The sequence below is a fragment of the Rossellomorea aquimaris genome (genome assembly GCF_008180865.1).
Lineage (GTDB): Bacteria > Bacillota > Bacilli > Bacillales > Bacillaceae_B > Rossellomorea > Rossellomorea yichunensis.
The window spans coordinates 749,730-807,400 of sequence record NZ_VTEX01000001.1; the positions used below are offsets into that span (position 1 = coordinate 749,730).

General features: G+C 39.3%; 56 protein-coding genes, 1 tRNA gene, 1 riboswitch and 1 other annotated feature (2 of these 59 cut by a window edge). Of the genes, 50 read left to right on the forward strand and 7 right to left on the reverse strand.

The window, feature by feature from the left end:
- On the forward strand, nt 1-670 hold the 3' portion of the coding sequence (gene glnA, locus FZC88_RS03705; RefSeq protein WP_148969244.1) for a type I glutamate--ammonia ligase. 665 nt of this gene lie to the left of the window's left edge; the window shows 670 of its 1,335 coding nt (coding positions 666-1,335); the start codon falls outside the window, past its left edge; it ends in the stop codon at nt 668-670.
- A 118-nt stretch (nt 671-788) separates the two neighbouring features.
- On the opposite strand, the gene lexA is transcribed toward glnA, so the two are convergent.
- Nucleotides 789-1,409 (reverse strand): transcriptional repressor LexA, encoded by a 621-nt coding sequence (gene lexA / locus FZC88_RS03710; protein WP_148993690.1) that lies wholly within the window; start codon nt 1,407-1,409, stop codon nt 789-791.
- Between the two features lie 157 nt (nt 1,410-1,566).
- On the opposite strand from lexA, the gene yneA reads away from it, so the two are divergent.
- From yneA to FZC88_RS03755, 9 genes are all read left to right on the forward strand, one after another.
- Complete coding sequence (yneA, locus tag FZC88_RS03715; RefSeq protein WP_187443492.1) at nt 1,567-1,893, forward strand: cell division suppressor protein YneA; 327 nt, start codon at nt 1,567-1,569, stop codon at nt 1,891-1,893.
- A gap of 11 nt (nt 1,894-1,904) precedes the next feature.
- Nucleotides 1,905-2,555 carry a YneB family resolvase-like protein gene (locus tag FZC88_RS03720; protein ID WP_148969241.1) on the forward strand — a complete coding sequence of 217 codons (651 nt, stop codon included), beginning with the start codon at nt 1,905-1,907 and terminating at the stop codon, nt 2,553-2,555.
- Between the two features lie 105 nt (nt 2,556-2,660).
- A complete protein-coding gene (locus FZC88_RS03725; RefSeq protein WP_148969240.1) occupies nt 2,661-2,894 on the forward strand; it encodes a DUF896 domain-containing protein in 234 nt (77 codons plus the stop codon).
- A gap of 195 nt (nt 2,895-3,089) precedes the next feature.
- Nucleotides 3,090-5,093 (forward strand): transketolase, encoded by a 2,004-nt coding sequence (gene tkt / locus FZC88_RS03730; RefSeq protein WP_148969239.1) that lies wholly within the window; start codon nt 3,090-3,092, stop codon nt 5,091-5,093.
- 270 nt (nt 5,094-5,363) lie between these two features.
- Nucleotides 5,364-5,801 (forward strand): sporulation inhibitor of replication protein SirA, encoded by a 438-nt coding sequence (gene sirA, locus FZC88_RS03735; RefSeq protein WP_148969238.1) that lies wholly within the window; start codon nt 5,364-5,366, stop codon nt 5,799-5,801.
- 84 nt (nt 5,802-5,885) lie between these two features.
- On the forward strand, nt 5,886-6,107 hold the full coding sequence (locus FZC88_RS03740; protein WP_044337285.1) for a YneF family protein: 222 nt from the start codon (nt 5,886-5,888) through the stop codon (nt 6,105-6,107).
- 846 nt (nt 6,108-6,953) lie between these two features.
- A complete protein-coding gene (locus FZC88_RS03745) occupies nt 6,954-8,075 on the forward strand; it encodes a CamS family sex pheromone protein (RefSeq protein WP_148993692.1) in 1,122 nt (373 codons plus the stop codon).
- 143 nt (nt 8,076-8,218) lie between these two features.
- Nucleotides 8,219-9,967 carry an ABC transporter transmembrane domain-containing protein gene (locus FZC88_RS03750; protein ID WP_148993693.1) on the forward strand — a complete coding sequence of 583 codons (1,749 nt, stop codon included), beginning with the start codon at nt 8,219-8,221 and terminating at the stop codon, nt 9,965-9,967.
- A gap of 3 nt (nt 9,968-9,970) precedes the next feature.
- Entirely contained in the window at nt 9,971-11,776 is a 1,806-nt protein-coding gene (locus tag FZC88_RS03755) for an ABC transporter ATP-binding protein (protein ID WP_148969235.1), read from the forward strand.
- A gap of 90 nt (nt 11,777-11,866) precedes the next feature.
- Here FZC88_RS03755 and FZC88_RS03760 read toward each other — a convergent pair whose 3' ends face one another.
- Nucleotides 11,867-12,043: an aspartyl-phosphate phosphatase Spo0E family protein gene (locus FZC88_RS03760; RefSeq protein WP_148969234.1), complete on the reverse strand. Its 177-nt coding sequence runs from the start codon at nt 12,041-12,043 to the stop codon at nt 11,867-11,869.
- A gap of 266 nt (nt 12,044-12,309) precedes the next feature.
- Here FZC88_RS03760 and FZC88_RS03765 point away from each other — a divergent pair, with 266 nt between their 5' ends.
- The 4 genes from FZC88_RS03765 to FZC88_RS03780 all read left to right on the forward strand — a co-directional run bounded on the left by FZC88_RS03765 (nt 12,310) and on the right by FZC88_RS03780 (nt 14,738).
- A complete protein-coding gene (locus FZC88_RS03765; protein ID WP_148993694.1) occupies nt 12,310-13,017 on the forward strand; it encodes a cytochrome c biogenesis CcdA family protein in 708 nt (235 codons plus the stop codon).
- Between the two features lie 108 nt (nt 13,018-13,125).
- A complete protein-coding gene (locus FZC88_RS03770) occupies nt 13,126-13,485 on the forward strand; it encodes a response regulator (RefSeq protein WP_148993695.1) in 360 nt (119 codons plus the stop codon).
- Nucleotides 13,486-13,607: 122 nt separating this feature from the next.
- Nucleotides 13,608-14,087, forward strand: a complete 480-nt coding sequence (locus FZC88_RS03775) for a CcdC family protein (protein WP_148993696.1) — start codon at nt 13,608-13,610, stop codon at nt 14,085-14,087.
- Between the two features lie 171 nt (nt 14,088-14,258).
- Nucleotides 14,259-14,738 carry a site-2 protease family protein gene (locus tag FZC88_RS03780; protein WP_148993697.1) on the forward strand — a complete coding sequence of 160 codons (480 nt, stop codon included), beginning with the start codon at nt 14,259-14,261 and terminating at the stop codon, nt 14,736-14,738.
- Nucleotides 14,739-14,883: 145 nt separating this feature from the next.
- On the opposite strand, the gene FZC88_RS03785 is transcribed toward FZC88_RS03780, so the two are convergent.
- Entirely contained in the window at nt 14,884-15,309 is a 426-nt protein-coding gene (locus FZC88_RS03785) for a DUF2621 domain-containing protein (RefSeq protein WP_148993698.1), read from the reverse strand.
- A gap of 200 nt (nt 15,310-15,509) precedes the next feature.
- On the opposite strand from FZC88_RS03785, the gene FZC88_RS03790 reads away from it, so the two are divergent.
- Entirely contained in the window at nt 15,510-16,835 is a 1,326-nt protein-coding gene (locus FZC88_RS03790; RefSeq protein WP_148993699.1) for an ATP-binding protein, read from the forward strand.
- 51 nt (nt 16,836-16,886) lie between these two features.
- Here the strand turns inward: FZC88_RS03790 and FZC88_RS03795 are convergent.
- A tRNA-Sec gene (locus FZC88_RS03795) sits at nt 16,887-16,983 on the reverse strand.
- 304 nt (nt 16,984-17,287) lie between these two features.
- On the opposite strand from FZC88_RS03795, the gene FZC88_RS03800 reads away from it, so the two are divergent.
- The 10 genes from FZC88_RS03800 (at nt 17,288) to FZC88_RS03840 (ending at nt 28,334) form a co-directional block, all read left to right on the forward strand.
- On the forward strand, nt 17,288-17,815 hold the full coding sequence (locus FZC88_RS03800) for a hypothetical protein (RefSeq protein WP_148993700.1): 528 nt from the start codon (nt 17,288-17,290) through the stop codon (nt 17,813-17,815).
- 107 nt (nt 17,816-17,922) lie between these two features.
- Entirely contained in the window at nt 17,923-18,060 is a 138-nt protein-coding gene (locus FZC88_RS03805) for a YvrJ family protein (RefSeq protein WP_148969227.1), read from the forward strand.
- 175 nt (nt 18,061-18,235) lie between these two features.
- Nucleotides 18,236-19,381, forward strand: a complete 1,146-nt coding sequence (locus FZC88_RS03810) for an exonuclease SbcCD subunit D (RefSeq protein WP_148993701.1) — start codon at nt 18,236-18,238, stop codon at nt 19,379-19,381.
- Nucleotides 19,378-22,512, forward strand: coding sequence for an AAA family ATPase (locus FZC88_RS03815; protein WP_148993702.1), 3,135 nt, complete (start codon nt 19,378-19,380; stop codon nt 22,510-22,512). The genes FZC88_RS03810 and FZC88_RS03815 overlap by 4 nt, the downstream gene beginning before the upstream one ends.
- Before the next feature lie 207 nt (nt 22,513-22,719).
- A complete protein-coding gene (locus FZC88_RS03820) occupies nt 22,720-23,799 on the forward strand; it encodes an endospore germination permease (RefSeq protein ID WP_148993703.1) in 1,080 nt (359 codons plus the stop codon).
- Nucleotides 23,800-23,811: 12 nt separating this feature from the next.
- Nucleotides 23,812-25,287: a spore germination protein gene (locus FZC88_RS03825; protein WP_262371650.1), complete on the forward strand. Its 1,476-nt coding sequence runs from the start codon at nt 23,812-23,814 to the stop codon at nt 25,285-25,287.
- Entirely contained in the window at nt 25,268-26,428 is a 1,161-nt protein-coding gene (locus FZC88_RS03830) for a Ger(x)C family spore germination protein (RefSeq protein ID WP_262371652.1), read from the forward strand. The genes FZC88_RS03825 and FZC88_RS03830 overlap by 20 nt, the downstream gene beginning before the upstream one ends.
- A 112-nt stretch (nt 26,429-26,540) precedes the next feature.
- Entirely contained in the window at nt 26,541-26,837 is a 297-nt protein-coding gene (locus FZC88_RS23825; RefSeq protein WP_187443376.1) for a hypothetical protein, read from the forward strand.
- A complete protein-coding gene (gene coaW, locus FZC88_RS03835) occupies nt 26,834-27,655 on the forward strand; it encodes a type II pantothenate kinase (protein WP_187443375.1) in 822 nt (273 codons plus the stop codon). The genes FZC88_RS23825 and coaW overlap by 4 nt, the downstream gene beginning before the upstream one ends.
- Before the next feature lie 82 nt (nt 27,656-27,737).
- Nucleotides 27,738-28,334 (forward strand): SCO family protein, encoded by a 597-nt coding sequence (locus FZC88_RS03840; protein WP_148993705.1) that lies wholly within the window; start codon nt 27,738-27,740, stop codon nt 28,332-28,334.
- Nucleotides 28,335-28,477: 143 nt separating this feature from the next.
- Here the strand turns inward: FZC88_RS03840 and FZC88_RS03845 are convergent, their stop codons facing one another.
- Nucleotides 28,478-28,681: a hypothetical protein gene (locus tag FZC88_RS03845; RefSeq protein WP_148969220.1), complete on the reverse strand. Its 204-nt coding sequence runs from the start codon at nt 28,679-28,681 to the stop codon at nt 28,478-28,480.
- Between the two features lie 59 nt (nt 28,682-28,740).
- On the opposite strand from FZC88_RS03845, the gene selB reads away from it, so the two are divergent.
- The 17 genes from selB (at nt 28,741) to FZC88_RS03930 (ending at nt 49,038) form a co-directional block, all read left to right on the forward strand.
- The gene (gene selB, locus FZC88_RS03850; RefSeq protein WP_148993706.1) at nt 28,741-30,627 is read left to right on the forward strand and encodes a selenocysteine-specific translation elongation factor; all 1,887 of its coding nucleotides are present in this window, start codon (nt 28,741-28,743) and stop codon (nt 30,625-30,627) included.
- 7 nt (nt 30,628-30,634) lie between these two features.
- Nucleotides 30,635-31,108: an NUDIX domain-containing protein gene (locus tag FZC88_RS03855; RefSeq protein WP_148993707.1), complete on the forward strand. Its 474-nt coding sequence runs from the start codon at nt 30,635-30,637 to the stop codon at nt 31,106-31,108.
- 78 nt (nt 31,109-31,186) lie between these two features.
- A complete protein-coding gene (locus FZC88_RS03860) occupies nt 31,187-31,744 on the forward strand; it encodes a VanZ family protein (protein ID WP_148969217.1) in 558 nt (185 codons plus the stop codon).
- 149 nt (nt 31,745-31,893) lie between these two features.
- The gene (gene cls / locus FZC88_RS03865; protein ID WP_148993708.1) at nt 31,894-33,108 is read left to right on the forward strand and encodes a cardiolipin synthase; all 1,215 of its coding nucleotides are present in this window, start codon (nt 31,894-31,896) and stop codon (nt 33,106-33,108) included.
- Between the two features lie 88 nt (nt 33,109-33,196).
- A complete protein-coding gene (locus FZC88_RS03870) occupies nt 33,197-33,376 on the forward strand; it encodes a hypothetical protein (RefSeq protein WP_044337264.1) in 180 nt (59 codons plus the stop codon).
- A gap of 266 nt (nt 33,377-33,642) precedes the next feature.
- Nucleotides 33,643-34,299 carry an HAD hydrolase-like protein gene (locus FZC88_RS03875; RefSeq protein WP_148969215.1) on the forward strand — a complete coding sequence of 219 codons (657 nt, stop codon included), beginning with the start codon at nt 33,643-33,645 and terminating at the stop codon, nt 34,297-34,299.
- A 13-nt stretch (nt 34,300-34,312) separates the two neighbouring features.
- Entirely contained in the window at nt 34,313-34,939 is a 627-nt protein-coding gene (locus FZC88_RS03880) for an NUDIX hydrolase (RefSeq protein WP_148993709.1), read from the forward strand.
- 96 nt (nt 34,940-35,035) lie between these two features.
- Entirely contained in the window at nt 35,036-35,662 is a 627-nt protein-coding gene (locus tag FZC88_RS03885; RefSeq protein ID WP_148969213.1) for a metal-dependent hydrolase, read from the forward strand.
- 65 nt (nt 35,663-35,727) lie between these two features.
- Nucleotides 35,728-35,969, forward strand: a binding site (T-box leader).
- Between the two features lie 60 nt (nt 35,970-36,029).
- Complete coding sequence (locus FZC88_RS03890) at nt 36,030-37,028, forward strand: tryptophan--tRNA ligase (RefSeq protein ID WP_148993710.1); 999 nt, start codon at nt 36,030-36,032, stop codon at nt 37,026-37,028.
- Between the two features lie 123 nt (nt 37,029-37,151).
- A riboswitch (SAM riboswitch) is annotated at nt 37,152-37,261 on the forward strand.
- Between the two features lie 91 nt (nt 37,262-37,352).
- Nucleotides 37,353-38,477, forward strand: coding sequence for a methionine biosynthesis PLP-dependent protein (locus FZC88_RS03895; RefSeq protein WP_148993711.1), 1,125 nt, complete (start codon nt 37,353-37,355; stop codon nt 38,475-38,477).
- Nucleotides 38,470-39,654 (forward strand): cystathionine beta-lyase, encoded by a 1,185-nt coding sequence (metC, locus tag FZC88_RS03900; RefSeq protein ID WP_148993712.1) that lies wholly within the window; start codon nt 38,470-38,472, stop codon nt 39,652-39,654. The genes FZC88_RS03895 and metC overlap by 8 nt, the downstream gene beginning before the upstream one ends.
- A 16-nt stretch (nt 39,655-39,670) precedes the next feature.
- Nucleotides 39,671-41,521, forward strand: a complete 1,851-nt coding sequence (locus tag FZC88_RS03905) for a bifunctional homocysteine S-methyltransferase/methylenetetrahydrofolate reductase (RefSeq protein ID WP_148993713.1) — start codon at nt 39,671-39,673, stop codon at nt 41,519-41,521.
- Nucleotides 41,502-44,948, forward strand: a complete 3,447-nt coding sequence (metH, locus tag FZC88_RS03910) for a methionine synthase (RefSeq protein ID WP_148993714.1) — start codon at nt 41,502-41,504, stop codon at nt 44,946-44,948. The genes FZC88_RS03905 and metH overlap by 20 nt, the downstream gene beginning before the upstream one ends.
- A 701-nt stretch (nt 44,949-45,649) precedes the next feature.
- Nucleotides 45,650-46,090 (forward strand): hypothetical protein, encoded by a 441-nt coding sequence (locus FZC88_RS03915; protein WP_148993715.1) that lies wholly within the window; start codon nt 45,650-45,652, stop codon nt 46,088-46,090.
- A 327-nt stretch (nt 46,091-46,417) separates the two neighbouring features.
- Nucleotides 46,418-47,263 (forward strand): STAS domain-containing protein, encoded by an 846-nt coding sequence (locus FZC88_RS03920; protein WP_148993716.1) that lies wholly within the window; start codon nt 46,418-46,420, stop codon nt 47,261-47,263.
- Nucleotides 47,264-47,437: 174 nt separating this feature from the next.
- Entirely contained in the window at nt 47,438-48,418 is a 981-nt protein-coding gene (locus FZC88_RS03925; protein ID WP_148993717.1) for a ring-cleaving dioxygenase, read from the forward strand.
- A gap of 14 nt (nt 48,419-48,432) precedes the next feature.
- Nucleotides 48,433-49,038 carry an alpha/beta hydrolase gene (locus tag FZC88_RS03930; protein WP_148993718.1) on the forward strand — a complete coding sequence of 202 codons (606 nt, stop codon included), beginning with the start codon at nt 48,433-48,435 and terminating at the stop codon, nt 49,036-49,038.
- A gap of 42 nt (nt 49,039-49,080) precedes the next feature.
- Here FZC88_RS03930 and FZC88_RS03935 read toward each other — a convergent pair whose 3' ends face one another.
- A complete protein-coding gene (locus FZC88_RS03935) occupies nt 49,081-49,995 on the reverse strand; it encodes a hypothetical protein (protein ID WP_148993719.1) in 915 nt (304 codons plus the stop codon).
- Nucleotides 49,996-50,226: 231 nt separating this feature from the next.
- Between FZC88_RS03935 and FZC88_RS03940 the strand changes: the two genes are divergently transcribed.
- The 3 genes from FZC88_RS03940 to FZC88_RS03950 all read left to right on the forward strand — a co-directional run bounded on the left by FZC88_RS03940 (nt 50,227) and on the right by FZC88_RS03950 (nt 52,878).
- Nucleotides 50,227-51,300, forward strand: coding sequence for a bifunctional transcriptional activator/DNA repair enzyme AdaA (locus FZC88_RS03940; protein ID WP_148993720.1), 1,074 nt, complete (start codon nt 50,227-50,229; stop codon nt 51,298-51,300).
- 51 nt (nt 51,301-51,351) lie between these two features.
- On the forward strand, nt 51,352-52,059 hold the full coding sequence (locus FZC88_RS03945) for a DNA alkylation repair protein (protein ID WP_148993721.1): 708 nt from the start codon (nt 51,352-51,354) through the stop codon (nt 52,057-52,059).
- Between the two features lie 213 nt (nt 52,060-52,272).
- Nucleotides 52,273-52,878, forward strand: a complete 606-nt coding sequence (locus tag FZC88_RS03950; RefSeq protein WP_148969200.1) for a YitT family protein — start codon at nt 52,273-52,275, stop codon at nt 52,876-52,878.
- Nucleotides 52,879-52,916: 38 nt separating this feature from the next.
- On the opposite strand, the gene FZC88_RS03955 is transcribed toward FZC88_RS03950, so the two are convergent.
- Complete coding sequence (locus tag FZC88_RS03955; protein WP_148993722.1) at nt 52,917-53,693, reverse strand: MBL fold metallo-hydrolase; 777 nt, start codon at nt 53,691-53,693, stop codon at nt 52,917-52,919.
- Between the two features lie 174 nt (nt 53,694-53,867).
- On the opposite strand from FZC88_RS03955, the gene FZC88_RS23830 reads away from it, so the two are divergent.
- The 5 genes from FZC88_RS23830 to FZC88_RS03975 form a co-directional block, all read left to right on the forward strand.
- Nucleotides 53,868-54,044 (forward strand): hypothetical protein, encoded by a 177-nt coding sequence (locus FZC88_RS23830; RefSeq protein ID WP_187443373.1) that lies wholly within the window; start codon nt 53,868-53,870, stop codon nt 54,042-54,044.
- A 162-nt stretch (nt 54,045-54,206) separates the two neighbouring features.
- Nucleotides 54,207-54,503 (forward strand): TIGR04104 family putative zinc finger protein, encoded by a 297-nt coding sequence (locus FZC88_RS03960; protein WP_187443372.1) that lies wholly within the window; start codon nt 54,207-54,209, stop codon nt 54,501-54,503.
- A gap of 107 nt (nt 54,504-54,610) precedes the next feature.
- Nucleotides 54,611-55,612: a DUF3231 family protein gene (locus FZC88_RS03965; protein ID WP_148993723.1), complete on the forward strand. Its 1,002-nt coding sequence runs from the start codon at nt 54,611-54,613 to the stop codon at nt 55,610-55,612.
- 270 nt (nt 55,613-55,882) lie between these two features.
- Entirely contained in the window at nt 55,883-56,746 is an 864-nt protein-coding gene (locus tag FZC88_RS03970; protein WP_148993724.1) for a hypothetical protein, read from the forward strand.
- 353 nt (nt 56,747-57,099) lie between these two features.
- Nucleotides 57,100-57,671, forward strand: partial view of an alpha/beta fold hydrolase gene (locus FZC88_RS03975; RefSeq protein ID WP_148969195.1) — the 5' portion only. 226 nt of this gene lie beyond the right edge of the window; only the first 572 of its 798 coding nucleotides appear in the window; its start codon is at nt 57,100-57,102; the stop codon falls past the right edge of the window.

Consider the following 57,671-nt stretch of genomic DNA (forward strand, 5'->3'; position numbering starts at 1 on the left):
ACGCAAGCATGGATTACACGCAACATTCATGCCTAAGCCTCTATTTGGTGTAAATGGATCGGGAATGCACTGTAACATGTCCCTATTCAAAAATGGGGAAAACTCTTTCTTCGATGAAAAGGGAGATCTGCAATTAAGCGATACAGCTCGTCAATTCCTTGCAGGTATCATTAAACATGCAACTGACTTTACAGCGATCACTAACCCGACTGTAAACTCATACAAGCGTTTAGTACCTGGATATGAAGCACCTTGTTATGTTGCATGGTCTGCTCGTAACCGCAGCCCATTAATCCGTATCCCTGCTTCTCGTGGATTAAGCACACGTGTTGAGGTCCGTAGTGTTGACCCGGCCGCAAACCCATACTTGGCGATGGCTGTATTACTGGCTGCTGGATTGGATGGAATTAAGAATAACCTTCCAGCTCCTAAGCCAATCGACCGCAACATTTATGTTATGGATAAAAAAGAGCGTGAAGAAGCGGGAATCGTAGATCTTCCAGCAACTTTACACGCTGCATTAGAAAACCTTAAAACAAATGAAGTAATCGTTAAATCCCTTGGAGAACACATCTTCGAACACTTCGTTGAAGCGAAAGAAATCGAATGGGATATGTTCCGTACACAAGTACACCCATGGGAGCGCGAGCAATACATTCAAATGTATTAATCCTAAAAAAGTGTATTTTATTCAAAAGGAGTGGAGGCAGCATAAATGCTGCCTCCACTCCTTTTTTTTGGCCATCAAAAATATAAGCCGCTAAGTATACATAGCGGCTTATTACATATTAATGTACTTGACGATAAACTCCGACAACTTTTCCTAAAATGGATACATTTCGTAAAATGATCGGAGCCATGGTTGAATTCTCTGGTTGTAATCGGACATAGTCCTTTTCTTTAAAGAAGCGTTTTACAGTCGCTTCATCTTCCTCAGTCATCGCTACGACGATATCTCCATTGTTCGCTGTTTGTTGCTGACGCACGATAACAAAATCCCCATCCAAGATCCCGGCCTCTATCATACTGTCACCCATGATTTCCAGCATGAAGACCTGTTCATCCGAAGGTGCCATACGCTCAGGGAGTGGGAAGAATTCCTCGACATTCTCAACAGCCGTGATGGGTTGACCGGCTGTAACCTTACCGATTAAAGGAACGTTAACAACCCGCTGACGCGGTATCATATCCTCTTCAAGATTTAAGATTTCGATGGCTCTTGGTTTAGTGGGATCTCTACGAATAAGACCTTTACTCTCTAACCTGGCCAGATGTCCGTGTACGGTGGAACTAGAAGCAAGACCAACGGCTTCCCCGATTTCCCGTACGGAAGGTGGGTACCCTTTTTCTCTTACTGCAATTTTAATATATTCTAGTATGTCCTGCTGTCTTTTAGACAATTTTGTCATGTTCACGCACCTCTATTATAGATCTTATGTTCCCATTATAGCATGTCTTTCCAGCTGATACAAACATAAGTTCGAATTTCTGTTGACACCAAACGAATGTTCGTATTACAATGAATATAACAAAAACAGAACAAACATTCGTATGGAGGTATTTTTTATGTTAACACACATTTGGAATCGTTTCTCTTACATTATTATATTATTTATTTTAGCGCTTTTATCTGCAGCCTTTTTGCTAGTGGTCATGGCAAACCAGCCGTCATATCAAAGCATCACCGTTCAGGATGGAGACACACTATGGACTATTGCCAAACAGTACAATGAAGAATATTCTATGACGGTGGAAGAATTTATCGCTTGGGTCGGAGAGGAAAATAATCTCACATCATTCTCAATCAAACCCGGTGAATCACTTGTGTTACCTATAGAAAATCCAACATTATCCACCCATTCAGACTATGAATTGGTAATGAACGAAGAATAGAGGGATAGAAGATGAAGGCAGTAATTTACTGCAGAGTCAGTACAAAGAAAGACACGCAGGAAACATCCTTGGAACGTCAAGAAGAGGAATTAGTGAAATTAGCACAAGAACACCAATACGAAGTGGTTGCTATCATAAAAGATCAAGCAAGCGGTTTTGAGTTGGATCGCCCTGGTGTTCTTGAACTTCTTGATTTGATTAAAGAGGAGTCGATTGAGGCTGTTCTCATACAGGACGAAACAAGAATTGGTAGAGGGAATGCCAAAATTGCTCTTATTCATTGTTTATTAAAAGAGGAAGTCAAGATCATTAGTCAAACACATAGTGGGGAGCTTCACTTATCTGAATCAGATTCTATGGTGATTAATATCGTAAGTATGGTTGAGGAGTATCAAAGGAAACTCCATAATTTAAAAATCAGACGAGGTATGAAAAGGGCAGTGGAAAATGGTTTTCAACCTCATAAAAATCTAAAAAATAAAGGGAATGCAGATGGAAGAGAGCGGATTGAAGTACCCGTTGAGGAAATTGTCAGGTTAAGAAAGAACGAACTGACATTTGCTGAAATTGCAGCCACTTTAAGAGGGTTTGGGTATAATGTCTCCAAAGCTACCGTACATAGGCGTTTCAAAGAATATATGTCTTCATTGGAAAATGCGTAACTCTTGTTTTATCTCCTTTAATCTAGTAACATGACGATAGAATTAAGCTTTACTATTGGTTGTGTATTAGATTTTGCTTACTATGCAATAAAGGAGTTTTTATAGATGCTTTCAAAAACAAAAATGAATCGAATCAATGAACTTGCCAAGAAGTCCAAGAGTAGCGGACTAACCGAACAAGAAGCAAAAGAGCAGTCCAAGTTGAGAAAAGAATACCTGGAAACGTTTCGTCAATCGATGAAAGGGACCATTGAAAATACAAGAATATTTGATCCGGAAGGTAATGAAGTGACGCCTAAGAAGATTCAGGATATACAGACTAAGAAGAAAATGAACTAAATGAATGAACTGCCAGGTCCATATTATATGGACCTGGCAGTTTTTTTCATCTTCACCCCTTATGAAATCATAAGGTTTTTTATTTTCAACGATCATAAAGTCATGTTATCATTCAAGATAGTTGTATAAACTATCAAAGAAGATTAATATTAATAAGGTACATTAAGGTACATTAAAAGGAAGGATGTCTGACATATGTTTGATAACACAGATCAGTTAGCAATTAATACAATCCGTACATTATCTATCGATGCAATTGAAAAAGCAGGTTCTGGACACCCCGGAATGCCTATGGGAGCAGCTCCGATGGCGTATGCTCTTTGGACAAGATTCATGAACCATAATCCGAAAAATCCTGAGTGGTTTAACCGGGACCGCTTCGTTTTATCTGCCGGTCATGGATCCATGCTATTATATAGCCTGCTTCATTTATCAGGTTATGACGTTTCAATGGAAGATCTTAAAGAATTCCGTCAATGGGGAAGTAAAACTCCGGGTCACCCGGAATACAAACATACTCCAGGAGTAGAAGCTACGACTGGACCATTAGGACAAGGAATCGGTATGGCAGTCGGTATGGCACTAGCTGAAAGGCATTTAGCGACTACATACAATAAGGATCAATACGATATGGTAGATCATTTTACATATTCTATTTGTGGAGATGGAGACTTAATGGAGGGTGTGGCCTCTGAAGCAGCTTCATTGGCAGGTCACTTGAAATTAGGTCGTCTAGTAGTTCTCTATGATTCAAATGATATTTCACTTGATGGAGAGTTAGACAAATCTTTCTCTGAAAGTGTGAAAGGCCGATTTGAATCATATGGTTGGCAATATATTCGTGTTGAAGACGGAAATGATCTTGATGAAATTTCCAAAGCAATCGAAGAGGCTCAAGGTGATACTACCCGTCCAACTATGATCGAAGTTAAGACGGTCATCGGATACGGAGCTCCTAATAAATCAGGGAAATCTGCAGTTCACGGTGCTCCGCTTGGTGAAGACGAAATGAAGCTAACGAAAGAAGCTTATCAATGGACGTTTGAGCAGGATTTTCATGTACCTGATGAAGTTTACAGCAGATTCGAGGAAAAAATCCAACAAGCAGGTTCTGAAAAAGAAGAAGCTTGGGCTGACCTATTCATAAAATATAAAGAAGAGCATCCAGAGCTTGCTGTCCAATTAGAAGCAGCAATCAAAGGCGATCTTCCAGAAGGATGGGATAAAGATATCCCGGTATATGAAGAAGGAAAAGCACTGGCTAGCAGAGCTTCTTCCGGTGAAGTCTTAAATGCGATTGCAAAGAATCTCCCTTCATTCATTGGTGGATCAGCTGACTTAGCCGGATCTAACAAGACGATGATTAAAGATGAAGCAGACTTTACACATGAATCGCCTGAAGGTCGTAATATCTGGTTCGGTGTTCGTGAGTTCGGTATGGGTGCAGCCATGAATGGTATGGCTCTTCACGGCGGTCTGCACGTATTCGGAGGAACATTCTTCGTATTCAGTGACTATTTAAGACCTGCAATCCGCTTAGCTGCTCTAATGGGCTTACCTGTGACATATGTATTCACACATGATAGTATCGCAGTCGGAGAAGATGGACCTACCCATGAACCTGTAGAACAGCTTGCTTCACTTCGTGCGATGCCTAACCTTTCTGTCATCCGCCCTGGTGACGGAAATGAAGTTGCTGCAGCATGGAAATTATCATTAGAGTCTAAGGATCAGCCTACGATGTTAGTTCTATCTCGTCAGGACCTCCCAACTCTTAAAGGTACTGCAGATAAAGCGTATAACGGCGTAGACAAAGGCGCATATGTCGTATCTGCATCTGGCAAGGAACAGCCTGATGCCTTACTGATTGCAACTGGTTCTGAAGTACATTTGGCAGTAGACGCTCAAAATGCACTTGAAAAAGATGGAATCAGCGTATCTGTCATTAGTATGCCATCTTGGGATCGCTTCGAGAAACAATCAAAAGAATACAAAGAATCTATTCTGCCGAAGAGTGTGAAAAAACGTCTTGCTATCGAAATGGGATCTCCAATGGGTTGGGACCGCTATGTAGGAGACGAAGGCGATATTTTAGCTATTGATGGATATGGTGCATCTGCTCCTGGAGCAAAAGTCATGGAAGAGTACGGCTTTACAACAGACAATGTAGTTTCAAGAATCAAAGCGTTGATACAGTAATGAATTAAAGACATGAAAGGTCGACTCCTTAATACTCTTTAAGGAGTCGACCTTTTTTTAGCTGAATGTAATTGTCGATAAAATGAGTATGTTTGGAAGAGAATGGGTAAATGATGAAAAGTCCCTAAATATTACAACTTGAGCCAATCACCGATATTTTTGAGTTAACTTGCTCTTCGACAAAACTAGTGTAGATTTTCAACAATTTCCGACAATGACTCCTATCTAGTTGATTTATACTATATGAAAGAAAGGTAGGAGGGTGTAAAGGTGCGAAACTATCAAATCTATTGGATTGAGGAAATGTTTGTTCAGCACTATTATGGTCGGGAAAGAATATTCTATCAGCTGTTTTCCGAGTGGGAAGCAAGTACAGGGGAGCTTCACGATATCATCTCGAAACAAGTAAATTACATTACTAGGCCTATTCCATACCTTCCTACACAAAGACTCCTGCAGCACGAGATCATTAAAATTGAAGGAGCGGCTTGGGTTGATTCTGTTGCAACGATTGAAAGGGTCGATTCAGGTGCTACACTTGTTCTCAATGAGAAATGGATGACGCTGAATGCTTGGGGTCACGATGAATCTGAATATGTCTTTTTTGAAATCCTGCGCAGAAATATGGGTCAGCTCCTCGCAATTGATATCCAAAATGAACGTTTTGGGTGGTTAAAACCGATTAAACAAAGAAAATTTATATATTAATAAGAAATTATGACAGAAATATTGTATAATGTTTCATGGTTTAGTACACTTTTATAAGGACAACATGAAGGAGGAAGTAAGAGTATGTCAACGACTGGGTTACTTATTCTAGTTGGAGTTCTAGCATTACTTGCTGGAGTTGCACTAGGATTTTTCATTGCTCGTAAATATATGATGAGCTATCTTAAGAAAAATCCACCAATCAACGAGCAAATGTTACGCATGATGATGATGCAAATGGGTCAAAAACCTTCCCAAAAGAAAATCAATCAAATGATGAATGCAATGAATAAGAACATGAAGTAATAGTTAGAAGCACTCAGGTAATGAGTGCTTTTTCTATTTGTGACTATACTACTTACGATAAAGGGCTTATAACCCGTTCTTTCGTAATGGCTCTTTTCGTATATTTTGTTGCAATTGTAGATGAGAAAGTAATAGTTGATTTCCGCTCCAGGAAGCTCGCTTTCCGCGGGGCTGGCGGTGAGCCTCCTCGGCTGCGCCTCCGGGGTCTCACCTGTCTAGCTACGGGGCTTAGGGGCTCGAGGTCATAAGCCAAGTCTGCCAAAAAGGCAAAGAGCGCCTTTCCGGCAGACTCGTCTTATGCTTGTCGCCCCTGGGCAAAGCCCCTCCGCTTTTCGTACTGTCCAGCTATTCCCGCAGGAGTCGAGCCTCCTTCCGCTCCAATCAACTTTCTGAACATGTATCCTCAACGGTAAACAATAAAAACAAAAATTTTAGCAAACCATCTCATTCAAGGTAAGTAGATATTGTTCTTTTTAAGAAAAAGAATTATTTTTTCTAGTTACATTGTTTTCTTGCACACCTTGAAGCTCTGTCATGAAAACTCTGTTAAAGATGGTGAGGGGAACTGCGCAGACTCCGGCGGATTTTGGGCGTGCCGAGACCCCGGAAGCGAAGCTGAGGAGGCTCGGCCGAACGTCCGCGGAAAGCGAAGCAGTTCCCCTCACCATCCAGCATAAACTGGTTGACAGAGCCCTTGCAGATTCTATACTAGAAAACAACAACCTTTGCGAAAAGAGCCTTAGCATTTAGGCTAAAATGATTATTTTAGTCAATTCATAAAAACTTAATGATTATCATTCAGATTGAAATTGAATTTATGATAGAATAAAGTCCGGAGGGAGTCATATGAAAAAATGGATGATTGCTTCACTGTCTCTCATGATTCTTGTTGCCGGCTGCAGCAATAAGCCTCAAGAAGTGATGGATGAAGAAACACTTGAAATTCAAAATAGTGCAGCTGGAGAAGCGCGCGAATATCTAAATTATAAAGTGAACAAAGAGAAGAAATCAATCAATCGTGGTCTCATTACGATGATGATTAATAATCGCAGTGATATGGATGAAATCGAGACTGGCCTCATGTCTTTATCCACCGAGCATTTTTCTCCAGAGGATTATGTATACCAGGAAGGTCAATATCTTAAGGATCTAAATTCATGGCTTGGAAGAAAGTCTAAATCAAATAAATTAGGGCTTAATCCTGCTCTGGAGATTAAGGATGATATGGGCTGGGAACAACAAATGGAGCTTGAAAAAAAGAATCCCATGTATCTCGCTTATATCCATGAACAGAACTACGTTGACTCAGAAGGGAAGATAAAAGGGATTTCCCTCGGTCTTGCTATGAATACCGTAGATTATATTCGAGTCGAAGATGAAAATAAGCTCATGCATTTTGATGAGGCAAAGATCGATGATCAACAGTTAGAAGAATACGGAAAAAAGATAGCCAACACCGTTGTCAGTAGGCTGAAAGCAAATAAGGAACTAAAAGATGTTCCTGTTCTGATATCCCTATACAAACTTCAACCATTGAATAGCGTAGTGTCAGGCAACTATATTACCTCAAGCTATGTTGACGAAAATGATAAGACTGCAAAAAAATGGAACGATGTAACGGATAAATATTATTACTTTCCTAGTGATGAAGGGGAAGAGAAAGATCGAGATCTACATAATCGGATACGTGATTTAGAAGATTATGTTTCGAAATATTTTTCACACCAGGATATTGAGTTTGTCGGAAAAGCCTTATACCAAAAAGACACCTTGAATAAACTCGTGATTGATGTACATACAGGGATGGTGAAAGAAACAGAACTAATAGGCTTTTCTCAGGCGATTGGCCCTGAAATTGTTGATTACTTCCCTCACACACCCGTTTACCTATATGTGAAAACACCAAAGGGTCTGAAAGCAACCATTGTAAAAGAAGTGGACCAGGAACCATTTGTTCAAATCCATTAGCATAAGATGAACAAAAAGAGCATCTCTTAAAACATTAAGAGGTGTTCTTTTTTGTGTATAAGTCTTATCAAAAAAAAGATTTCTCATTTTTTTGAAATTTGGTAAAATAAAGAGTCGATTTTTATAGATACGGGGGAGACAAAATGAGAGTCTTTTTAGATTTAAAGTGGTTTTTTCTGCAAGAGAAAAAGTCATATATCACAGGTACCATCCTGCTTTTATTTGTAGCATTTCTTCAATTGATCCCACCAAAGATTGTAGGGATCATTGTGGACAGTATTAAAGGGAACACATTGACCCGTCAAGACATGCTGAAGTGGATTCTTATCCTCATCGCCACGGCTCTATCAATGTACGGCCTTCGGTTCGTATGGAGGATCATGATTTTTGGTTCGGCGACCAAACTTTCCCGCTTGCTCCGGAATCGTTTGTATCATCATTTTACCAAAATGTCGCCCTCCTTTTATCAAGAGAGAAGAGTCGGTGATTTGATGGCGCATGCCACAAATGATCTTCAAGCGATTCAACAAACCGCAGGAGTTGGAGTATTGACATTTGTAGACTCCATATCTACAGGAGGATTCGTGATACTGGCCATGGCTTTTACAATCAGCTGGAAGCTTACCCTTATTGCTTTGATCCCAATGCCGTTCATGGCTATGCTTACGAGTTATTATGGTACTCTCTTGCATAAACGCTTTCATAAAGCACAGGAAGCATTCTCATCCTTAAATGATAAAACACAGGAAAGTGTAACTGGAATCAAGGTTCTTAAGACGTTTGGACAAGAGAGAGAGGATATCGAATCATTTCGAAAGCAATCTGAAGATGTAGTGCAAAAGAATATAGCTGTTGCAAAAGTGGATTCCCTTTTCGATCCAACCATTTCAATAATAGTAGGAGTTTCATTCTTTCTATCCATTGTATTTGGGTCAAGATTTGTCGTAAGTGGAGAACTGACAATAGGAGAATTAATCTCTTTTACTACCTACCTGGGACTTCTCATTTGGCCGATGCTCGCATTCGGATGGTTATTTAATATTGTAGAAAGAGGGCGTGCGTCTTACGACCGTGTCTCTCAGTTATTAAATAAAAGGGTAGATATTAAAGATCAAGAAGGAGCGCTGGATCGAGTGCCTTCAGGAGATATAGAATATAAGATTGAGTCCTTTGCTTATCCAAATGAAGATGAGCATACTTTAGAGAATATTCAATTTTCCTTAAAGAAAGGTCAAACGATAGGGATCGTAGGAAAAACGGGAGCAGGTAAAACAACGCTTCTAAGATTATTACTAAGGGAGTTTGAAGGGTATAAGGGCGAAATAACGTTCGGCGGGGAAAAGATCCAGGATTATAAATTAACCCGTTTACGTGAAAGTATAGGATATGTGCCTCAGGATCATTTTCTTTTTTCAGCAACGATTCTTGAGAATATTGCTTTCACTCATCCACTTACCCCGAAAGAAAAAGTGGAAGAGGCGGCTGTACTTGCGCATATCCATGATGATATCATTCATTTCAGCGAAGGATACGGTACTGTGGTGGGTGAAAGAGGTGTTTCGTTATCTGGTGGACAAAAGCAAAGGATCTCGATTGCGAGAGCGCTGTTAATGAATCCAGAGGTACTCATACTTGACGACTCGTTGTCAGCTGTTGATGCAAAGACAGAGGAATCCATCTTGACATCATTAAAGGAAAATAGAGCCGGAAAAACGACCATGATCACTTCTCATCGATTAAGTGCGATTCAACATGCAGACTTAATCATCGTCCTTGAAGAAGGAATGATCACGGAGAGAGGCAGTCATAGTGAACTGATGATGAAAAAAGGATGGTATAGGGAAATGTATCTGCGTCAACAGTTAGAAGAAATAGTGGAACATGGGGGATAAGTTATGGATACGATACCGACGTTAACGGCGAAAGAACAGCGAAACATATTTTTTCGTCTAATGAAATATACAAAGCCGCATAAGAAAACGATTTTATTTGCATTTTCATTATTGCTTTTGACAACAATCGGCGATGTCTTTGGACCAATCATCATCAAGGTCTTTATAGACGATTATTTAACCCCAAGAGAATTTCCCTACGGTCCCCTTGTAGGATTGGGAGCGACCTATCTATTCATCCAAATTGGAAACGTGTTGATCTCATACTTTCAATTATTGAAATTCCAGGAAATAGCACTGAAAATCATTCAGCAGCTCCGGGTGGATGTTTTTACTAAGGTACAGGGATTAGGAATGAAGTATTTCGATAAAACCCCGGCAGGAAGCATTGTCTCACGAGTGACGAATGATACGGAAGCGATTAAAGATATGTTTGTGAGTGTGCTTGTATCATTCATTCAGGGAGCATTCCTATTAACAGGCATCTTTATCGCCATGTTTGCACTCAATCCCCGTCTTGCCTTCTTTTGTTTATTCATATTGCCGGTCATATTTATGATTATGAATCTTTACCGCAAGTTTAGTGCTATCTTCTATCAGGATATGCGCGAGAGATTGAGTCAGCTTAATGCAAAGCTTAGTGAATCGCTTCAGGGAATGTCCATCATTCAAATCTTCAGGCAGGAAAAAAGACTAAGAGAAGAATTCGGCAATATCAATGAAAAACATTATTTAGCAGGAATGAGAAATATTAAAGTTGATGGATTATTATTAAGACCCGCCATTGATCTGGTGTATGTAGCTGCCCTGATAGTCGTGTTAAGTTATTTTGGCGTGACATCATTCAATCAGACCATTGAAATAGGGGTATTATATGCCTTTGTAAATTATCTGGACCGTTTCTTTGAGCCTGTCAATCAAATCATGATGAGGCTATCCATGTTTCAGCAGGCCATCATTGCCTCTTCCCGTGTCTTTAAGCTGCTCGATGAAGATGAACTTTCACCTGCACAGAATGTGGAAAATCTTTCGAAAGGTACAATCATTGAAGGGAAAATAACGTTTGACAATGTTTCGTTCTCTTATGATGGGCAGAGAGACGTACTTAAGAATATTTCATTTACTGCAAGCCCGGGAGAAACAGTTGCTCTAGTAGGGCACACAGGAAGTGGTAAGAGCTCAATCATCAATTTACTCATGAGGTTCTATGAATTTGATCGTGGAAATATTCTTATAGACGGTCAAAACATTAAGTCGTATCCAGTAGAAGAGCTCCGAGGGAAAATGGGGCTTGTGCTGCAGGATCCATTTCTATTCTTCGGAACCATCAGAGATAATATTAAGCTTCATTCCGAAGAGATGACGGATAGAGAGGTGGAGGGAGCTGCCACATTCGTTCAAGCCAATACTTTTATAGAAAAACTACCTGAAGCATATGGGCATCCAGTGGTTGAAAGGGGATCAACGTTTTCGAGTGGCCAAAGGCAATTAATCGCATTTGCGCGAACCATCGCAACCCGACCGAAAATCCTTGTCCTGGATGAAGCAACGGCCAACATCGATACAGAAACGGAAGAAGCCATTCAAGAGGCATTATCAAGAATGCGAAAAGGAAGAACAACGATTGCCATTGCTCACAGGCTTTCTACCATTCAAGATGCAGATCTGATCCTGGTCCTTCATAAAGGAGAGATTGTAGAGAGAGGAAGTCATCAGGAATTACTTGTTCAAAAAGGTATTTATCATAAAATGTATCTTCTACAAAATGGTTTAGTAGATGGCATGGAAGATACCGTAACTGGTTCTTAAACGTATAAAGGGCAGACCCTATAGATGAGGGGTCTGCCCTTTGTTGGTTAATATTTATATTAGAATAGTATAATTGTAATCAATAATGCCTTAGCTCATTTGAGGTGAGCATTTTTTTATGTATAGGGAGTTGTAGCTATTTAACAGACGATCAAGTTCCTGACTAAATTGAATAGCTTGAGGTGACGTGAGTCCATTTTCAGCAACAATATCAATTAATTGAGCACGCTTTTTTTCAATTCGTTGGAGAAGCTCTTTTTTAGACACGGCTGTTTCCTTTCTTTTGTATGTCCTTACAAACGGAATACAAAACTAGTAATAACTGTAACTTTTTATTAGTATAACGAAAATCGAACTGTTTTTCAAAACAAAATTATTGGTTTTTTTAAAAAGAAAAGAGAGTTTAACACATTTGAAAAAGTAAAATGTGCATGTAATATAATGGTCACAAATCTTTCACACAAACATTCCTCATAGAATCCGGGTTTGTTTGATAGAATAGAGATATATACTGAAATGTAGGAGTTGTAAAAATGTCTGATATTAATATTTTCTTAGCATTTGGGGCCGGTTTCCTAAGCTTCATCTCTCCATGCTGCCTTCCATTATATCCCGCTTTTCTTTCTTATATAACTGGAATGAGTGTAAATGAGCTCAAAACGGATAATGCAATGCTTCAAAGAAGAAGTTTATTACATACTTTATTTTTCTTAGTCGGTTTCTCGGCAATCTTTATCGCCATCGGTTTTGGTACTTCCCTTATCGGAAACTTCTTTTTAGATTATAAAGATCTCATTCGTCAACTTGGAGCTATCTTCATTGTCATATTTGGATTGGTAGTCATCGGCGTATTCACACCGGAAACATTGATGAAGGACCGTCGCATTGAATTCAAGAATAGACCGGCAGGCCTTTTTGGCTCCGTATTAATCGGAATGGCATTTGCTGCCGGCTGGACACCATGTACCGGGCCGATTCTTGCTTCCGTTCTGGCTCTTGCCGCCTCTAATCCAGGTTCTGGTGTCATGTATATGACAGCTTACGTATTAGGGTTTGCCATTCCGTTTTTCATTCTGTCATTCTTTATCGGAAGAATGCAATGGGTCAGAAAAAACAGTGGAAAGATTGTTAAGGTAGGAGGATATGTGATGATTGCGGTAGGGATCATGCTATTCTTTGATTGGATGACCATCATTCTAGCTTACTTTACTTCGGTATTTGGAGGATTCACTGGGTTTTAAACCAAAATAGAATATACAGTTCATTACGTTTTATGGTATAGTTTAAATGGATGAATTAGGAAATAAGGTGCGATAGACATCGGTAGCGTATACGAGGAGGAAACATCTGTGGCAACGATACTTGTAGTGGATGATGCGAAATTTATGAGAATGACTCTTGGAAGCATGCTTTCCTCTGGCGGTCACGAAGTCGTAGGGGAAGCAGAGAATGGACTTATCGCAGTAGAAAAGTATCGTGAGATTCAGCCGGATCTGGTCACAATGGACATCACGATGCCTGAGCTGGATGGCATAGAAGCGGTTAGAAGAATTCTATCAGAGTTTCCCCAAGCTAAAGTAATCATGTGTTCTGCTATGGGTCAACAAAAGGTAGTGGTGGAAGCCATTGAAGCGGGAGCGAAGGACTTTATTGTGAAACCCTTTGACGAAGTGAGGGTAGAAGAAGCCATCAAAAGAGTATTAGGATGATAAAATCGAAAGAGAGATTAAAGCTCTATTTAATCTCTCTTTTTTGTGTTTTCGTTTTTATCTCACTTGGGCTATAATAGGGAAAGGTATGAAAGTAGAAAATAAAAGGATGATGATGGTTTATGATGATTGCTTCATCCATTGTTGCGATTTGCATGGGTTTTATGGTGATATTTATTAGAATGAAGGCTCAGAAAAAGCCTGTTAGCAGCAAGAAGATAATCTTACCTCCTTTGTTTATGAGTACAGGTGCGTTAATGTTCTTATTTCCAGTTTTCCGAGTCACTTTAGGAGAGTTTCTAGAAGCGATTACCGTAGGAATGATCTTTTCTATATTGTTGATCAAGACTTCCAAATTCGAAATTCGTGATAATGATATTTATTTAAAACGTTCTAAAGCGTTTGCATTTATTTTGATTGGACTCCTATTAATACGAATATTGGCCAAGTCCATTCTAAGTGCATCGATCGATTATGGTGAACTTAGTGGGATGTTTTGGATTCTTGCCTTTGGTATGATCGTTCCGTGGAGAATCACCATGTATCTTCAATATAGAAAGCTGCAACAAGAGCAACAAGATTTAACAACGAATTCAATTTAATTCAATGGGAAAAATAGCAGGGTGATTTCTATCACCCTGCTATTTTATTTGGGAATTTATTCACATGAGATTACGATTTCTTTACAAAGGAAACCAATATGCTTAGTGTTGAGGCAATTAGGGCAAAGAGAGAGATGAAGAAAATAACAAGAGATATTGGTGGGATAAGTATTGTTTACACTAGCAGATATTTGGACGTTTTTTCTGGCATTCTTTTTAACGCTGCCATTGGTCACCATCGTCCATGAAGCAGGTCATATCCTCGTTGCACGCATATTCGGTGCAAAGATAAAATTTTGTATTGGAACAGGTAAGCATTTAATGAGCATTGGTCCATTGGAAGTGAAGAGAATGTATTTTATGGAAGGTTGGTGTCAATATACAGAATTGAAGTATAACAAGGTGTGGGTTCATGTGCTTATTTATCTATCTGGAAGTTTATTTAACCTGATTGCGATTTTAGCCATTAACTTCCTAATATTTGAAGGAGTCATACCTGTTCACATCTTTTTCTATCAGTTTGTGTATTTCTCCGTTTATTTCATATTCTTTTCATTGTTTCCGTATCGGAATGGAGAGGGGAAACCAAGTGATGGACAAGCGATACTTGACGTCATTCGATACGGTAAGGCAGAGGATCCCATTGATTAATCATATAAAAAAGGTAAACGACTATCGTTTACCTTTTTTTGCTTTCTTCCATTTATAAAAGAGAAATGCAGCACCTATAATAAAAATTAAATATAGCACAATCGGAATAATCAGTATCGATCCCATTCGCTTTCCTTCCTGTCACCTAGAATAAATGTTCGTAAGGGGTTACATCTATTTGCATTTCGTTCAGTTTTTTTCGAAGAAACTTATGATCCCGCTTCGGAGTCGCCAGGATATACCCTCTTATGACCAATTCGTGAGTAATGGAAGAGGCTCTTTCTTTTAAAGCCAATTCTCCAATTTTACCTGCAATTTTTTGTTTCGCTACGTCTCTAAATAATTCGGGTACGGGTGTGACCAACTCATTGAGCATTTTCTTTTCCTCATCACCCCATAAGTGGATGGTTTCATTCACATAATGTTCTTCCCAGTCCAAATCGGATTTTCCATCCTCTTTAGGAAATCTCTTTAAGAATTTCCTGAACATAAAGAATCCACCAATAGCAAATGAAGCCACTAAAAATACGACCCAAAACAGTATGAAATATAAGAACCAACCTTCAAGCATGCTTTCACCTCAATTTTTCAAAAAGCGTATGTATCGTATTCATTATAGACAAGGGAAAAGCTTGTGACAAGAATATCGTCGTTTTTACAAAAGAAGTCTATACTGTTCTTAATTAGAAATGATATACTAATAAATAACAAATATCGCGAAAATTCTTTCTATTTCGATTCTCGTGCTTGGATGGATAGGGGGCTCACAGGATGATATATAGAGGGAGAATGGTATCAGTGCTTATTGGACTTTTACTAGTCTTAACATGGGATTTTATTTATTACTTTGTTCTGCATTATCCAGTGGATTTGAAAGTGGATTTGGTGTTCACTCTATTGATTCTCTTTATCAGCTACTATATGGGGAAAAATTATGACACAAGCTATAAAACTCTCGCTGCCCTGCGAAAGAGTGAGGAGAGAGTGAAGCTTCTAAATGAAGAAATGCAGCATGTGCTTCAGAGTATCGATGAAGTTGTCTTTCATACCAATTCTAAGGGAGAGTTTCAATTTCTGAATCAATCCTGGGAAGACTACACTGGATATACGGTTAAAGAAAGTTTACATAAGAATGCACTTCATTTTATATCCCTGCATGAACGTCATGAAATACTTCGAATGGTCAGACAAAGTATAAGCATGAAGAGGGAAAAAATGAAAATGGACTTCTCTTATCAGAAGAGGGATGGGCAGTTTCGTTGGGGTGAAGTGAATGTTAAGTTAAACTACAATGAAAACGGTGAACTTCTTGGGACGGTGGGAACCATCTCAGACATTACCGAAAGAGTACATAATGAAGAAGAATTGATAGAAATGAATGAAACGTTAGCCATAGAATCTCAAAAGCTATCTGTCGCCGGGCAATTAGCAGCCGGAATTGCACATGAGGTACGTAATCCCCTTACGTCGATCAACGGTTTCTTACAGTTATTAAGAGATGATGCCGATGAGAAGACGAAGGAATACTTAGGGATTGTCTTTTCTGAAATCAAGAGGATTGAACTTGTGCTGAGCGAATTATTGATTCTCGCAAAGCCGCAATCCGTTACATATAGACGAATCAATATCATTGAGACCCTTGATCATGTTGCGAAATTATTAAATACGAATGCTATTTTATATAATATTGAAATCCAAACCGATTTCCATGAAAGGGAGCTTCATATTCGTGGGGATGAAAATCAGCTAAAACAAGTATTTATTAACTTACTTAAAAACGCCATAGAATCAATGCCTCATGGGGGAACGATTACGATTAGTGCAGACTTGTCCTCTTATAACAAGGTTCAATTAACCTTCAAAGATGAGGGAGTAGGCATGAAAAAAGAAACGCTGGATAAACTCGGGGAGCCTTTCTTCACAACGAAGACGAAAGGCACGGGTTTAGGCCTCACCATATGTCTGAGAATTCTTCGTGATCATGGAGCGGATATCAGGGTGCAAAGTGAGCAGGGAGAAGGTACCACCTTCCATATCATGTTTGAAGCTGTTCAAGCTTCAGAAAGAAAAAAGAGGGAAACCTTACAAAACCAATGAAATAAGAGCCCTTATAGAACGAATATAAGGGCTCTTTCATTTGTGAAGATATGGCGGGACTGCCTGGGAATCGAACCCAGCGGAGACGGCACGCGCCTCCCAAGAGGTTTTGAAGACCTAGGCATGCACCAGCTCTACAATCAGCCCCGAAAATAAGTATATATATGTTATACCATAGAAGAAAAACTTGTTCAAATGTTTTTAGAATCTATAGGTACCATTGTCCAGTGTAAAAAGTTTGATGAACAGATAGAATAATAGGCTGTATATTTAAAATATTTACAAGATTTAAACTTTGTAGAAATTAGAAAATTCTTCTTTACCAGTCGATTCTCCCCGTGATAAGATACTTTTTGCCGGCTTATCATAAATTGAAGAAAGCGATTTCCAATAGGAATTGCTAACCTTCTATACTTGAACATGTTGATTGAGACAGAGAGGGGAAAACAAGTATGAAAAAAGTATGGTTTTTAGGTCTGGGTCTATCTTTAGCACTGGTTGGATGCTCCGATTCAGGTTCTGACGAAGCTAAAAAAGAGGAAACAACAAATGCATCGGAAGAAAACGAAAATGTTGCTGGAGATTTAATGGATTTTTATTTGAATTTAACAACAACCGTCAATGGTGTTGATATTGACCTTAATGGATATGAAGAAGCGATTGCAGGAGAAGAGCCTCCTGCAGGAGAAGAGTTGGAGAAAATGAAGGAAGCTGCTGCTGCATCAGCAACTGAATCTGCTAAAGCGGTAGAAGGACTGCAGATCCCTGAAGGTCTTGGTGATCAAGAGGACGCGGTGGAATCATTCCGATCGACTTTGACAGAATCATATAATATGAAAGCTGAAGCACTCTCAAAAGAAGGCGAAACTGATTTAACGGCAGCCAATGAAAAATTAAACGAAGCAGAAAACCAAATCAAAGAAATTCTTGATGAGGCTGGCTTAGTTAGCTCAAGCTTAATCAGTGACTTAAACGGTTAATCAAAAAAGCGAATCCAGAAGCTTATGGATTCGCTTTTTTACTATAAACAATAACGTAACCTTTTTCTTATAAATTCCCTATATTAATGTCGAGAGGAGGGAATAGGATGGAGACCATTATCGCTTTTGTGTCTGAGGTGGGTTTTCCGATAGTTGTCACAATGTATCTCCTGTATCGTATTGAGACAAAGCTGGATGCCGTGATTACATCGATCCAAACACTGCCACAGCAGTTAAAAGAATAATTGAAGGATACCCCTCATTATTGAGGGGTATCCTTTCTTATTTCTGGAGGTTCACTTTGCCTTAGGGTGAAATAAGAACAAACGTTCCTGGAAAGTGACATTTCCATTCACTTATAACTTATTAGTTTGATATAATTTAAGGAGATACTCATTGACCGGAGAGGAGACAACAGTGATGAAATTCATTCACACCGCCGATTGGCATTTAGGTAAATTGGTTCATGGCATATATATGACAGAAGAACAGCGATACATATTAGAGGAGTTTATAGAACTTGTAAAAAAGGAAGAACCTGATGCAGTCATCATTGCGGGTGATCTTTATGACCGGTCCGTTCCTCCTACAGAAGCTGTAGAGTTGTTGGACGAAGTTTTATACCGGATTAACGTAGAATTAAAGACACCGATTGTAGCTGTTTCTGGAAATCATGACAGTGCGGAGCGACTATCATTCGGTTCATCATGGTACAAGCATAGTCAATTCCACTTGAAAGGAAAACTGACAAATGACTTTACCCCAATCACCATTAAAGGGGTTCATTTCCACTGTGTTCCTTATGCTGAACCTGGTAATGTCAGACAAATACTAGAAGACGATTCGATTAACTCCCATCATGCGGCGATGGAGGCCATTGTGAAGAGAATCGAAGAGAAAATGAATCCAGATGAGCCGCATGTTTTTGTTGGTCATGCGTTTGTGCTTGGGGGGAAAACCACAGATTCAGAACGAACCCTTTCTGTTGGGGGATCCGGCTGTGTCGGTGCAGATGTGTTTAAGTCCTTCCATTATTCAGCACTGGGTCATCTTCATAGTCCAGATGCTATTAAGCATGAAACGATTCGATATTCAGGGTCTCTATTAAAATACTCATTTTCTGAAGCGAGTCAGCGAAAGTCAGTGAGCATCGTAGAAATGGATGGGGATGGATCCTTCCGTTTACGGGAAGAAGTACTAAAGCCGAAGCAGGATATGAGAGAACTCCAGGGTTTGATGGAAGAGCTTCTGGACCCTGCATTCTATCAATCCCAGAAAGTCGATGACTATCTAAAGATCACGTTACATGATGAAGGTACGTTAATCGATCCCATTAATCAATTGCGACAAGTCTATCCGAACGTTTTACATCTGGAGAGGAAAATGGACCTCACCGATGCCAAAAAGAAAAATACTTTCAAAGTATTGGAGGATAAGAAAAGGTCGGAACTGGATTTGTTTAAAGATTTCTACGGAGATATGACCACAGGTGAATTTACCAATGAAAAGGAAGAAGTCCTTAAGAACGTTATTGATAAAGCCAGAAAGGAGGTCGATCAAGCATGAAGCCCCTTCAACTAGTGATGCAAGCCTTTGGACCCTATGCAGCAAGAGAAACGGTTGACTTTCGCTCGTTGGGGAACCGCACAATGTTCGTGATATCAGGGAAGACAGGTTCTGGTAAGACGACTATTTTTGATGGAATATCCTATGCGATTTACGGGAAGGCAAGTGGGGAGGATCGCAGTCCGACTGAACTGAGAAGTCAGTTTGCAAGTAATGATGTTATTACGGAGGTAGAACTTACATTCAGTTTAAGAGGCAGATCGTATCGCATTTGGCGCTCCCCTCAGCAGGACAAAAAGAAAGCAAGAGGAGAAGGCTACACAACCATAAATGCCCGTTCTGAATTATACGTATATGATGAAGATGGAAAAGAACAGTTACTGGCGGCTAACGTCAGAGACGTGGATGAGAAGATCAAAGGTTTAATTCAACTGGATGCCAATCAATTCAGGCAGATTCTTATGATTCCCCAAGGAGAGTTTAGAAAGCTCTTAACTTCAGACAGTAAAGATAAGGAGCTTATCCTTCAACGTCTATTCCATACAGAACTCTATAAGTCCATCCAGGAAAAACTGAAATCGGAGGCAGACGATTTAAAGAAGTCAGTAGAAACCTCTATTGAAGAACGAACAAGGGAATTACTTAGAATTCATTTTGAAGAAAATGAAGAGCTTCAGTCACTTTTATTAGAAAATCCATTGAATGACCATCATATTCTTCAACTTCTTCCAGCTCACATAGAAAGCATGGAAATTAGGGAGAATGAAATGCAGCTTAATTATGAAAGTGTGCAGAAGAAACGAGATGCCCTCAAGAAGCAGCTTCAAGAGGCGGAAGGGTTGGTCAATCAGTACGAGCTTCAAGAAAAACTAAGGGCTGAGAAAGAATCCCTTTTAAAATTAAAGCCTGAAATCGAATCAATCGATCGAGACATAATATTAGCTCAGCGAGCATCCCGTTTAGTTCCACAAGATGAGTATTGCCATAAACTAAATCGAAACTTGAAGGAACTGAAGGGTCAATTAGCTCAACTTATAGAAGAAAAGAATGAAATTTCAGAAAAGCTTATAGTAGCTAAAGAAACATTTAAGGAAGAAAAAAATAACGAAAATCTCAGGGACGACGTTTCAAAGAAAATCACTCAACTCGAAGAAATGGAAAAAGATATAGATTCGCTGGATTTGTTGATGAAAGATACTAAAGAAATGAAAGAAAGATATGAGCAGCAGCAAGAAATTGTCAAAAAACAAACAGAACAGATTTCATTTTTACAAGAAGGCATAAAATCCCGGGAAAAACGACTTGAAGAAGGTGAAAATGGTCAAGCAGATTTATTTCAATTAGAAAAATCGTTACAAAAGAATCAATCCTTTTTAGAACAGATAAACGAAATAGAGAAGATGGATCAAAAATTTCAACTTGTCCTTAAGCAAGAGCAAATATTAAAAGAACAGTATAGTCACCTTCAGAGACAATGTTTGGACGCGTCTGAAACTCTTGCCCATTTAGAAGAGAAGTTGCACTCTGCTCAAGCAGCACACCTTGCAAAAGGACTGGTTGATCACGTTCCTTGTCCCGTTTGTGGCTCAGAGCATCATCCACATCCGGCCACTGGTGTTGATTCACTACCCTCTCAGGAAGATTTGAAAGCTGCGAAGGAAAAGCAGGAGGAACTCAACCAGGAAGAGAAAAGGATGAGCCTTGCGATTGCTCAAGAGGAAACAAAAATGCAGGGGATTCAGGATCAGATAGACGGTATCGTTAGGAAAATTCGTGAAAAGAAAAGCGACTTTAAACGGAACGAAATAGATGATACTCTTTCTCAAGTGACATCAGAGGTTGAAGCCTTGAAACGTACAATGGCTGAAAAGAAAAGGGAAGTCGAACAAGCAAAGCTAATGAGGGAAGAAGTAAGAAAAGGAAGGGAAAAGCTAGAAGAACTGGACGGCTCAAGATTGAAAGATTTGGATAAGCTACAGGAGCTTAATACTCATTTCCTTACGAAGGATACTACCCTTCAAAAGGTGAAGGAAGATATTCCCTATGAGCTCAGATCAAAATTTCAATTTAATAAAGTGTTAAAAGAGCAAAAGCAAAAAAGAGAAGAGTTGAAGACGGCATACGAGCGTGCCCAGAAGCAATACTATGAGCTCGAGAACTTGTATAGCGTAAAAGAGTCACAAGTGAGTGACAAAGAAACCCATATTGAAAAAGTTAATGCAGAGTTGAAAACAGAACGTGAAGCATTTCTTACGCTTCTTACAGAACAAGGTTTTTCTCACTATAGAGCATTCCAGGAAGCTAAAAAGTCTGAAGCAGAAATACTTGGTCTTCAAGAAAAAGTGAAGGAGTATGGTGAAGACCTGCGTTCCGTTTCCGATCGTCTATATGACATTGAAAAGCACTTACAGGAAAAACATAAGCCTGATGTGAAAAGCATAGAAGAAAACGTAGCACGGGTTACCGAGGAACTTAGGCTTGTAAATGATAAACTTAATAAAATCATGACAAATACGAAAGAGAATAAGTTAATTCTTGCAAGGGTGACATCCATTAATGAAGGAGTAAAGCATTTAGAATCCAGATATCAAATGGTCGGGCATCTGGCAGAAGTATCCCGGGGTCAGAATGCAAATCGCATAACATTTGAAAGATATGTGCTTGCATCATTCCTTGAAGATATTCTTCAAGTGGCAAATGAACGATTAATCAAAATGACGTCAGGGCGCTATCAGCTGATTCGAAAAACGGATAGAAGCAAAGGTAACGTCCAGAGCGGTTTAGAGCTTCTCATATTTGATCAATACACAGGACAGGAACGACACGTTAAAACGTTATCCGGAGGGGAGAGCTTCAAGGCATCGTTAGCACTTGCCCTCGGACTTGCAGATGTCGTGCAGCAGTATGCAGGTGGCGTCTCACTTGAAACAATGTTTATTGATGAAGGATTTGGAACATTGGACCCAGAATCCCTGGATCATGCCATTGAAGCACTGATGGATATTCAAAGCAGTGGCCGACTAGTAGGGTTAATTTCACATGTTCCAGAGTTAAAAGAGAGAATCGACGCCAGATTAGAGGTCATATCCTCTCAAAACGGAAGCAGGACTGAATTTCAATTTCTTGCTTAGGCTTATTAATACTTTGAATCTTCACAATTCCATCTGAAAAGGTCAAAGAGAATAGCTCTTTGACCTTTTTTTCTAATTAAGGAAAGATGCGATTCATTGTTCAGATTTGATTCGGTCATGAAAGGTCCTTAATTGGATTAGGAGGTTTGATTTCTTTTATGTAGGACATAAATAGAGATAAAACAATCAGAAATTTGGAGATAACTTATGAAAAGCATTCGTCCCATTTTAATTCCCCGACAATTAATCCTATTGCTCATCCTTTCAACCGGTTTATTAAATCATGTCATGCTTATCCCAAGTATCCTGAATGCTGCCGGGAGAGATGGATGGATCAGTATTATCTTAACCTACCCAATATTATTTATCGTCACATTGTTAATCTATTACATAGTAAAGAATTCCCCACAGGAAGGGTTCTATCATCTACTTAACCAAAAGTGGAACAAATGGTTTGTTTTCCTTTTCTCACTGCCAATGTGTTTATTTTTATTATCAAGTGCATATATAACCTTTGTTGATTTAATAATATGGTTAAGTGCATATTTCTTAGCAGATGTCCCATCACTATTAGTGGTAGGTAGCATCTTCCTTATCTGCTTCCTAATCAGTTGGTCAGGGATCAAACATATGGCAATCGCGAGTGGTATCTTATTGCCATTGGTTATGTTATTTGGCTTTTTTATTGCTTTTACAAACACCAATATGAAAGATCCCAGTCTATTGTTTCCAATTTTCAGTGATGGATATGAGCCTGTCTTTAAAGGGATGATTTATGTATTATCCGGGTTACTGGAATTATATTTGATTGTATTAATACAGCCTTATAGTGAAGGGAGAATTAAATTTCACCATTTAATCGTTCTTGGGCTAATTATAATGGGCTTGATGTTGGGGCCATTATCCGCTTCCATCATGGAATTTGGACATATAGAATCAGCAAATATGAGGTATCCAGCATATGAACAATGGAGAATTTTATCCATCGGTGAATTTATTACTCATTTAGATTTCTTTGCTCTCTATCAATGGTTATGTGGTGCCCTTATCAGGATTAGTTTATTCATGTTTCTGTTGGCTGTTTTTTTTACAAAAAAGAAGGATTGTTATCAAATTTCTCTAAAAGTGATGGTGCCCATTTTTCTAATACTACTGGTACTTATTTTTATAGATGTTGATACGTATTTTTTTTATAAGTTCTTATATGTGTATTTTTTTCCCGCAACCGTTGTCCTTTTCACCGTACAAATTATTTCGTCAGCAGTGGTCCTCCGATTTATTAAGTAAAGGATGTTCAAAATGAAGAAGCCTTCGAAAGAAAAGCGGATAGAGGAAGAAAAAGAGGACACTTTGAAAGAGTTAAAACAATTATTTTCAAAGAGTCATGATTTACTTATTCGAGAACATTTTTTTCACGATGAAGTCGTCACCCTGGTATATTTTGAGAGCTTGGTCGATCGACATTACCTCGATCAATTCATTCTCCCAAAATTAGAAGAAGGTCCTGAAAAGTCCTATTCAAAAAAGATGGAAGGGAATTTCCAAGCCGTAGATGAAACGGGAAAGACCCTGGATATGCTATCTACTGCTCTATTTAATGGGTATATTTTGTTTTTTATCGATGAAAAAATCATCTCATTACATGCAGGTAACTTTCCTAAACGGCTGCCCGAAGAATCCTCGCTTGAAACATCTATCCGCGGGCCAAAAGATGGATTCGTGGAAGATTTGAATACAAATATATCTTTAATTAGGAGAAGACTTTTCACTCCGACTCTTTCAGTGGAAAAATTCAAGATAGGTACCCGCGGTCATACAGAAATTGCCATTATGTATATGAATGATGTAATCGATGAACGTATTCTCAATGAGTTATATACAAGATTGGAAAAAGTGGATATTGATGTTTTAACCAGCAATCAACAGTTGGAATCGATGCTGGACGACAACCCTAATTCCATTTTCACTAATTTCGATTTCACAGGTCGACCCGATTTTATCGTTGATTCATTGGTTCAGGGAAGATTTGCCCTCTTGGTGGATGGCTATCCTACAGTTTCCATTGCGCCAATAAATCTCTTGTTACAAACTAAGTCACCAGAAGACTCAAGTATCAACTATGTATATGTATCTTTGGAAAGGATCCTGCGAGTAAGCGGGGTTTTGATTTCAGCTTATTTACCGGGATTATGGGTTGCATTTTCGGCTTATAATATTGAACAAATTCCCTATCTGCTCGTGGCGACGATCTCGATTTCCAGGTTCGGCTTGCCACTTTCCGCTCCTGTTGAGATGTTTATCGTTCTATTCTTGTTTGAGTTTTTTAATGAGGCAGGTGTCCGTCTACCCAGGGCGATTGGTCAGACGGTTTCTGTGCTTGGTGGCCTGATTGTCGGAGATGCCGCCATACGTGCCGGGTTGACATCCCCGACCATGCTGGTCATTGGAGCCATTACTTATATTTCCTCATTTACACTCGTTAATCAAACCTTGAAGTATGGGACGACGATATTAAGGTTCGTTGTATTGCTCATTAGCACTTTTTTTGGATTATTCGGTGTTGTAATGAGTTTTATTTTGACGGTTCTATATTTAGCGACAAAATCTTCCTTTGGTACCCCATTTCTTGGGTCAGTAGCCCCCATCAGTTGGAATGAAATCATTCGGTCATTTTTCCGTTTGCCTATTCAATTTTATAAAAACCGTACCCCTTCAACCAGTCCGGATGACAGTACAAGGAAAGGAATAAATCAGCGTGATCAACAAGACAGGTAGACTCATTTTCATTTCTTTGATCCTCTTATTGACAGGATGTACCGGTTCAAAAAACATTCAGGATCTAACGTATATTGTTTCGATCGGACTGGATTACAATGAAGAAAATCAGGAATACACTGCTTATCTTCAAGGTTTGAATTTTGCCAATGTAGCAAAACAGGAGGGAAGTAAGCCTACAGAACCTGTGCCGGCGTTTATTGGTTCTGCTTCTGGAAAAACACTGAATTTGGCTGTAAGACACTTATATAAAGCATCAAGGCCATCATTATTTTTTGGACATACAAAAACTCTTGTCCTTTCAAAAAATGTGTTGAAGTACAAATTTAAAGAGGTCCTGGAGGATGTGGGAAGAAATCGTTCATTGAGACCAAATCTGCAGATATTTACAACTGATGAGAGCATTGAAGAAATCTTTAAGGTGAACGGCTTATTTAATTATCCTCCCGTTTATACAGTTTTGCTGACAGAAGAAACTATAGAGTCTTTACAAGATGATATCGGGGCTACAAGTTTAATGCATTTCTTAAGGGAATACTATGAACCGATGGGCACGGCTTTCATTCCAAATATCAGTATTGATAAAAAATCCTGGAAGGCGGATCAACCGTATCCTGTACTTTACTTGAACGGGTATAGTCTGTTTCAACAATCACAATTCAAAGGAGACCTTCCTGCTAAACCCTCAATCATCGTTGATTGGTTGTTTACCAAAAAAAATCAAATAGATTATCCTTTGTATATTGATGATGAATTGGTATCTACATTTAAACTATTGACGAAGGAGCCAAAAGTAAAATATATGAAAGAAAAAGGTGATTTTCCCACATTTTCACTTGAAGTCAGCGTGAAAGCAGAGCTAATTGAAAAATTACAGGATGCGCCATATAAAGAAGTGAAAAGTACACTTGAAAAGTCTTTGGAAAATGAAATTGAAAAAGTATACAACATTGGGTTGGACAAACAAGTGGATCTACTAAATGTAGGTGAAAAATGGTATAGATACCATCCACTAAAGTTTAACAAACTTGAAGAACAGCCTTCATTTTATTTAACAGACAATTCATTGGATGAAGTGAAAGTAAAGGTGGATATCACTCATTTCAACGCCTATCGTTATGATCATAAAAGCTTGGAATAGGATTAAGGCGGAAAAACACCAAATAAATTGGTGTTTTTCCCATTTTCTCTTTCATTTTCCAGATCAATTGAATACCATGGAACTAGTAAGAATTAGATTGGAGGCATCATTGATGAAAATAAGTATCTACATATTATTATTGTTAGTATCAGCCGTAGTTGCAATTGGATGGAGCTGGAAGAGACTGTTGGATTTCAATACCTATAAAAAACCATTCTTGGAGGGAGTCGCTCTTCAATTTCTATTTCTTCTTTTTGCATCGGTATGGTGGCTCATTACAGAGGATACTTCAGATGGGGTCATAGGTGTTTTCTATTATTTTCTTGCTTTCCTTACGATAATGGTCGTTCACGGCTTTACCCTGCACTATTTATTTTCCAAGAAAAAAATGAAGGAACGGGAAGAATGAGTGTGGTCGGGGTCGATGCTGGCGGCACGTTAACCAAGATCGTGTATAAGGAAAATGGCCGGCTGCATTTTAAAACATTTTCAAGTGAGCAGCAAGAGAATGTGCTGCAGTGGCTTACACTCTTGGCCAAACACCATAAACTTTACATTACGGGAGGAAAAGCAGAGAAGTGGGGAGAGACCTTTCCACAGGCACATATTGTTGGAGAATTCATAGCGGTATGCAGTGGAGCTAAACTGCTCCTTAAAGAGGAAAAAAGTGACCTGAAACAGTTCATCCTTATAAATATAGGTACGGGGACGTCTATCTTTAAGGTTGATGAAAACGGATGTGAAAGGTTGCTTGGTAGTGGGTTAGGGGGAGGAACCTTTATGGGATTGGGAGGTTTACTGACTGGAGAATCTGACTATTACGAGCTGGTACGGTTATCAAAAGAAGGCAAACGAGAACTAGTTGATTTATCAGTGAGAGACGTCTATGAGGCAATGAATTCTCCGGTTCCTGAACATTTGACAGCTTCTAATTTTGCTAAAGGAGATTCATCTTCTAAGAAAGAAGACAAACTGCGGGCTCTAACGAATATGATTGCAGAAACCATTATTCTGCTTGCGTCTCAAGCGTCTCAAGCCCATAAGTTAGAGCATTTCGTATTTATTGGAAGTACGTTGAAATCAAATCCTGCTTTAAAAGAAGACCTTACACAATTTCAAGAGTTGTTATCCTACACCCCTATTTTTCCAGAGAAAGGTGCATACGCTGGAAGTCTGGGAGCGTTTGAAATTGGAAGGGAAGCAGAGCATTCACAAAATAGACAATGAATATTGCCTCTGCTGATTGTTTTTTTATCGCCTTTTTACTAACATAGAATGGGAGAGATAGATAAAGTCGGAGGAGATAAAGATGTCAAAAACCAAACCATTCCTAGTGGTGATGACCATCATCGGTATTCTCCTTGCAGGTTGCAGTAATAGTAACTTTCAAGCAGAAACAGATTATGAAGTGAAAGAATTTTCTTATACGAATCAAAATAATCAAGAAGTCGGTTTGAATGATTTGAAAGGACAAGTCTGGATCGCAGATTTCATATTCACTAATTGTGAAACCGTTTGTCCACCAATGACATTTAATTTATCGAAGCTTCAAGAAAAGCTGAAAAAAGAAGGAGTAGAGGATTACAAAATCGTTTCCTTCAGCGTAGATCCTGAAAATGATACACCGGACGCATTAAAAGAGTATATTTCAAACTTTGAAGCAGATACAAGTAAATGGGAACTGCTTACAGGCTATGAATTTGACGAGGTAAAGGATCTTGCGGAACATTCCTTCCGCTCGATAGTAGCCGACGATCCTAAATCCGATCAGATGATTCATGGTACCAGCTTCTACTTGGTGAATCAAAAAGGGACAGTCGTAAAAACGTATAGTGGTAATAGTGACGTCCCTTACGATGAAATTGTCCAAGATATGAAAACATTGATTGAAGAGGGATCTGAATAGACTTTATAGGAGGGAGAATCACAGAATGTCAGGTGATTCTCCTTTTTACTATTGAAATTTCATTCCAACATCAAGGTTTCAAGGATTATCATGATAAAAAAGGGAGCTGCTATGTCGGGAATACAGTATGGCAGGGTTTAGACTTAATGGAACGTTGAGGCAGGATTATGATAAAGTAAAAGAATCGCAACTAAACTAAAGGGCAGCAGGTGAAGAAACATTCGAAACTCAAAAGGTATGATGATGATTGATATAGCCATAACGTTATTTATATTGATATGGGTATTGAAATCTTTTTCAGATGGAGATGTATGGAAGGGAATCTTATTTGCCATTTGTTTTGCCATAATGGCAGGCGTCCTATTTTTCCGGTTCAAAAAGAAAAGATAAAAGAGAGGGAGAGAGGATGGGGAAAAAATATTATACGATTGGAATGGCCGGACATATTGATCATGGAAAAACCACTCTCACAAAGGCCCTTACTTCTGTCGATACTGATCGATTAAAGGAGGAAAAGGAGCGCAGCATCTCGATTGAACCCGGATTTGCCCCATTATATAATGATGCAGATATGGAGATTTCTGTAGTGGATGTTCCTGGTCATGAGCGGTTTATTCGTCAGATGATCGCAGGTGTGGCAGGGATCGATCTCGTTGTGTTGGTGGTAGCGGCAGATGAAGGGGTAATGCCGCAAACGAAGGAACATCTTGATATACTGGCGCTACTAGGAATCACTCAAGGCATTGTCGTGCTGACGAAAATATCGAAAGTTGAAGAAGAACTAAGGGATTTGGCTCTTGAAGAAGTGATAGATGAGTTGAAGGGAACAGTATTTGAAGGTGCTACTATCTTGATGGCAGATAGTCTATCAGGTGAAGGTGTCGAGAGGTTAAAACAAATAGTCATTACTACACTAAAGGGAATGGCTTCGAAAAGTGTCAGAGGCGATTTTCGTTTGCCGATTGATCAAGTTTTTACTGTAAAGGGTCAGGGAACAGTCGTAAGAGGGACTGTTTTTGAAGGAGCCTTGGACACTGGAGAGGAAATAATCATATTACCTCAAGGAATACATACGAAAGCGAAACAAATTCAAGCCCACCATAGGAAAGAGAATAGTGTTTTTGCCGGTCAGCGTGCAGCGATAAACCTTTCTGGAGTGGATTACAAAGAAATAAAAAGAGGAAACGTACTCGTCACATCCACACATTTTACCGTGACCAACACGATTGACGTGTGTCTCAAAGTATTACGTGCAGTAAACCATCCTATAAAACAAAGAATGCCAATTGTGGCTCATGTAGGAACTTCCGAAGTGATGGGGAAGCTTGTATTTTTTGATCGAAATAAAGTCGATTCGGAATCCGACGATATTTTATGTCAAATCCGGCTTAATGAAACGATTGTGGCCAAAAGAGGTGATCGTTTTATACTAAGAAGACCCACTCCAATGGAAACGATCGGGGGAGGCTGGATTATTCAGCCGAATGGTGGGAAATACAAATTCGGAGAGGAAACGATTGCCCTTCTTCAGTCTGAACGGCACGGTTCACCTCAGGAAAGAGTTCTAAGGCTGGTTGAACAATACAAATGTGTGGATGAAGGTTTCATCATTAGAGAAGCATCAATAACTCATAAAGATCTGCGTGATATTCTGGAGGGTGAGGATCAATGGATTGTATTTTCACAATCCAATGTTACTCATATGAAAATAGTGGATGAATGCGTGAATTCGATCGAACATATTCTTCGAGGATTCCATGAGGAGTTTCCTTTATTACTAGGGATCAATATTGGTGAGTTAAAGCAATCTTTAAAAAGGTACTCAGGAGCTTTAGTGGACTTTGCGATTGAGCAAAAACATTGGAAAAGAAACAATGGTTTTCTTAGTTTAGAGGAATTCATTCCTCATTTACCTCCTGAATGGGAGAAACGATGCAATCAGCTCATTACATTAATGGAGGCTGATGGTACACAAGTAAAAGACATGGAGAAGTATTTCCATCAAGTAGGTATACCTGAAAAATGGCAGTCTGATTTTTATCATTTTTTTATCCAGGAAAAGAAAATCGTTTCATTGGATGATAAAAAATCATATTCCTATCAAGTTTTTTTGAAAACTGTTGAAGAATTAAAAGAAAAAACCGGAGAAAGATTCGATATAGCAGATGCCAAAGCCGCACTAGGATTATCCAGAAAATACTTGATCCCCTTTTTAGAAAAGCTGGATAAGGATGGTCTGACTTTAAGGACCGAGGGTATTCGTAAATGGATTGGAACTAGTATAAAGGGATGAGGAATGAATGAAGATAGAAACAGTGATGTATTCGTTAGTAATGATACAGCGAGGGGACAAAGTGCTGTTATTAAATAGGCCGGAGAAGAAAGACTATCCCGGTTACATAGCACCGGGAGGTAAAATTGACTTCCCCGAAAGTCCTGCAGCAGGTGCAATCCGAGAGGTAAGAGAGGAGACAGGTTTACAGGTAGAAAAATTAAGGTATAAAGGGTTAGATGAATACGTTGTACCAGAAAAGGGATTTCGATATATCGTATATAATTACCTTGCCTATGAAACCACAGGTGAGCTCCTCGAAAACCCTCCTGAAGGTGAATTGGTTTGGGTCTCAAAGTCAGAAGCCTTAGATTTACCAATGCAGCATTTTTTTCAGCGAAAATTCCCTTTGTTTTTCGAAGAAGGTACTTTTGAAATCCACACTTCCTGGAATGGAATGGATAAAGAGACTGCTGAGGTGATGATTCGCACCTTGTCATAATGCGTCGCCTTCAAACATATATCATCGTAAATAAACTAAATCATCGTTGTAGCTTAAAGGAAAGTAGGAAAAGGAATCATGAAAGAATTATGGAGCGCATTTGGTTGGGTTCTTCCGATTATTGTGGTTGTGACGATTTCCCTTATCTTTGCGGTCTCCTTTTGGAAGAAAAGAAAAGGGAAAGGCAGATGGATGAATTTACTGCCTGTTCTGTTTACATGTATAACGATTGGAGCGATTTGTTTAATCACAATGACCCCATTGACGGGTGGAAATGTTTCAGAGGGATCTGTGAATTTTGATCCATTTTCTAACTTGAAGTTGAATTTAATTTACCGGAATCATTTAGATGTGCCCATTCGAAACTTGATGGCTAATATAATATTGTTTATTCCATTAACCTTTTTTATTGCTTGGTGGATGAGGCAGTCGAAACAGATTATTCTGATGGTGACATTTATCGGAGCACTTTTCTCCTTTGGAATTGAGTTTGCTCAATACTATCTTCCATTAGGAAGAGCAACAGATATTGATGATTGGATAATGAATACATTGGGTTCATTTATTGGTGGCCTTCTTTTTGTGTTCGCACGCTTAATCAATAATCTATTGAGAATCAACAAGAAGATAAACTGAGAGTATTAACGTTATGTTAATGCTCTTTTTTTCTGTGAATAATAAAAACGGCACAAAAGATGCCTGGAACTTAGATATATTTTGAATGGAAATGTATAGTCCTTCTCCTTAAACAAAAGCTAACACTACATAAAAGGAGGTGAGTTCTCTTGCTGAAAAAAGTACTTAAAGCAATCCTGATCACGGTTGCTTGCATCGTGATTTTGTTCCTCATCATGCACTGGGATGTGAAACAAGGTGTGAAGAACTATGCGAGAACTCACCCCATTACGGAAACCCTCTCTCATAAAGCCGCAATCGACGTCTACAATACCGGGAAGGACTTGTATGAAAAGTTGTTTGAGGATATTAAAACAGCAGATGAGTTTGTTTGGATTCATTTTTTCATTATCAGGGACGATCAGATTTCCAACGAGTTTTTTGATTTGCTGATTGAAAAGGCTAAGGAAGGGGCAGATGTTCGATTGTCTGTCGACTTCCTTGGTTCAGATATTAAGAAGGAAAGTATAAAGAGGATGGAAGAAGGAGGGGTGAAGATTGTTAAAAGCAGGCCACTATCCCTAAAAAATATCTTCTATTCCCTTCATCATCGGAATCATCGCAGGCTCGTTTCCATTGATCAAAGAATTGCCTATATTGGAGGCTTCAATATGGGGGACGAATATTTAGGCAAAGACCCGAAGCTTGGTTACTGGAGGGACTATCATATACGGTTGGAGGGTGAGGCAGGAATTGAAGTGGCCCAGCAGTTTAAAAGGGACTGGATCGAGGATGGGGCAGAAAGTATGGTGAGCGCAGATCCTACTCGTACTTCAAATGAAGATGAGGAGAGCAGCGTTCAATTCTTGTTCTCAACAGGAGACAGTATTGTAGATAAGACTGTAAGCTGGATTAACAGTTCGGAAGAGAGTGTCACAATTACAACACCATATTTTCTGCCTAATAGGAAACTTATATCAGCCTTAAAGAAGGCAGTGAAGCGTGGGGTAAAAGTGAAGATCCTCATCCCGAACGATACAGATGCATGGTTCACGAAGCCGCCAAGTTACAGAATTGAGAAAACTTTGTTAGAGAGCGGAGTGGATATCTATTTGTATGAAAAAGGATTTTTCCACGGTAAAGTGCTGGTCATTGATCATAAATGGGCTGATATTGGTACAGCCAATTGGGATCCACGGAGCTTCTACTTAAATGATGAAAGCAACTGCATCATTCGGGATGCAAAAGTTGCCGGCGAATTAGAATCACTCATCCATAAAGACATAAGTGATAGTAAAAAACTGACAATGAGGGCTTTTAATGAACTCCCTGCCTGGGAAAAAGCGCTCCGTAAAACGCCTGAATGGATATATTATTATTTCTAAGAATAAATAATTTTATTGAATAAGAAAATATGGTAAAGTGATTTCATATCTTATAAAGAATACACCTTACTGAAGAAAGGGATTGTCCATGAGCGAGCTCTTGTTTGTATCTTTGTTTATTCTTTCGTTATTGGCTTTTAAGTTTTTTAACGTGTTAAAGAAGAAACATGTATCAAAGTCTCACAAGTCTGTAGCAGTTAGTATCGTGATCTTCTCTGTTATCGGCATGATGTTGACGGTCCTCTTTTATCTTCCAAATGCATCTTAAAGAAAGCAACGTCTATACACTGATTTAAGATATAAGGATTAAACACACGGGAGAAAGGTTCTTGTGTGTTTTTTGTTATAAAAGAATTGGTTGTCACTAATGGACAGCTATACTCAGTATGAAGTTGTTCATCTATACGTAGCTGCTTTCTTTCGGCAGTGAATTTGGTATGATAAGAGAAGGTTTATTTGATGTAAGCAAGATTATGATTTAAGCATAAATCGTCGAACGTATAAATGTACGAAAGGCAATAAAGGAGAATATAGATGAAAGCTGCTATGATTTTTGACATGGATGGAACGTTATTTCAAACGGATCGTATTCTTGAAGCTTCACTTCATGATACCTTTCAACTACTTAGAGATGAAGGAATGTGGAAAGGAGATACACCTCTTGAAATATACAGAGAAATAATGGGTGTCCCTCTTTCTGTCGTGTGGAAAACACTTTTACCTCATCATTCCTTACATGAACATGGTAAAGTGAATGATGTATTTCATGAAAAACTGATTGATAATATTCAGAATGGAAATGGGGCTCTCTATCCACATACGGAGGAACTATTAACTTATTTATCAGGGAGAGGGTTTTCAATCTTTGTGGCAAGCAATGGATATCCTCAGTATTTAAAGACGATTGTGGAGTACTTTCGTTTGGATAAATGGATCATGGACTGCTACAGCATTCAGGAAATACATTCAGATGACAAAGGGGAGTTGATTCGAAAAATCAAAGAGGATCATAATCTGACACATGGGGTTGTGATTGGAGATAGATTGTCTGACTTTAAAGGAGCAGAGGCAAATCACTTTCTTTCGATAGGTTGTGCCTTTGACTTTTCTCAGGAAAATGAATTAAGTGAAGCAGATATTGTGGTTGAAAATCTCTTGGAGGTTAAAGAGTATCTGGAGGAAATGAAATAAAGGAGGGATCCGGGTGGAGGATGAACAACTAGCCGTCTTTGATGAACACGGTAATAGAATTGGTGTAGCCAGTCGTTCCGAGGTGCATACAAAGGGATATTGGCATGAAACCTTTCATTGCTGGCTTGCGCATTTTGATGAAAGTAGGGGAGAGACCATTATTTATTTCCAACTGAGAAGTGATGAGAAAAAGGATTTCCCCCGCTTACTTGATATTACCGCAGCTGGACATATCCTGTCACAGGAGAATATTGAAGACGGTGTGAGAGAAGTTCATGAAGAGCTTGGACTACTTATTACCATAGATGAACTGCAATCATTAGGGATTGTAAAAGGTCAGTTATTTCAACGGAATATGATCGATCGGGAACTCACTCACGTATTTCTTTATTCAAAGCCGGTTGAATATGACGAGTTTCAACTTCAGTTAGAAGAAGTGTCCGGTATTTTTCATTGTACTCTTCAAAACTTTAAGGCACTCGTTCAACAAACGAAAGAGGAAATCGACATAGAAGGATTTCTTGTTAATGAAACAGGGAAAAAGGATTTTATTAAGCAAAGGGTGAGTTACCATCACTTTGTTCCACATGAAAGGTCCTATCTTTTTGAAATTATTGAGCGCATATCGGCTCATCTTTAGAAATTAATTCGTACTTCCCATAGTCAATATGGTTAATAAAGGCTATTATAGTAATCTAGTACATACATAATGTGATAAGAGAGTAGGAGGACACACTTGAACGGCACAGCACATATGGCGATTGGAGCAGCAACAGGGTTTATTGTGGCCAACTCATTTGGATCTGGTCCTGACATAACGGCCGCACTTGTGGCAATAGGTGGGATATCCGGACTCATGCCTGATATGGATATTGACGGAAAACTTAGTAACAAGGTTACTTTTTCACCTAAAATGATCAGAGCAGTAGCACAAATCATTGGGTTTCTAATGATGGTATACAGCTATCTGGAAGGAATCGGGAAAGAACGATGGCTAGGTATTGGATATGGTGCAGGAATGATGATTCTCTCAAGTTTCATTACTCAGAGAAGAATGCTGATGATTACGGGCATTGGTGTGACAGCATGCGGTTGGCAGTTGAATGAAACATGGTTATGGTTGTTAGGTATCTATATTTTCTTTGCCTCATTCGTTTCACATCGAAGTTATACTCACTCTGTACTAGGAATCCTATATTATGGCGTGATTGCTCATTATCTAGAGTCATCTTTAATGATTGATGGGGTATTTGAAGCATGTGTAATCGGATATGCCAGTCATCTGATCGCCGATATGAAATTTCTTCCATTCAATAAGAGAGGCATAAAGCTTTTCCTTCCCCTTTCATCCAAAGAAATCTAAAATGTGTTTACACCCACTTGACCATTATTTCCCTATACATTAAAATAATGGAAAAACTTTAAATATGAAATGCGATGAGGAAGAAGAGTAGACGAACGAAACATTTCAGAGAGCTGATGGCTGGTGAGAATCAGTATGGTGAAATCGTTGAATGGGCTTTTGAGCATCCAGGCTGAAAATAAGTAGGTTATGGCGGAAGTCTCACCGATAAAAGGGACGATGTATCGAAGGCGACTTCTGTACAGATGAGTGCGTTTACTAAAGTGTAAGCGAATGAAGGTGGCACCACGGGTTTCCCGTCCTTTTTTAGAGGATGGGAAGCCCTTTTTGTGTTTATTTTTATTATTTTTCATCGGAGGGAATTGTTATGAAAAGACAAGTTCTGACTGGTATTAAACCAACAGGCCGTATTCATTTGGGGAATTATATTGGTGCAATCAAACCGGCATTACAATTGGCTGAGAACCAATCCTACAACACAGCTTATTTTGTTGCGGATTATCATGGTTTAACGAAGATACACGATAAGCATGAAATGAAAGAACTTTCTTATGGAGTGGCAGCAGCTTGGTTAGCACTAGGTTTGAATCCTGATCGAGCGATCTTTTATCGTCAATCTGATGTACCTGAAATCTTTGAATTGAGTTGGATTCTGTCTTGTTTTGCACCGAAAGGATTAATGAACCGTGCCCACGCATATAAATCATGGGTCGAAGAAAATAAAGAAAGCGGCAAAGATGTTGATGCTGGAGTCAATATGGGATTATTCACCTATCCAATTTTAATGGCAGCTGATATCCTCCTTTTTCAAACCGAGATGGTACCTGTCGGAAAAGATCAGATACAGCATGTTGAAATTGCACGGGACATAGCTGAAAGCTTTAACAAACAATATGGAGAAATATTTGTCATCCCTGAATATGTCATCCAAGAAGAAACGGCTGTTCTACCGGGATTAGACGGACGTAAAATGAGTAAAAGTTATAACAACACCATTCCATTATTTGAAGAATCAAAAAAGCTTCAAAAATTAATTAATAAAATCAAAACAGATTCATCACCCCCTGAGGAGCCCAAGGATCCTGACTCCTCCGTCATTTTTGCGTTATATAAAGAATTTGCAACTTCCGATCAAGTTGAAGAAATGAGAAGGAGATTTCAAGAAGGAATAGGCTGGGGAGATGCCAAAAAAGGGCTATTCCAAGTAATGAACTCTTTTATCGAAGAACCAAGATCGAAATATGAAGAACTGATGGCGAGTCCCCATATGCTTGATACCATCTTACAAACTGGAGCAAAAAAAGCACGGGAAAAAACAATCCCATTCATGAAAGAGATTAAAAGGAAAATAGGAATTTATCATTGAAATAGAACAGGGTGATGAAGTGCAGGGATCATTTTGTTTTTCAGATAATTCATAATTCTCATTGACATTTCTTCTTCTTTGTTATAAGTTATGGGAAAGTTATTTTTCACAAAATCATATAGTTTCTTATCAAGAGAGGTAGAGGGACTGGCCCGAAGACACCTCAGCAACCAGCCAAAGTTTTAGGTATGGTGCTAATTCCAGCAAGTTGATGTCAACTTGGACGATAAGAGGGAGAACGAACGTACAAAACCTTCTTATTTTCATTAAGAAGGTTTTTTTGTTTTTTCCCTTTTCGTATTCAAGATAGAAAAGGAGAGAAGAATGTTGAAAAAACATATTGATACAATGCTTGTCCAGGCGGGAAATCGAAAAGATCCTGCCACGGGTGCTGTGAGCTTACCCATTCATTTAGCGACTGCCTATGAACATAAGGGAGTTGGGCAATCGACAGGTTATGATTACACAAGAACAGGTAATCCAACCCGCGCCACCTTAGAAGACATCCTCACTCAATTGGAGGAAGGGCACAGAGGATTTGCCTTCAGCTCGGGGATGGCAGCGATTCAGGCTATCCTTAGCTTATTTTCCAGCGGGGATGAATTGATTGTTTCAAAAGACCTATACGGCGGTAGCTACCGATTATTCGTACAGTATGAAGCACAATATAGGATCAAATTTCATTTCGTCGATACAAGTGATGCCGGCTCCATAGAAGAACAAATTTCTAAGAGAACAAAGGCCATCTTCCTTGAAACACCAACCAATCCATTAATGAATGAAGCAAGTATTTCTGAGGTCGCCGGGCTCGCTAATCATAACGGATTGCTTTTAATTGTAGATAATACCTTCTACACACCTATTCTGCAGAAGCCACTTACTGAAGGAGCAGACATCGTTATTCACAGCGCTACGAAATACTTAGGGGGACATAATGACGTGCTGGCAGGTGTTGTGATTGTAAACACAGAGGTGTTGGCAGAAAAAATCTACACCATTCAAAATTCAATCGGTGCGGTTCTCGCCCCTTTTGATTGTTGGCTCTTATTAAGAGGAATGAAGACCCTTAGTCTCAGAATGGCACAGCACGAAAAAAACGCAAGAACGTTAGCGAAGTATCTTGATGCCCATGAATGTGTAACAGACGTATTATATCCGGGAAAAGGTGGCATGCTTTCCTTTCGTATCGCAAAGGAAGAATGGGTTTCTCCCTTTCTCCAACACTTAAAAGTTATAACGTTTGCTGAAAGTTTAGGAGGGGTCGAAAGCTTTATCACCTATCCCGCCACTCAAACACACGCAGACATTCCTGAAGAAGAAAGAAAGAGTTTGGGTATCTGCAACAGACTCCTGCGGTTCTCTGTAGGAATTGAATTTATTGATGACCTGATAGAAGATCTGGAGAATGTTTTTCAACAATTGGAAAAAGAGGTGTTTACGTATGAGTAAAAAACCATTTTCACTTCAAACGTCACTCATTCATTCTCACGGATTTGATAAAGAAACAGGAGCGGTCTCTACACCGATTCATCATGCTACGACCTTTCATCAACAGGATTTTGATCAATATGGAACGTATGATTACAGCCGTTCGGGAAATCCGACGAGGGAAACCGTTGAAGAAACGATCGCGGAATTGGAAGGTGGAGTAAGAGGCTTTGCCTTTTCATCAGGGATGGCGGCAATCTCCACTAGCTTCTTATTATTGTCGAGTGGAGATCATGTTCTCGTATCAGAAGAAGTGTACGGTGGGACATATAGAATGATTACCGAGGTCCTCACTAAATTTGGAATTGAATATTCATTTGTGAATATGAAAGATTTACATGAAGTGGCTTGTTCAATTAAGCACAATACGAAAGTGATTTATATGGAGACACCATCCAATCCGCTTCTGAATATCACCGATATTGAAGGAGTCGTAAAGCTTGCCAAGGCTAATGGATGTTTAACTTTTCTTGATAATACATTTATGACTCCCCTGCTGCAAAGGCCGATCAGCCTGGGTGTGGATGTTGTGCTACACAGTGCCACGAAGTTTCTTGCGGGACATAGTGATGTTTTGGCAGGACTTGCCGTAACGGGAAATGAAGAGATTGCCGGGAAACTTGCTTTCTTGCAGAATTCGTTTGGTGCTGTCCTCGGTGTTCAGGATTGCTGGCTGCTCTTAAGAGGACTAAAAACACTGCACGTTCGATTGAAGGAATCATCAGAATCGGCATATAAGATTGCGGCCTTCTTAGAAAAGAGAACGGAAGTAGAAGAAGTGTATTACCCGGGATTGAGCTATCATCCCGGTCGTGAAATTCAAGTTCGACAAGCAGAGGGTCCTGGGGCGGTTCTTTCCTTCCGGTTAAAAGGGGCAGAGGAAGTGAAGCAACTCATTCAAAATGTAAACATTCCTGTATTCGCCGTCAGTTTAGGAGCTGTTGAATCAATTCTATCCTATCCGTCAAGGATGTCACATGCTTCCATGCCAAAAGCAGAACGGGAAAGAAGAGGGATTACAGATGGTTTATTACGATTATCAGTAGGACTTGAAAACGTGGACGAATTGATTAAGGATCTTCAAAAAGGTTTAGATAGTATACAAAAGATCAAAAGAAATAACGTGATAAATTTATAAAAAAGGAGGGAATGTCATGAAGCCGTTGCTGGAAGCACTGAAAGAGAGAATCTTAATTGCAGATGGTGCGATTGGAACGTTGTTGTATTCATATGGAGTGGACAGATGCTTTGAAGAGCTGAATCTTTCTCACCCAAATGAAGTGTTGAAAGTCCATAAAGAGTATATTGATGCAGGAGCAGATATCATTCAGACCAATACGTATGGAGCCAATTATCAAAAGCTTTCCAGATACGGATTGGAGGATTCGGTTAAAGAAATAAATACAGCTGCAGTGCGTCTGGCAAGAAAAGCAGCGGGTGAAAACACCTATATTCTGGGCACCATCGGGGGAATCAGGGGCATTAAACAAAATGTGTCGCTGGAAGAAATCAAAAGAAGCTTTCGGGAACAGCTATACTGTTTATTATTAGAGGGTGTAGATGGCATTCTGCTTGAAACCTATTATGATTTCGAAGAATTAACCACTGTATTGAACATTACAAAACGTGAAGCAGACATTCCTGTCATTGCTCAAGTTTCTCTACATGAAACGGGAGTTCTTCAAAATGGAATGGAGATAAAAGATGCTCTTCAACAATTAGAGTTATTGGGAGCCGATGTTGTCGGCATCAATTGCCGCATGGGTCCCTTTCATTTGGTGAACTCATTAGAGGAAGTTCCATTACCTAAAAGGGCATTTCTATCCGTCTATCCCAATGCCAGTCTGCCAAACTATGAAGAAGGTCGATTCTATTACTCTGCTGAGCCTGATTACTTTGGAGATATAAGCAACGAATTGCGACTGCAAGGTGCAAGGATCATTGGGGGATGCTGTGGGACGACACCTGATCACATTCGTTCTGTAGCAAGCAGGTTAAAAAGCCGGGAGCCAGTGAAAGAAAAAGTGGTGAAAACAAAAAAGGTTGTTCAGTTATCGTCACCTTCTATCAAGGGAAGCTTGCTGCATGAGCAAGTAAGGAAAAAGAAAACGATCATTGTTGAACTCGATCCACCTAAGCATCTCGACACGAAGCTGTTCTTCCAAGGGGCTGAGGCATTAAAGGAAGCTGGAATTGACGCACTCACGCTTGCAGACAACCCGTTAGCATCGCCTCGTATTAGTAATGACGCCATTGGCAGCCTGGTAAGCTCAAAATTTGATCTTACCCCTTTAGTTCACATCACTTGTCGGGATCGAAACCTGATTGGACTTCAATCCCATTTAATGGGATTACACACGTTAGGGATACACAATATATTAGCCATTACTGGGGATCCGGCCAAGATTGGAGATTTCCCTGGTGCAGCATCCGTTTATGATTTATCTTCTCTTGAACTCATTGAATTGATAAAACAGAACAATGAGGGGATATCCTTCTCAGGAAAATCACTCCGGGAACGCACTCAATTTTCAGTAGGTGCAGCCTTTAATCCGAATTTCCGTCATTTAGACGCTTCTGTAAAAAGGCTTGAAAAGAAAAAGAAAGTCGGTGCTGACTATTTCATTTCTCAACCGATCTTTGGGAAAGAACAGCTGATTCAAGTACATGAAGCTACGAAGCATTTAGATGTTCCGATCTTTATCGGAATCATGCCATTAATCAGCTCAAGAAATGCAGAGTTTCTCCATCATGAAGTACCGGGAATCAATGTGCCGGAAGAAACAAGACAAAGGATGAAGGAAGCGGGAAGAGATCCCGTAGTTGCAAGAGCAGTTGGAATGGAGATAGCAAAAGGCTTACTTGATACAGCAATAGATCTCTTTAATGGGATTTATCTTATCACGCCTTTTGTCAGGTACGATATGAGCATTGAACTGATTCATCATATTCAAGAGAAAAACATCACAGAAAGAGAGGTTCCCTATGGCCATCACTTTGTTTGAAGAACAGCTAAGGAAAAAAATACTCGTACTCGATGGAGCAATGGGAACGATGCTTCAACAAGCGAATTTATCCCCGGATGATTTTGGTGGAGAGGAGCTTGAGGGCTGTAATGAAAATCTGGTATTGACAGCGCCGGAGGTCATCTATCAGATCCATCTGGAATATTTGAAAGCCGGAGCTGATGTAATTGAAACAAATACCTTTGGTGCAACCCCCGTCGTACTGGACGAATATGATATAGGCTATCAAGCATACGAAATCAATAAAGTAGCAGCTGAAATTGCCAAAAAAGCAGTTGAAGATGTCTCAACTTCCGAGTGGCCCAGGTTTGTTGCAGGATCTCTAGGTCCCACTACCAAAACCTTATCTGTTACTGGAGGGATAAGCTTTGATGCGTTGGTAGACAACTATCGTGTTCAAGCAGAAGGCCTTCTCGATGGAGGAGTTGATGTACTGCTGCTTGAAACGAGTCAGGATGCTTTAAATGTAAAAGCAGCAAACCTTGGAATTAGATCTGCTTTTGAATCCAGAGGGAAAGAGATACCCATTTTGTTATCCGGTACCATTGAGCCGATGGGTACTACACTCGCAGGGCAAACAATTGAAGCATTTTATTTATCCCTTGAACATTTAAACCCTTTGGTCGTTGGTCTAAACTGCGCAACCGGACCTGAATTTATGCGTGATCATATACGTTCTTTATCAAGTCTGGCAACTACCTATGTCAGCTGTTATCCGAATGCAGGCCTTCCTGATGAGGAGGGGAATTACAATGAGACGGCTGATTCACTCAGTGTAAAGATGAAAGGCTTTGCTGAGAAAGGCTGGCTGAATCTTGTTGGAGGGTGCTGTGGAACCACACCGGAGCATATCCGTGCCCTTTCAGAAGTTGTGAAGGGATTACCGCCTCGTAAACCTAATGAGTCTCATCCTCATGCAGTGTCAGGAATTGAAGCGTTCGTCTATGAGGATGCAGACAGAAGACCGATTCTGGTCGGAGAACGGACGAATGTCATCGGTTCACGTAAATTCAAACGATTGATTGCAGAGAATAAGATAGAAGAAGCTTCAGAGATTGCGAGAGCACAAGTGAAAAATGGAGCTCAGGTGATCGATATCTGCCTTGCAGATCCCGATCGTGAAGAAGTTGAAGATATGAATGTATTTATCCAGGAAGTAGTGAAAAAAGTAAAAGTTCCACTAGTCATTGATTCTACGGATGAGAAAGTTCTTGAGACCGCATTAAAATATTCTCAAGGAAAGGTGATCATTAACTCGATCAATCTTGAAGACGGAGAAGAGCGGTTTGAGAAGATAACAAAGCTTATGAAGGAGTACGGAGCGGCGGTTGTAGTAGGAACGATTGATGAAAAAGGAATGGGAGTGTCTGTAGAGCGTAAGGTAGACATTGCGATCCGCTCACATAAACTGTTAACAGAGAAATATGGGATAGCATCAGAAGACATCATCTTTGACCCTCTCGTCTTCCCTGTGGGAACAGGGGATCAGCAATATATCGGTTCAGCCAATGCCACCGTTGAAGGGATAAGACAGATTAAGGAAGCCTTACCTGAATGCCCTCATATCTTAGGGGTTAGTAACGTTTCTTTTGGACTGCCTCCTGTTGGGAGAGAAGTCCTGAATGCGGTATATCTTTACCATTGTACCAAAGCGGGGCTGGATTACGCCATAGTCAATACGGAAAAATTAGAGCGTTTTGCCTCAATTCCTGAAGAAGAAGTTCGAATGGCGGAGAAACTCTTATTTGAGACGACTGATGAAACACTGGCTGAATTCACTGCATTTTACAGAGGGAAGAAGAAAGAAGTAAAGGTACCTGTCAACACTATGACGCTGGAAGAAAGACTGGCTCATTATGTGGTGGAAGGGACGAAGGAAGGGCTGATTGCCGATTTAAATATCGCTTTGGAAAAATATGACGCTCCACTTGAAATCATTAATGGTCCCCTTATGGCCGGCATGAGTGAAGTCGGAAGGTTATTTAATGATAACCAGCTGATTGTAGCGGAAGTATTACAAAGTGCCGAAGTCATGAAAGCATCCGTTGCTCATTTGGAACCGCATATGGAACAAACGGAAAGTTCATCTTCGAAGGGAAAAGTGATATTAGCTACGGTTAAGGGGGATGTCCATGATATTGGTAAGAATCTCGTTGATATTATCCTCAGTAATAATGGATATGAAGTGATTGATTTAGGTATTAAAGTAACACCTCAGGAACTGATCGGAGTCATTCGGGAGGAAAAACCCGATATCGTAGGTTTGTCCGGACTCCTTGTGAAGTCTGCCCAACAAATGGTCATTACTGCTCAAGATTTAAAACAGTCTGATATTTCAGTTCCCCTTGTAGTAGGAGGTGCGGCCCTGACTCGAAAATTTACTACAAATAAAATCGGTCGGGAATATGACGGACTGGTACTCTATGCGAAGGACGCAATGGATGGACTGGACATCATGAATGGGATTCAACATGAGGAAACGAGGCTGCGGCTGGAAGAGGAGAGTCGTGAAAAGTTAAGTAAGATCGTTTCGACTGAAGACTCACCGAGACTAAATACATCTTCTGTTGCGGTGAAAGTACGTTCTACAGTTGCGAAAGATGTAAAAGTCCATGTTCCTTCTGATTTAATTCCACACACCATTAAAGAATTTTCACTTGATCAAATTCATCCCTACATTAATCAGCAAATGCTGCTCGGACATCATTTGGGGATTAAAGGGAAAATTTCGAGATTACTGGAAGAAGAGGACGAGAGGACGGTCGGCCTTAAAGCAGTGACTGATGAATTGTTCCAAAGAGCAAAAAGGGAAGGGATGATTCAGGCATCTGCAAGATATCAATTTTTTCCTGCTCAATCAGATGGAGATGATGTTGTTATTTATCATCCGGAGGATTTTTCCATAGAGATAGAACGATTTCACTTTCCAAGACAAGCAGGAAATCAGCATTTATGTTTAGCAGATTACTTGCGTTCTGTAGAAAACGGAGAAATGGATTATGTCGGTTTCTTTGCCGTAACGGCAGGTGTGAAAATCAGGCAGTGGGCAAGAGAGATGAAGGAAGAAGGCAGATTCCTTGAAAGTCACGCCCTGCAGGCTATTGCCTTAGAAACAGCTGAAGGACTGGCTGAAAGAGTACATGAAATGATGAGAAGCAGATGGGGGTTCCCAGATCCCGTTGATTTTACGATGCAGGACCGGTTCCGGACTCATTATCAAGGACAACGTTTTTCATTTGGGTATCCCGCCTGTCCCGAACTTGAAGATCAGAAGAAACTGTTTAAGCTTATTCAACCTGAAAGAATTGGAATCCAATTAACAGACGGATGTATGATGGAACCGGAAGCATCGGTAACAGCGATGGTCTTCGCTCATCCGGAAGCAAGATATTTTAATGTATTATAAATACCATACTAAAAAGGCAACTCCCCAAAGTGGAGTTGCCTTTTTTGCTTTTGTGGCGAAAAGCTTAGCAGTCTATTCCTATTAATCTCTTGGAAAGACGAGCAGTGGTCCATTAATTTAAAATAAATATGGAAATTTAGAAAATGAAAGAATTTAATGGTTAGGGGATGAAGGATAATCGGCTTGTAGAGTAATAAAGGGGAAACACAGAGTCAAAAAGAGTGATCTTCTGTTTTAACACTTTGATTACTAAACTTGGTTTCGAGTATTTCCAGTATTCTTTCTTCTGAGAATCCTGTGACCATTGATAGATTGAGTAAACTGGGCTTAATTCCTATAGACACGCAGAAATGATAGGCACTTTGGATAGCGAGTGTTTCTATACACCTTCTTGTCAGATTATTTTTCATTCTCTCATCAGCTCCCAACTATTTTGACAAATGATTAAGTAGTAGGATTACGACATCATATTAAGATTTGCGGTTGGATTCTAGTAGGAGATTCATATACATCAAAATAGTATATCGAGAAATACCCGCTGTCTGTTTCTCAGTTAATACCCTCATTATACACTTTATATTGTGAATTGTAGAGTTGTTTTACAAAAAAATGTAATGTTTTTAGAATATACTAATAATTTTTCTGGATTTTTAAATATAATCTAAAGAGTGTAGTAAATGGTATTACTTAGGGGGAAAGTGATGAAATTTTTAAGTTTGTGCTTGATGTTGATTTTGTTTCTTTCTGCGTGTACTGGAATAGACGAAACTCTCCCGCATCAGGAACTGGATTTGAGGGAAGATTCTAAAGCACTTCAGGAATCTATTTCAGATTATGGAAATGGAATCTTTCTGTATGAAAATGAAAACGGAAGTTCACTTGTGGTGTTAAATGGAAGTGTGGTAGATCAAAATGCTAAAAAAGCTCCCTATTATAAAAACATTGATTTTGAAGTAAGAGAAGGCACATTATGGATTTCATTTACTGAACACTTCGAAAAAAACTATTTGCAAAAAGAGCTGACTAATCAATTAATATATCGCATTAACCGAAATGAATTCAAAGGGAGCTATGATACGATTAAAGTGTTGAAAAATGATAAGGAAATTCCCCTTACCGGTGTAATAATCGGAGAATTTTAGATGAGCAGTTTAAAGGGTGGATAGAGTAACTATACCAGAGCAAATGAAAGTGTGTGATGTTCGTTTAGGATGCGGGTGTTGACAGGGGGGCGGACCTGTAATGCTCATAATGAAGTGTGTCTGAATGGAAATTATGTATGAATGTGATATATAATGGGGATTGGTATAGGAAAATGTCGAAAGCGGATTGATCGACACAACTTTAAAACCAGAATCAATAATAAAGAAGAACCAGAGAAAAGGGTATGATTTCCCAACTAATCATTGTGTCAGACAGGGAAGAAGAAATTGATATAAATTTGTTGGATATCATAGGAGGAATCATACATGCATAGAAATCAGGAACTATATACATTTTTATTAAGTAAGGCTCGTCAATTAACGGAAGATTGGTATAACTCCCTGGATAAAAACACAACAAATGGTGTTTATTCTTCCTCAGATCCCAAGGTGATAGAAACTTTAAAAAATCAAAACTTTGAGTTTCACGGCATTCTTTGTAATTTGTTTGCTGAGGATAAAGAAACATTTAATCAGAAGATCGATGAATGGGTCTTGACCATTGCAGAGGATAAGGAACATCTAGAAACCCCAAATCACTATATTCTAAGAGAATTCATGAGGGTTAGACATCAATACCTGGAATTCTTGAAAGAATACGCCGAATCTCATATGGAAGAAAATATCTTTGAACAATTCAGCCGTTGGAATCAAGTCATCATTGAAGCATTTGACCGGGTTATGCTGCGATTTGTTGAGCTGCAAACGGAAGTTGTGGAGCAGCAGATCCAATCCCAGCAGGAAGTGATCAACGAATTAAGTTCACCTGTCATATCCTTGAATAGACATACTGCGCTTTTACCCCTTGTAGGTAATATCGATCCTACACGTGCGGAATTAATTTTAGAGAATGCGTTGGAACAATGTGTTAATAAGGAAGTTTCTCAATTGTTCATCGACTTATCAGGTGTTGTATTAATAGATACGATGGTAGCTCATCAAATCTTTCAGCTAATTGATGCACTTCAATTGATCGGTGTGAAGCCGATTCTATCTGGGCTACGCCCTGAAATCGCACAAACAGCTGTTCAACTGGGATTGAATTTTGACAACCTGACGATTACTTCTACCTTGTCACAAGCACTGACTATTAAAAATAATGAAGTTGAATAATCGATTATTTTAAAACATTCGTACTTGGTTGTACGGATGTTTTTTTTTTGTGGAGATATTAGAGTATATATAAGTGAAAAACATTTCGAAGTAAAATATCTTGAATTAAAGATAATTTTCGTGTATGATGAAGATAGAAATTAAGCAAGAATAATACTAAGGAGTGAATCAATTATGAACTTAAAACCACTTAAAGGGCAGCATCACGTTTCTGCCATTACAGCAAATGCAAAGAAGAATTATGAATTCTACACAAAAACACTGGGACTTCGACTCGTGAAAAAATCAATCAACCAGGACGATACATCCGTCTACCATCTTTTCTATGCAGATGAAAGAGGAAATCCAGGGACGGACCTCACATTCTTCGAAATTCCACATGCGGGGAATACGTATAAAGGGACAAATAGTATTTCATTAACAGCACTGCGGGTAAACTCGGATGAGTCGTTAGCTTATTGGAAAAATCGCTTTGAAGAGATGAGTGTTGAGCATGACGAAATTTCTCACCATAGTGGGCGGGCAACACTAAGCTTCCGTGATTTTGAAGGACAGCGACTCATGCTTGTGTCAGATGAAAAGAACGAAGGAGTTCCTGGAGGGAAGCCTTGGGACAAGAGTCCGGTACCCGTCCAGCATGGGATAGTTGGTCTCGGTCCGATTACGCTGACGGTTGCCCGTGGGGAAAACACGGCAATGGTACTGAAAGACGTATTAGGTTTTAGAGAAACAAGGACTTTTCCTTCAGATGTAGATGGACAACCGGATATCCGTGTGTTCGAAACGGGGGAAGGCGGTACTGGTGGAGAGGTATATCTTGAAGAAAGAAATGATCTTCCACAAGAAAGACCGGGAAGAGGAAGTGTTCATCATGTAGCCTTCCGTGTGGAAGATGAAGATGAATTACGTAAATGGGTAGATTGGGTCACACAAAACCGCTTGCCGAATTCAGGTTTTGTTGAAAGATACTATTTCCGTTCCCTCTACTTCCGTGAACCAAATGGCATTCTTTTCGAACTGGCTACAGACGGACCAGGCTTTGAGACCGATGAAGATTTTGATAATTTAGGTGAAAATTTATCACTTCCACCATATTTTGAAGCGCAAAGAGATTCCATAGAAGCGAAATTAAAACCACTAGATACAAAAGAATAAAGGAGGAAGTCAGCTTGAAACATATATTTAAACAAGGAAATAAAGACTTACCCACACTTCTGCTCCTTCATGGAACTGGTGGAGATGAGCGTGACCTATTACCGCTGGCTGATATGATTGAGCCGGATGCTTCTGTATTAAGTGTAAAAGGGAACGTGGATGAAAATGGAATGGCCCGTTTTTTTGCACGGTTACGGGAAGGTGTCTTTGATGAAGAGGATTTAGTATTCCGAACGAAGGAATTGAATGAGTTCATTGATGAGAGTGCTAATAACTACGGTTTCGATCGTCAAAATATTGTTGCGTTAGGATACTCCAATGGAGCGAATATCGCGGCTAGTTTAATGTATCATTATAAGGATGCATTAAAAGGTGGAATCCTGTTCCACGCTATGGTTCCTAGACGAAATGTCAAGCTTCCAGACTTAAGTGACGCACTTGTATTCATAGGTGCAGGAAAGCGAGATCCACTCATCCCCATGCAAGAAACAATGGAACTCGTTAAAAATCTTCAAGACGCCCGAGCCCAGGTAACAGAGTTCTGGACAGAAGGTGGGCATGAGCTTCGTCGTGAGGAAGTAGATGAAGCAAAAAGATGGTTTGAAGCGAATTTTAAATAATTTTTAGAATCCGGAAGGGAAGTCTTCCGGATTCTTTATTAATTAATTTTCTACTCTCTGATAGGCCTCTAGAATCCGTAGCTTTCCTAGGGTCAAAATCCCTCTCCATTCCTTTTCAGCAATTGGCCAGGTCTCGTCATATTGACCGAACCAGGACCAATTCGGCTGCCAATAACCTTCCTGGTGTTGTGTTTCAATCTCGACATTCAATTGCATATGTACCTCCTCTTTTAAGGCTTCATAAAACGGTGAAGAAGGATGACTGGCTACCTGCAATGGTTTGGCTATATATTCATTCCAGCGTGATGGATCGGTACAAACAGTTTTTCGTAAGGAAGAAGAAAGAAATCTATAAAGAATGGATTCCGTTTTCCCTTTCACCTCAGAAAGGAGTCGGTCATAACAGAGAAAATCATGCATCTCTATTGGGTGTGAAAGATTCTTTAGCTCTGTGATCGCTCTCTCAGTCCATTCTTTTAATCGAGGGTGTTCCGGACTAAATAAATGAAAATAACCTACTATTTCAGCGTTAGGGTTAGCCCAAGTTGTTTGAACGCCGCTATGTCCCTTTTCAGAATCAAAATGCCACCATGGTGCATGGGGAACAAAGTTAACCTCTTCAGACACAGCATGCCAGCCGTTGATTTTCTCATCGTATGTGTTTTGCAGGTAGCTCATCGCCTTTTGAACGATATGGTGTTCGGCTGAAAGCTTTAAGTCCTTTGCATACTGTAATCCAATAGTTGTTGCCATTGAAGATGAACTGTCCAATCGAAAATCGGGCTCTATACAGTTGCCGAATCCTCCGTCCATATTTTGAAAATTTGCTAGTTCTTTGATTGCTTCCTCTTTACTCCCTTCTTCAAAAAAAAAGCTGAATAGCTTTTGTTCAATTGGTCTTGCATTGGTTTTGATATACGTAGCTGCTGTATTCCATTGTTGAGATGTCATTTTCATAAGAGATGCTCCTTTATCGTAGTTTTGATATTCGCTATCTTAATACATTATCCATTGGGTGAGAGATTCCCTGCTTGTTACGATAATTAGTTGTAATACAAAGGTCCGTCCCTCAAAAAGGGAGAAGAATAGAAACTTCTAATATAATAAAAATCGATGCCTGATTTTCGGCGGCATCGTTGTTTTATTGAGGTTATAATAAAGGAAGAATGAAATTGTGGAGGAATGAGGATGATATCAGTCGAACTACAAAGGGAGTATTATCAAGCGTTAGTGGAAAAAAGATCGGATTATGAAGGGATTTTTTATGTAGGGGTTAAAACGACAGGTGTGTTTTGTCGCCCGACTTGTCCCGCTAGAAAACCTAAATTTGAAAACTGTGAATTCTTTGGAACAGCTCAACAAGCCCTTCTGGCGTCGTTTCGACCTTGTAAAAGGTGTAAACCCTTATCGCACCCGAATAGTATCTCAGATGTTGTAAAGATGCTGGTAGAGGCTGTGGAAGAAAATCCTGAAAAACGTTGGAAGGATAAGGATTTTCAGGAGCTATCCATAGATGCATCTACTGCACGGCGTCAATTTAAGAGGCGGTTCGGTATGACCTTTGTAGAATATGCCAGAGCACGGAGGATGGGAATTGCCATGAAGCACATCAGATCAGGCTCGATGGTGATGGACGCTCAACTTGCAACGGGATATGAATCAAGCAGCGGATTCAGAGATGCTTTTTCGAGAATTATGGGAACGCCGCCAGCATTGTCTCATCACCAGCACATACTAAAAGCAGCTTGGATTGATACGAAACTTGGTCCGATGATTGGAATTTCAGATGAAGAGTCTTTATACCTGCTGGAATTTGTTGACCGACGCGGTCTGGAGAATGAAGTGAAGAGATTGAGGGAGAAAACAAAGGCGGCAATCGTTCCCGGTTCTACGGAGCCACTTCGTTCTGTCGAAAAGGAATTGAACGCCTACTTTGAGGGCTCTTTATCACGTTTCCAAACCAAGTTAAAAATCAACGGAACACCTTTTCAACAAAACGTTTGGAGCGAATTGCAAAGAATACCTTTTGGACAAACCAGGTCCTACACTGAGATTGCTCAAAGTATTTCCAGTCCAGCAGCTGTTCGAGCAGTGGCAAGGGCCAACGGGTGTAATCAGCTTGCCATCATCATTCCATGTCATCGAGTAATACGAGCGAATGGAGATCTTGCCGGCTATGCAGGCGGTCTTAACCGGAAGAAATGGTTGATTGAACATGAATGTAAGATGAATGAGGGAATGAAGGGATCATTCACCAACTAACTCTATAGAGAAGAATACAATTGAACTAATATGATGAAGGGGTGGTCAAACATGAAATATGATGAAGTAATGGCAGCACTTGAAGAGATGGGTAACGAACAGACCAAGAATACATATTTACGTCACGGTGCACATGAACCATTATTCGGAGTGAAAATTGGGAATTTGAAAAAACTGGTGAAACATGTAAAAAAAGAGCAAGGTCTTGCATTAAGCCTGTACGAATCGGGAAATTTCGATGCCATGTACCTGGCAGGATTATCTGTAAATCCTAAAGAAATGAATAAAGGAATTTTACAGGAATGGGTCAATAAAGCAGATTGGTATATGCTGGCTGAATACACTGTTGCTAATATAACCGCAGAGAGCGACTACGCTATTGAATTAGCGAATGAGTGGATTAAATCGGAAAATGAAATGACGGCAACGGCTGGCTGGAGTGCCTATGCAGGGTATATTAGTATAACCCCAGACCACGAAATCTATATTGACGAAATCAAACAGTATCTGAAACATATTGAAAAAACGATTCATGAAGAGAGAAATAGAGTACGTTACGTAATGAATGGATTCGTCATTTCTGTAGGAGCACATGTAGCTCCATTGCTAGGTGAGGCAAAACAAGTGGCGAATAAAATTGGGAAAGTACATGTCGATGTTGGAAATACAGCATGTAAAGTACCGGTAGCGGCTACCTATATAAAAAAGATAGAGGATAAAGACAGAGTCGGAGTGAAAAGAAAGACATGCATTTGTTAAATAGGTAAAGGGAGATCGGAAATGAGCTCATATTGAATTTATTAGGCCGGGATGACAGTACAATAACCATATTTTCAATGAATTTATACTACAGATGTTTGTAGAATTTCAATTAGGCCACAACCAGTCATTTTCATTTCTCTGTTGCAGAAGAAGTGTATAGCTACTAGACTATGAAATAGAGTCCTTTATAGAATCGGGAGCAATGTACAGATGAATGTAGTAAGAAAGGGTACTATTTTAGGTATAGCAGCAAGCATACAAGGATTGGCCATGGCTATCTTTTTGTTTCCCCATTTTATCCCTTCAGGTGGCGCTGCAAGTGTGAGTGTGCTATTAAACTATTTGTTGCATGTCCCATTTGCCATTACTCTATGGGTGTTAAATGCTTCTCTTTTATTAGCTGCGGTTAAATGGTTAGGAAAAGAGAATGCACTTTGGACCATGTATTGTGTGACAGTCACGTCGTTTGTAGTTAATTTCTTGAATTCCCATTTAATCGGAACTGTTTCTTTTATTTTCGTCGATCTATTGATTGGCAGCATCCTTTTCGGAATTGGAATAGGCATTCTTTTCAGAATGGGAGCATCCTCTGGAGGGATGGACATTTTAGCACTTATTATTTCAAAGCTAAAAGGGTACACCCCAGGGAAGACTTTATTCTTCATTAATGGCAGTGTGTTACTACTAACAGGAATCGTAGTCGATTTAAAAATCATTCTTTTTGCCTTAGCCTGCCAATTCATAGGTACAAGAATCCTTGATATCATTTGTCAGGTGGAATTCAAACGAAGCCTCAACCGCCTTGAAAATCAGTAAACAGAAGGTCCGTCCCTATTGAGGGACGGACCTTCTGTTTACGATATTTCTTTGATGATGGATTTGACTGTGTGTTCTGGTGAGTTTTCGAAAAGTGAAATATATTGAAAAAGTTTATTTTTTGGAAGCAGGTGTTTTCTAATTTCTTTAGCGGTTTTTCCCTCCTGGTGTGCTTTCATAACGGCTTCTTGAAGGTTCTGAAGATAGGTTAGTTTCTTCTCTAAAAGCTTTCTTCCTTGCTTCAAGTATCCTTGATGTGAACAATACACTTCTTGAAAGGAATACTGCAGGGTCCTGTCAATTGAGCGAATGAGCTCAGGTACAGATTCAAATGAAAAATTAGAAGTAGGAGAATGGAATAAGTATAAATCACCTGAAAAGCAAATGCCCTTTTCTTCATCGATGAGAACGATGTGATCATCAGCGTGCCCTGGTGTATGAACAATTTGAAACGAATGCCCGACCGTTTTAAATACGTCTTCTTTAAGTGGCAACGCGTGAAATGCCTTACGGTTATGCCAGAACATAGCTCTGTAAAAAGGCAGTTTAGTGCTGTGAGCGCACTTTTGTACCCCTAACGGATGAATCCATTGTGGAAATGAGTAAAACCTTTCGATCCATGAACTGTTACCCGTGTGATCCTCATGATGATGAGTATGAATCACTCGTTGGATTGGAAGCTCTTTTACAATTTTCCGCACTTCGTTTTTCATACTATAAGGTCCTGTATCAATAAGGACATCGTCGACTCGAAAAATGTAAACCGGCATTTTCTGACCCATTGTTTGAACGTTTAATTTAAATGATTGTATCAATTTAGTTACCCCTTATGAATTAGTGTTATAGTACATAGTTCGGATGAAAGTTGAAAAATCCTGCATGAAGACATTTTTTTGAGGGGAATATCGTTAACCTAGTTAACTGAATGGATGTATATGGTATAATTTACTAATACTAATGTATCAAACGATATTAAAGGGGTTTTTAGTATGAAAGGGAAGCAGAAGTCTTTGCTCTTAATCCTGACCATCATGATGGTCATCACCATCATACTGCTGGATAAAATGGGTTTGAAACAAGCGATTGAGTCTTGTGAGAACCATGGCAGTGTAGCAGAGGTGGAAGAAGGAATCTTGTCATGGAATGTATCGTGTGAGGAAAAGTAATAGTGATAGTGAATTTAAATAGTGTTTAATTTTTAAAAATGGGTATGCGTTTGCGGACACTGCAATGAATACGGGGGACGGACCTCATTAACTTCTACTCCTGACAGACTTATAATGGTAAACTAGAGAAAAGAGTAGATGATTTACATAGGGGGAAGTACTTTGCAAAAGTGTGATGTATGTAAGAATCAGTTTCAATGGAAAGAGTTATTATTCTCCATTTGGAGGTCTTATAAACCAATAGAATGCAGTCAATGTGGTAAAAAACATACGATTAATTTCACCTCGAAATTTATTGTTTCTTTTCTCATAATTGTTCCAGCGGTAGTATTCGGATTATTGATTGCACCCGAACAGGGTTTATCAAAGCCGCTCACCTTTGGATTAATCGTTTTGTTGGCCATTATTATTTCACTATTTCTTCCGTTATTTGTGAAATATGAATATAAGAACAGATAAGAAAGAGAGCTGCCGATCACTGGCAGCTCTTTTCATTTACCATAAATCATCCGGAATAATTTACAAGATTAGGAAAACACTAAGAGAAAAAGAAAAGGAGTCGAAAGATGGAGGAAAAAAACATAAGGTTGACTACTGCAGAAATCTCCGCTTTGTGGACGACTTATATTAAATGCTCGGCGTTAAATTGTTTTTACACACATTTCCTTACTTACCTGAAAGACGAAGGAATCAAATTCATCATCGAAGAAAGTCTACAGACAAACGTAGAGATAATGAGTAAGATTAAGTCTTTTTTTATATCCGAAGAATTTCCTGTACCAAAGGGCTTTACTGATAGGGACATAGATACAACCGCACCACCCTTATATACTGATTTGTTTGCTCTTAGTTTTGTTTACCGCGGAGGTCAGGTCACGAGCGGTCATTACACTACTATAGTGGGGGCCGTTGCCCGTAAAGATGTATATGATCTTTTTGAAGAAGCGTTGACGAAATCATTATCACTATATAAGCAATCATTACAATTAATGTTGGAAAAAGGGATCTATGATCGTCCACCTAAAATGAATTATCCTCATTCCATAGAATACATCTCAGAGCAGCCATCTTTGTTGGAGAGTTGGTTAGGTGAAACAAGGCCGCTTAATGCATTGGAATTGAGCGAATTATTCTTTGTAATTGAGAGAAATTGCATCGGAATCATTCTATTGAAAGGATTTATACAAGTTTCGAAAGATATCGAAGTGAAGAACTATCTTAAAAAAGGAAAAAAATTAAGTGAAAAGCAGATTACCACTTTTAATCAAGTCCTGATAAAAGATGATTCATTTCCCACTTATCCTGTATCCATGGAGGTAACAGATTCAAATGTGGCGCCATTTTCAGAAAAATTGATGCTTTTTTTTATCGCTTCTTCAAACTCAGTGGGGCTGTCAACACTTTGTCACGCCATCACGATGTCTACAAGGAAGGATTTAGCTGTTCATTATACACTTTTTGTGACAGAAATCATGAAGTATGGTGCGGATGGTCTTAAACTGTTAGTTGAACGTGGATGGATGGAGCAGCCACCACAGCAGAAAAGTCGTGGGGATTTATGCGAATGATATCGATATGATTGGAGGTATATAGAAATGGTTTCGAAGATTCTTATTATTTTTCTAATTGGAATGATTACGCTGATGAAAGTTGATTTAATAAAAAATCGGGTTAAGAATGCAGTGAGGTATAAGTTCTCTAGTGTTGTATCGGCATTTTATATAGTGCGGTAGTATGAAATATGAAAGATAATGTATCCAAATCTTATTTTTAGGTTTGGATCTTTTATTTTCTTGTGGGTGAATTTGTTCATAAGTTACACTGTTAATGAGGAAAGCGTGTGCAAAGTAAAGCCCAACTGGAAAGCGGGAGATAAAATGTCCATTACATACAAATATTTTGAAGGAGAAAACGATTTAGCTCTTCAATATGATTTCTGGAGAAAAATAACATCCACGCTTCCCTTTGCCTGGAAACCGACAATGTCTCCAATATTATTTAAAGAACAAAAGGGATTTGACCCGAGATCACTCTGCTTTGCCTATGAAGGTGATGATCTTATTGGATACATGAGCTTTACAGGGAAAGGTGATTTTGTTTCTCTTGGTTACCCTTGGGTCTTATCAGGATATGAAGGGATTCAGGATGGATTATTTGAGCGGGTGAATGGTTTTGCTGTAAGCGATGAGTACGGAGGGAAGATTTTGGCTCAACGTTTTCGTGAACAGTGGAAGGATCAAATTCTTTATTTTGAAGCAAATGGATTTGAAATCACCAATGAATCCAAATTAATTGGCAAATATCTTTCGAAAGTAGAATCGACAGAAGATAATATAGAGTTCTCATGGAAGGTCTCCAATGAGTTTATTTTTGAAGATTGGCGTTCCATCATGGAGGAAAATGATGAAGTGAATGAAGCCCAAATCAAAATGATGGAAGAATACTATTCGTCCGTTGATTTTGACTTTTCCATTTCGTTTTTTAACGAGGAACAGATGATTGGCGTCATGGGAGTAACATTACGTGAAGATACAAGTTATAGTGAAGTATTGTCTTTTGGGATACTACAAGAATTCAAGATTCATAAGGGTAAAATGATTTGTGTGTTGATGAATGAGGCAAGGTCACGAGGAGCCGAAACAATTACATTTCATGCATCAGATATTCCTGAAGGGGATATCCAAAAGGAATTGGGTTTGTGAGCTTACGAAAGATGTCATGATGGTGAAGGAAGTATAGGCATCTTGAAATCTATTTGGAAATCATATTGATAGCAGTGCTGTAAATGTAAGGGATTACTATTATGGCAGGTGATCTGCCATTCATCACAAAATGTTCGGAATTTCTTCAGCTATTATATGACAAAGTGACTTCAGATAGTATAGAATGAAAGATAATTAAGGTAAGGCTTCAAGAGCATAGAGTGAATCATGCAATTGTTTTGAATATCGATTTTCACATTAATGATGGTTAATTGAAGTAAAACGGTTCTCAAATAATTCGCCTGATTCACTTCATTCTTTTGGTAGGTTGTGCTGTTTTAAGGAGAGAATTGATGCTAGAATACAACGTTCATCAAGGAGTCGGCAAAGAGTATGTGGTGTTTCTCCATGGAATTGGGGGAAACTCAAGAATTTTCGGCAAGCAGCTCGATATATTCAAGAAATCTTATAATGTGATAACGATTCATTTGCCAGGGCATGGAGAGTCCCCAAGTGTAGAATCATATAATGAAAAATTCACAATTGATTTAAATGTTCGTGAGGTTCTTAAAGTACTTGATCATCTGAAAGTGGAAAGAGCCCATTTTATAGGCATATCCCTTGGCTCGGTTCTGATTCACGCTTTGCTCCAAACTGCTCCAAATCGGGTGAAAAGTGCCGTTTTAGGAGGGGGGATAACAAGGTTTAATTTATTATCCAATACACTTCTAAAAATCGGTGACGCAGTAAAAAATATCATTCCATTTATGTGGTTATATAAAATTTTCGCCTATATCATGATGCCTAAGAGCAATCACAAAGTTTCACGAAAATTATTCATCCGTGAAGCAAAGAAAATGAACCGTAATGATTTTCTCGGGTGGTATCGCCTCACCCCTTATGTGAAATCAACATACGCTTCTGT

Coding starts and splice junctions, on each gene's coding strand:
- lexA (WP_148993690.1), bottom strand. CDS start 1,409: ATGACAAAATTGTCTAAAAGACAGCAGGACATACTAGAATATATTAAA.
- yneA (WP_187443492.1), top strand. CDS start 1,567: ATGTTAACACACATTTGGAATCGTTTCTCTTACATTATTATATTATTT.
- FZC88_RS03720 (WP_148969241.1), top strand. CDS start 1,905: ATGAAGGCAGTAATTTACTGCAGAGTCAGTACAAAGAAAGACACGCAG.
- FZC88_RS03725 (WP_148969240.1), top strand. CDS start 2,661: ATGCTTTCAAAAACAAAAATGAATCGAATCAATGAACTTGCCAAGAAG.
- tkt (WP_148969239.1), top strand. CDS start 3,090: ATGTTTGATAACACAGATCAGTTAGCAATTAATACAATCCGTACATTA.
- FZC88_RS03740 (WP_044337285.1), top strand. CDS start 5,886: ATGTCAACGACTGGGTTACTTATTCTAGTTGGAGTTCTAGCATTACTT.
- FZC88_RS03745 (WP_148993692.1), top strand. CDS start 6,954: ATGAAAAAATGGATGATTGCTTCACTGTCTCTCATGATTCTTGTTGCC.
- FZC88_RS03750 (WP_148993693.1), top strand. CDS start 8,219: ATGAGAGTCTTTTTAGATTTAAAGTGGTTTTTTCTGCAAGAGAAAAAG.
- FZC88_RS03755 (WP_148969235.1), top strand. CDS start 9,971: ATGGATACGATACCGACGTTAACGGCGAAAGAACAGCGAAACATATTT.
- FZC88_RS03765 (WP_148993694.1), top strand. CDS start 12,310: ATGTCTGATATTAATATTTTCTTAGCATTTGGGGCCGGTTTCCTAAGC.
- FZC88_RS03775 (WP_148993696.1), top strand. CDS start 13,608: ATGATGATTGCTTCATCCATTGTTGCGATTTGCATGGGTTTTATGGTG.
- FZC88_RS03785 (WP_148993698.1), bottom strand. CDS start 15,309: ATGCTTGAAGGTTGGTTCTTATATTTCATACTGTTTTGGGTCGTATTT.
- FZC88_RS03790 (WP_148993699.1), top strand. CDS start 15,510: ATGATATATAGAGGGAGAATGGTATCAGTGCTTATTGGACTTTTACTA.
- FZC88_RS03800 (WP_148993700.1), top strand. CDS start 17,288: ATGAAAAAAGTATGGTTTTTAGGTCTGGGTCTATCTTTAGCACTGGTT.
- FZC88_RS03805 (WP_148969227.1), top strand. CDS start 17,923: ATGGAGACCATTATCGCTTTTGTGTCTGAGGTGGGTTTTCCGATAGTT.
- FZC88_RS03810 (WP_148993701.1), top strand. CDS start 18,236: ATGAAATTCATTCACACCGCCGATTGGCATTTAGGTAAATTGGTTCAT.
- FZC88_RS03815 (WP_148993702.1), top strand. CDS start 19,378: ATGAAGCCCCTTCAACTAGTGATGCAAGCCTTTGGACCCTATGCAGCA.
- FZC88_RS03820 (WP_148993703.1), top strand. CDS start 22,720: ATGAAAAGCATTCGTCCCATTTTAATTCCCCGACAATTAATCCTATTG.
- FZC88_RS03825 (WP_262371650.1), top strand. CDS start 23,812: ATGAAGAAGCCTTCGAAAGAAAAGCGGATAGAGGAAGAAAAAGAGGAC.
- FZC88_RS23825 (WP_187443376.1), top strand. CDS start 26,541: ATGAAAATAAGTATCTACATATTATTATTGTTAGTATCAGCCGTAGTT.
- coaW (WP_187443375.1), top strand. CDS start 26,834: ATGAGTGTGGTCGGGGTCGATGCTGGCGGCACGTTAACCAAGATCGTG.
- FZC88_RS03840 (WP_148993705.1), top strand. CDS start 27,738: ATGTCAAAAACCAAACCATTCCTAGTGGTGATGACCATCATCGGTATT.
- FZC88_RS03845 (WP_148969220.1), bottom strand. CDS start 28,681: ATGGCAAAACAAATGGCAAATAAGATTCCCTTCCATACATCTCCATCT.
- selB (WP_148993706.1), top strand. CDS start 28,741: ATGGGGAAAAAATATTATACGATTGGAATGGCCGGACATATTGATCAT.
- FZC88_RS03855 (WP_148993707.1), top strand. CDS start 30,635: ATGAAGATAGAAACAGTGATGTATTCGTTAGTAATGATACAGCGAGGG.
- FZC88_RS03860 (WP_148969217.1), top strand. CDS start 31,187: ATGAAAGAATTATGGAGCGCATTTGGTTGGGTTCTTCCGATTATTGTG.
- FZC88_RS03870 (WP_044337264.1), top strand. CDS start 33,197: ATGAGCGAGCTCTTGTTTGTATCTTTGTTTATTCTTTCGTTATTGGCT.
- FZC88_RS03875 (WP_148969215.1), top strand. CDS start 33,643: ATGAAAGCTGCTATGATTTTTGACATGGATGGAACGTTATTTCAAACG.
- FZC88_RS03890 (WP_148993710.1), top strand. CDS start 36,030: ATGAAAAGACAAGTTCTGACTGGTATTAAACCAACAGGCCGTATTCAT.
- FZC88_RS03895 (WP_148993711.1), top strand. CDS start 37,353: ATGTTGAAAAAACATATTGATACAATGCTTGTCCAGGCGGGAAATCGA.
- metC (WP_148993712.1), top strand. CDS start 38,470: ATGAGTAAAAAACCATTTTCACTTCAAACGTCACTCATTCATTCTCAC.
- FZC88_RS03905 (WP_148993713.1), top strand. CDS start 39,671: ATGAAGCCGTTGCTGGAAGCACTGAAAGAGAGAATCTTAATTGCAGAT.
- metH (WP_148993714.1), top strand. CDS start 41,502: ATGGCCATCACTTTGTTTGAAGAACAGCTAAGGAAAAAAATACTCGTA.
- FZC88_RS03915 (WP_148993715.1), top strand. CDS start 45,650: ATGAAATTTTTAAGTTTGTGCTTGATGTTGATTTTGTTTCTTTCTGCG.
- FZC88_RS03920 (WP_148993716.1), top strand. CDS start 46,418: ATGCATAGAAATCAGGAACTATATACATTTTTATTAAGTAAGGCTCGT.
- FZC88_RS03925 (WP_148993717.1), top strand. CDS start 47,438: ATGAACTTAAAACCACTTAAAGGGCAGCATCACGTTTCTGCCATTACA.
- FZC88_RS03935 (WP_148993719.1), bottom strand. CDS start 49,995: ATGAAAATGACATCTCAACAATGGAATACAGCAGCTACGTATATCAAA.
- FZC88_RS03940 (WP_148993720.1), top strand. CDS start 50,227: ATGATATCAGTCGAACTACAAAGGGAGTATTATCAAGCGTTAGTGGAA.
- FZC88_RS03945 (WP_148993721.1), top strand. CDS start 51,352: ATGAAATATGATGAAGTAATGGCAGCACTTGAAGAGATGGGTAACGAA.
- FZC88_RS03950 (WP_148969200.1), top strand. CDS start 52,273: ATGAATGTAGTAAGAAAGGGTACTATTTTAGGTATAGCAGCAAGCATA.
- FZC88_RS23830 (WP_187443373.1), top strand. CDS start 53,868: ATGAAAGGGAAGCAGAAGTCTTTGCTCTTAATCCTGACCATCATGATG.
- FZC88_RS03965 (WP_148993723.1), top strand. CDS start 54,611: ATGGAGGAAAAAAACATAAGGTTGACTACTGCAGAAATCTCCGCTTTG.